Annotated in this window: 56 protein-coding genes and 1 pseudogene (1 of these 57 cut by a window edge); 37 read left to right on the top strand and 20 right to left on the bottom strand. The window is 68.4% G+C overall.

Annotated features, from left to right (window positions below):
- From VXD91_RS28940 to VXD91_RS28895, 10 genes are all read right to left on the bottom strand, one after another.
- On the bottom strand, positions 1–323 hold the beginning of the coding sequence (locus tag VXD91_RS28940) for an SDR family NAD(P)-dependent oxidoreductase (protein ID WP_346417005.1). Its footprint begins 628 nt before the window's first position; 323 of the gene's 951 nt are visible here — the first part of the coding sequence; its start codon is at positions 321–323; its stop codon lies beyond the left edge, outside the window.
- The gene (locus VXD91_RS28935) at positions 323–1,069 is read right to left on the bottom strand and encodes an anti-sigma factor (RefSeq protein WP_346417004.1); all 747 of its coding nucleotides are present in this window, start codon (positions 1,067–1,069) and stop codon (positions 323–325) included. The genes VXD91_RS28940 and VXD91_RS28935 overlap by 1 nt, the downstream gene beginning before the upstream one ends.
- A complete protein-coding gene (sigK, locus tag VXD91_RS28930) occupies positions 1,062–1,700 on the bottom strand; it encodes an ECF RNA polymerase sigma factor SigK (RefSeq protein ID WP_346417003.1) in 639 nt (212 codons plus the stop codon). Before sigK ends, VXD91_RS28935 begins: the two co-directional genes overlap by 8 nt.
- Positions 1,697–2,989, bottom strand: coding sequence for a cyclopropane-fatty-acyl-phospholipid synthase family protein (locus tag VXD91_RS28925; RefSeq protein ID WP_346417002.1), 1,293 nt, complete (start codon positions 2,987–2,989; stop codon positions 1,697–1,699). Before VXD91_RS28925 ends, sigK begins: the two co-directional genes overlap by 4 nt.
- Positions 2,986–3,708 (bottom strand): DUF1365 domain-containing protein, encoded by a 723-nt coding sequence (locus tag VXD91_RS28920; protein WP_346417001.1) that lies wholly within the window; start codon positions 3,706–3,708, stop codon positions 2,986–2,988. The genes VXD91_RS28925 and VXD91_RS28920 overlap by 4 nt, the downstream gene beginning before the upstream one ends.
- The gene (locus tag VXD91_RS28915) at positions 3,705–5,009 is read right to left on the bottom strand and encodes an FAD-dependent oxidoreductase (protein ID WP_346417047.1); all 1,305 of its coding nucleotides are present in this window, start codon (positions 5,007–5,009) and stop codon (positions 3,705–3,707) included. The genes VXD91_RS28920 and VXD91_RS28915 overlap by 4 nt, the downstream gene beginning before the upstream one ends.
- 83 nt (positions 5,010–5,092) lie before the next feature.
- A complete protein-coding gene (locus tag VXD91_RS28910) occupies positions 5,093–5,731 on the bottom strand; it encodes a nucleoside triphosphate pyrophosphatase (RefSeq protein WP_346417000.1) in 639 nt (212 codons plus the stop codon).
- Complete coding sequence (locus tag VXD91_RS28905) at positions 5,728–5,982, bottom strand: acyl-CoA carboxylase subunit epsilon (RefSeq protein WP_318986431.1); 255 nt, start codon at positions 5,980–5,982, stop codon at positions 5,728–5,730. The genes VXD91_RS28910 and VXD91_RS28905 overlap by 4 nt, the downstream gene beginning before the upstream one ends.
- Entirely contained in the window at positions 5,979–7,607 is a 1,629-nt protein-coding gene (locus VXD91_RS28900) for an acyl-CoA carboxylase subunit beta (protein ID WP_318986432.1), read from the bottom strand. The genes VXD91_RS28905 and VXD91_RS28900 overlap by 4 nt, the downstream gene beginning before the upstream one ends.
- 59 nt (positions 7,608–7,666) lie before the next feature.
- Complete coding sequence (locus VXD91_RS28895) at positions 7,667–8,395, bottom strand: class I SAM-dependent methyltransferase (protein WP_318986433.1); 729 nt, start codon at positions 8,393–8,395, stop codon at positions 7,667–7,669.
- 444 nt (positions 8,396–8,839) lie between these two features.
- Here VXD91_RS28895 and VXD91_RS28890 point away from each other — a divergent pair, with 444 nt between their 5' ends.
- The 6 genes from VXD91_RS28890 to VXD91_RS28865 are packed head-to-tail and all read left to right on the top strand — an operon-like array spanning position 8,840 to position 15,299.
- Positions 8,840–9,988 (top strand): glycosyltransferase, encoded by a 1,149-nt coding sequence (locus tag VXD91_RS28890; RefSeq protein WP_244872810.1) that lies wholly within the window; start codon positions 8,840–8,842, stop codon positions 9,986–9,988.
- Positions 9,988–11,133 carry a glycosyltransferase family 4 protein gene (locus VXD91_RS28885; RefSeq protein ID WP_346416999.1) on the top strand — a complete coding sequence of 382 codons (1,146 nt, stop codon included), beginning with the start codon at positions 9,988–9,990 and terminating at the stop codon, positions 11,131–11,133. Before VXD91_RS28890 ends, VXD91_RS28885 begins: the two co-directional genes overlap by 1 nt.
- Before the next feature lie 54 nt (positions 11,134–11,187).
- On the top strand, positions 11,188–11,865 hold the full coding sequence (locus VXD91_RS28880; protein WP_318986434.1) for an acyltransferase: 678 nt from the start codon (positions 11,188–11,190) through the stop codon (positions 11,863–11,865).
- Positions 11,865–12,992 (top strand): glycosyltransferase family 4 protein, encoded by a 1,128-nt coding sequence (locus VXD91_RS28875; RefSeq protein ID WP_346416998.1) that lies wholly within the window; start codon positions 11,865–11,867, stop codon positions 12,990–12,992. The genes VXD91_RS28880 and VXD91_RS28875 overlap by 1 nt, the downstream gene beginning before the upstream one ends.
- Before the next feature lie 31 nt (positions 12,993–13,023).
- Complete coding sequence (locus VXD91_RS28870; RefSeq protein ID WP_346416997.1) at positions 13,024–14,160, top strand: hypothetical protein; 1,137 nt, start codon at positions 13,024–13,026, stop codon at positions 14,158–14,160.
- Positions 14,157–15,299, top strand: coding sequence for a glycosyltransferase family 4 protein (locus VXD91_RS28865; protein ID WP_346416996.1), 1,143 nt, complete (start codon positions 14,157–14,159; stop codon positions 15,297–15,299). The genes VXD91_RS28870 and VXD91_RS28865 overlap by 4 nt, the downstream gene beginning before the upstream one ends.
- On the opposite strand, the gene VXD91_RS28860 is transcribed toward VXD91_RS28865, so the two are convergent.
- Positions 15,290–16,786 carry a cellulase family glycosylhydrolase gene (locus tag VXD91_RS28860; RefSeq protein ID WP_346416995.1) on the bottom strand — a complete coding sequence of 499 codons (1,497 nt, stop codon included), beginning with the start codon at positions 16,784–16,786 and terminating at the stop codon, positions 15,290–15,292. The genes VXD91_RS28865 and VXD91_RS28860 overlap by 10 nt on opposite strands.
- A gap of 96 nt (positions 16,787–16,882) precedes the next feature.
- Positions 16,883–18,298, bottom strand: a complete 1,416-nt coding sequence (locus tag VXD91_RS28855; protein ID WP_346416994.1) for an O-antigen ligase family protein — start codon at positions 18,296–18,298, stop codon at positions 16,883–16,885.
- A 132-nt stretch (positions 18,299–18,430) separates the two neighbouring features.
- Here VXD91_RS28855 and VXD91_RS28850 point away from each other — a divergent pair, with 132 nt between their 5' ends.
- The 12 genes from VXD91_RS28850 (at position 18,431) to VXD91_RS28795 (ending at position 31,235) form a co-directional block, all read left to right on the top strand.
- On the top strand, positions 18,431–19,906 hold the full coding sequence (locus tag VXD91_RS28850; protein WP_346416993.1) for an AAA family ATPase: 1,476 nt from the start codon (positions 18,431–18,433) through the stop codon (positions 19,904–19,906).
- The gene (locus VXD91_RS28845) at positions 19,906–21,189 is read left to right on the top strand and encodes a lipase family protein (RefSeq protein ID WP_212806613.1); all 1,284 of its coding nucleotides are present in this window, start codon (positions 19,906–19,908) and stop codon (positions 21,187–21,189) included. Before VXD91_RS28850 ends, VXD91_RS28845 begins: the two co-directional genes overlap by 1 nt.
- A complete protein-coding gene (locus VXD91_RS28840) occupies positions 21,186–21,854 on the top strand; it encodes a hypothetical protein (protein ID WP_212806612.1) in 669 nt (222 codons plus the stop codon). Before VXD91_RS28845 ends, VXD91_RS28840 begins: the two co-directional genes overlap by 4 nt.
- Complete coding sequence (locus VXD91_RS28835) at positions 21,851–23,104, top strand: alpha/beta fold hydrolase (RefSeq protein ID WP_346416992.1); 1,254 nt, start codon at positions 21,851–21,853, stop codon at positions 23,102–23,104. Before VXD91_RS28840 ends, VXD91_RS28835 begins: the two co-directional genes overlap by 4 nt.
- Positions 23,101–24,330 (top strand): acyltransferase, encoded by a 1,230-nt coding sequence (locus tag VXD91_RS28830; protein WP_212806610.1) that lies wholly within the window; start codon positions 23,101–23,103, stop codon positions 24,328–24,330. The genes VXD91_RS28835 and VXD91_RS28830 overlap by 4 nt, the downstream gene beginning before the upstream one ends.
- Positions 24,331–25,569 (top strand): lipase family protein, encoded by a 1,239-nt coding sequence (locus VXD91_RS28825; RefSeq protein WP_212806609.1) that lies wholly within the window; start codon positions 24,331–24,333, stop codon positions 25,567–25,569.
- On the top strand, positions 25,541–26,437 hold the full coding sequence (locus VXD91_RS28820) for a sialate O-acetylesterase (RefSeq protein WP_212806608.1): 897 nt from the start codon (positions 25,541–25,543) through the stop codon (positions 26,435–26,437). The genes VXD91_RS28825 and VXD91_RS28820 overlap by 29 nt, the downstream gene beginning before the upstream one ends.
- On the top strand, positions 26,424–26,999 hold the full coding sequence (locus VXD91_RS28815; RefSeq protein WP_346416991.1) for a YdcF family protein: 576 nt from the start codon (positions 26,424–26,426) through the stop codon (positions 26,997–26,999). The genes VXD91_RS28820 and VXD91_RS28815 overlap by 14 nt, the downstream gene beginning before the upstream one ends.
- A 113-nt stretch (positions 27,000–27,112) precedes the next feature.
- Positions 27,113–28,636 (top strand): sugar transferase, encoded by a 1,524-nt coding sequence (locus VXD91_RS28810; RefSeq protein ID WP_346416990.1) that lies wholly within the window; start codon positions 27,113–27,115, stop codon positions 28,634–28,636.
- A 37-nt stretch (positions 28,637–28,673) separates the two neighbouring features.
- Positions 28,674–29,903 carry a lipase family protein gene (locus VXD91_RS28805; RefSeq protein ID WP_346416989.1) on the top strand — a complete coding sequence of 410 codons (1,230 nt, stop codon included), beginning with the start codon at positions 28,674–28,676 and terminating at the stop codon, positions 29,901–29,903.
- Positions 29,893–30,696 (top strand): biotin--[acetyl-CoA-carboxylase] ligase, encoded by an 804-nt coding sequence (locus VXD91_RS28800; protein WP_346416988.1) that lies wholly within the window; start codon positions 29,893–29,895, stop codon positions 30,694–30,696. Before VXD91_RS28805 ends, VXD91_RS28800 begins: the two co-directional genes overlap by 11 nt.
- Before the next feature lie 20 nt (positions 30,697–30,716).
- A complete protein-coding gene (locus VXD91_RS28795; RefSeq protein WP_020102897.1) occupies positions 30,717–31,235 on the top strand; it encodes a PH domain-containing protein in 519 nt (172 codons plus the stop codon).
- Here the strand turns inward: VXD91_RS28795 and VXD91_RS28790 are convergent.
- Entirely contained in the window at positions 31,190–31,804 is a 615-nt protein-coding gene (locus tag VXD91_RS28790; protein ID WP_020102898.1) for a GtrA family protein, read from the bottom strand. The genes VXD91_RS28795 and VXD91_RS28790 overlap by 46 nt on opposite strands.
- A 117-nt stretch (positions 31,805–31,921) precedes the next feature.
- Between VXD91_RS28790 and VXD91_RS28785 the strand changes: the two genes are divergently transcribed.
- From VXD91_RS28785 to VXD91_RS28770, 4 genes are read left to right on the top strand one after another with little or no spacing between them, the layout of a single operon-like run.
- Entirely contained in the window at positions 31,922–33,139 is a 1,218-nt protein-coding gene (locus tag VXD91_RS28785) for a 5-(carboxyamino)imidazole ribonucleotide synthase (RefSeq protein ID WP_346416987.1), read from the top strand.
- The gene (gene purE, locus VXD91_RS28780) at positions 33,132–33,647 is read left to right on the top strand and encodes a 5-(carboxyamino)imidazole ribonucleotide mutase (RefSeq protein WP_346416986.1); all 516 of its coding nucleotides are present in this window, start codon (positions 33,132–33,134) and stop codon (positions 33,645–33,647) included. Before VXD91_RS28785 ends, purE begins: the two co-directional genes overlap by 8 nt.
- Before the next feature lie 11 nt (positions 33,648–33,658).
- The gene (locus tag VXD91_RS28775; protein WP_346416985.1) at positions 33,659–34,483 is read left to right on the top strand and encodes a class I SAM-dependent methyltransferase; all 825 of its coding nucleotides are present in this window, start codon (positions 33,659–33,661) and stop codon (positions 34,481–34,483) included.
- Between the two features lie 56 nt (positions 34,484–34,539).
- Complete coding sequence (locus tag VXD91_RS28770) at positions 34,540–35,700, top strand: acyl-CoA dehydrogenase (RefSeq protein WP_346416984.1); 1,161 nt, start codon at positions 34,540–34,542, stop codon at positions 35,698–35,700.
- Positions 35,701–35,709: 9 nt separating this feature from the next.
- Here VXD91_RS28770 and VXD91_RS28765 read toward each other — a convergent pair whose 3' ends face one another.
- Positions 35,710–36,426, bottom strand: a complete 717-nt coding sequence (locus VXD91_RS28765) for a TIGR03089 family protein (RefSeq protein ID WP_346416983.1) — start codon at positions 36,424–36,426, stop codon at positions 35,710–35,712.
- 2 nt (positions 36,427–36,428) lie between these two features.
- Positions 36,429–37,898, bottom strand: a complete 1,470-nt coding sequence (locus tag VXD91_RS28760; protein WP_346416982.1) for an LCP family protein — start codon at positions 37,896–37,898, stop codon at positions 36,429–36,431.
- A 102-nt stretch (positions 37,899–38,000) separates the two neighbouring features.
- Between VXD91_RS28760 and VXD91_RS28755 the strand changes: the two genes are divergently transcribed.
- Positions 38,001–38,918: a glycosyltransferase family 2 protein gene (locus tag VXD91_RS28755; protein WP_346416981.1), complete on the top strand. Its 918-nt coding sequence runs from the start codon at positions 38,001–38,003 to the stop codon at positions 38,916–38,918.
- 50 nt (positions 38,919–38,968) lie between these two features.
- Complete coding sequence (locus VXD91_RS28750) at positions 38,969–40,045, top strand: NDP-sugar synthase (RefSeq protein ID WP_346417046.1); 1,077 nt, start codon at positions 38,969–38,971, stop codon at positions 40,043–40,045.
- On the opposite strand, the gene VXD91_RS28745 is transcribed toward VXD91_RS28750, so the two are convergent.
- The 3 genes from VXD91_RS28745 to cofD are packed head-to-tail and all read right to left on the bottom strand — an operon-like array spanning position 40,027 to position 42,907.
- On the bottom strand, positions 40,027–40,572 hold the full coding sequence (locus tag VXD91_RS28745) for an NUDIX domain-containing protein (protein ID WP_346416980.1): 546 nt from the start codon (positions 40,570–40,572) through the stop codon (positions 40,027–40,029). The two genes, VXD91_RS28750 and VXD91_RS28745, sit on opposite strands and share 19 nt — an antisense overlap.
- A complete protein-coding gene (locus VXD91_RS28740) occupies positions 40,569–41,918 on the bottom strand; it encodes a coenzyme F420-0:L-glutamate ligase (RefSeq protein ID WP_212806601.1) in 1,350 nt (449 codons plus the stop codon). The genes VXD91_RS28745 and VXD91_RS28740 overlap by 4 nt, the downstream gene beginning before the upstream one ends.
- The gene (gene cofD, locus VXD91_RS28735; RefSeq protein WP_212806600.1) at positions 41,915–42,907 is read right to left on the bottom strand and encodes a 2-phospho-L-lactate transferase; all 993 of its coding nucleotides are present in this window, start codon (positions 42,905–42,907) and stop codon (positions 41,915–41,917) included. Before cofD ends, VXD91_RS28740 begins: the two co-directional genes overlap by 4 nt.
- Positions 42,908–43,443: 536 nt before the next feature.
- Between cofD and VXD91_RS28730 the strand changes: the two genes are divergently transcribed.
- Complete coding sequence (locus tag VXD91_RS28730) at positions 43,444–43,707, top strand: WhiB family transcriptional regulator (protein WP_205848855.1); 264 nt, start codon at positions 43,444–43,446, stop codon at positions 43,705–43,707.
- Positions 43,708–43,730: 23 nt separating this feature from the next.
- On the opposite strand, the gene VXD91_RS28725 is transcribed toward VXD91_RS28730, so the two are convergent.
- Positions 43,731–44,153 carry a metallopeptidase family protein gene (locus tag VXD91_RS28725; protein WP_346417045.1) on the bottom strand — a complete coding sequence of 141 codons (423 nt, stop codon included), beginning with the start codon at positions 44,151–44,153 and terminating at the stop codon, positions 43,731–43,733.
- Between the two features lie 119 nt (positions 44,154–44,272).
- On the opposite strand from VXD91_RS28725, the gene VXD91_RS28720 reads away from it, so the two are divergent.
- From VXD91_RS28720 to VXD91_RS28665, 12 genes and pseudogenes are all read left to right on the top strand, one after another.
- Positions 44,273–44,704, top strand: a complete 432-nt coding sequence (locus VXD91_RS28720) for a DUF3499 domain-containing protein (RefSeq protein WP_061000741.1) — start codon at positions 44,273–44,275, stop codon at positions 44,702–44,704.
- 117 nt (positions 44,705–44,821) lie between these two features.
- On the top strand, positions 44,822–46,210 hold the full coding sequence (locus VXD91_RS28715) for a phosphomannomutase/phosphoglucomutase (RefSeq protein WP_346416979.1): 1,389 nt from the start codon (positions 44,822–44,824) through the stop codon (positions 46,208–46,210).
- The gene (locus VXD91_RS28710) at positions 46,207–47,298 is read left to right on the top strand and encodes a TobH protein (protein ID WP_346416978.1); all 1,092 of its coding nucleotides are present in this window, start codon (positions 46,207–46,209) and stop codon (positions 47,296–47,298) included. Before VXD91_RS28715 ends, VXD91_RS28710 begins: the two co-directional genes overlap by 4 nt.
- Before the next feature lie 5 nt (positions 47,299–47,303).
- Entirely contained in the window at positions 47,304–48,530 is a 1,227-nt protein-coding gene (manA, locus tag VXD91_RS28705; RefSeq protein WP_346416977.1) for a mannose-6-phosphate isomerase, class I, read from the top strand.
- Positions 48,531–48,554: 24 nt separating this feature from the next.
- Positions 48,555–49,466: a cation diffusion facilitator family transporter gene (locus tag VXD91_RS28700; RefSeq protein WP_212806596.1), complete on the top strand. Its 912-nt coding sequence runs from the start codon at positions 48,555–48,557 to the stop codon at positions 49,464–49,466.
- Positions 49,467–49,610: 144 nt separating this feature from the next.
- A complete protein-coding gene (locus tag VXD91_RS28695) occupies positions 49,611–50,837 on the top strand; it encodes an alkane 1-monooxygenase (RefSeq protein ID WP_212806595.1) in 1,227 nt (408 codons plus the stop codon).
- Between the two features lie 2 nt (positions 50,838–50,839).
- A pseudogene (locus tag VXD91_RS28690) lies at positions 50,840–50,992 on the top strand (rubredoxin); the annotation flags it as partial.
- 80 nt (positions 50,993–51,072) lie between these two features.
- On the top strand, positions 51,073–51,258 hold the full coding sequence (locus VXD91_RS28685) for a rubredoxin (protein WP_020102918.1): 186 nt from the start codon (positions 51,073–51,075) through the stop codon (positions 51,256–51,258).
- Positions 51,255–51,911 (top strand): TetR family transcriptional regulator, encoded by a 657-nt coding sequence (locus VXD91_RS28680; protein WP_212806593.1) that lies wholly within the window; start codon positions 51,255–51,257, stop codon positions 51,909–51,911. Before VXD91_RS28685 ends, VXD91_RS28680 begins: the two co-directional genes overlap by 4 nt.
- 98 nt (positions 51,912–52,009) lie before the next feature.
- The gene (ahcY, locus tag VXD91_RS28675) at positions 52,010–53,470 is read left to right on the top strand and encodes an adenosylhomocysteinase (RefSeq protein ID WP_346416976.1); all 1,461 of its coding nucleotides are present in this window, start codon (positions 52,010–52,012) and stop codon (positions 53,468–53,470) included.
- 267 nt (positions 53,471–53,737) lie between these two features.
- A complete protein-coding gene (locus VXD91_RS28670) occupies positions 53,738–54,259 on the top strand; it encodes a hypothetical protein (RefSeq protein WP_346416975.1) in 522 nt (173 codons plus the stop codon).
- Between the two features lie 17 nt (positions 54,260–54,276).
- On the top strand, positions 54,277–56,121 hold the full coding sequence (locus VXD91_RS28665) for a CocE/NonD family hydrolase (protein WP_346416974.1): 1,845 nt from the start codon (positions 54,277–54,279) through the stop codon (positions 56,119–56,121).
- Positions 56,122–56,127: 6 nt separating this feature from the next.
- On the opposite strand, the gene VXD91_RS28660 is transcribed toward VXD91_RS28665, so the two are convergent.
- On the bottom strand, positions 56,128–56,427 hold the full coding sequence (locus tag VXD91_RS28660; protein ID WP_212806589.1) for a hypothetical protein: 300 nt from the start codon (positions 56,425–56,427) through the stop codon (positions 56,128–56,130).
- Positions 56,428–56,551: the final 124 nt, after the last annotated feature.

Below are 56,551 nucleotides of genomic sequence, written 5' to 3'. Positions count from 1 at the left end.
GCCAGGTGCGACACGTCGCACACCTCCACCGCCACCTCGGCTCCCGGTACGACGGCGAGTACGTCGCGCCGGGCGGCCTCGCCGCGGGCCCGGTCGCGCACCGTCATCAGCACTGTCGCCCCGAGCGCCGCGAGTTCGGTGGCGATGGCCTTGCCGATACCGGAATTCGCCCCGGTGACCAGCACGGTGCGGCCGGCGAGTGCCTCGGCCGGCAGCGCGGGCGTCTGCCAGAACTGTTGCCGCACAGCCAGACCCACGCGGGAGTAGCCGAGCACGACGGTGCGGTCCAGCAGATCGTCGAAGAAGGCGCCGACCATGGTCATCAGGTCAGGGAGACGACGACGACCGGGGTGCTCGTCGGCTGGCTGGACCCGGGGCCCGGCTCGACCGTCACGGCCACCTTGGCGGCCGCGTCCAGTGCCGGTATCACCTCGCCGCCGGGCGGTGGCATGGTGTCCGCGCTCATGGTGCCGGCGGACCGCGGCGCACCCGACGCCGGGATGAACCACATCTGGTAGACGTGGCCCGCCGGTGGCGCAGGCACATTCGCCATGGCCACCACCACGGCATTCGCCTGCTGCGACGCGCTGAGCGTGATCGTGCCCCCGGCGACCGGCGCGGAATACGTGCGGATGTCCGGGTTGGCCAGCACCTGCGACACCGTCGGCTGTCCCGGGTGCTCGGTGAAGCGGTCCGCGACGACCGTCGTGCCGATGACGATCGCGCAGATCACCGCGGCGGCCGCCGCGAGCCGGACGATCATTCGGCGTCGCCGGGTTCGCCTGAGCGCCAACTCATCCGAAGTGCGCTCGGCCGACTGGATGCCGATGGCCTGCAGGATGCGCGCGCGCAGTTCGGCCGGCGGCGTCAGGGTGTCTCCCGCGGTGAGCAGTGCCATGGTCTCCTGGGTGTCGCCGACGATCCGGGCGAACGCCTGCGCGGTGTGCGGCGCGGCGACGCCGAGGCGCCCGGCGATGTCCGAGCGTTCGGCCTCGGACACCGCATCGAGTGCGTATACGTACGCCAGGTCGAGCAGTTGCTGTTCGTCGTCGGTGTAGCTGTCAGGCATCGGTGCCCACCCCCAAGCAGTTCTTCAGGCGGATCAGGCCGTCCCGGATACGGGCCTTGATGGTGGGGAGGGTGACGGCGAGGTGCTCGGCGACCTCCCGATAGGTGTGGCCGCTGTAGTACGCCAGGCCGATGGCTTCGCGCTGGACGGCGGTCAGTCCGTCGAGGCAGTCGGTGACCTCCTGCTCGTCGAGTCGCTGTCCCACCTCGTCGGCGACGGTGTCGTGCTCGCGGCCGAGGTTCGAGGCGCCGTACGCGTGGTTGCGGTCGGCCGCGGACTGTTCGGAGCGGACCCGGTCGATACTGCGGCGGTGGGTCAATGTCATGAGCCAGCCGATCGGACTGGCCAGCGCCGGGTCGTATTGCCGTGCCGCCGAGGACCACACCTGGAGGAACACCTCCTGCACGACGTCCTCGGCCAGCGTCCGGTCCCGCACGACGCGATAGGCGAGGCCGAACACCCGTGGCGAGGTCAGATCGTAGAACTCGGCGAACGCCGCCCTGTCGCCGTCGGCGATCGCGGTGAGCAGAGCTGCGCGGTCCGGCTCGCCCTCCATGCGGGAATCGTCGCACGGCGGCGCGGGAACCGGGGCGATCTGGCGCAACCCGTCGGGTCCGGGCGACGTGCTCACGATCGAGCCTTCGGACGCAGGACCAGTTGGTGCAGGTCCAGGTAGCCCGATGCGAAGCCCGCCTCGGAGTAGGCGAGGTAGAAGCGCCACATCCGCCGGAAGATGCGGTCGAATCCCAGGGCATCGGCGCCGGCGCTGTTCGCGGTGAAGCGTTGCAGCCACAGTCTCAGGGTGTGGGCGTAATGCGGTCCGAACGAATGCCGGTCGGTGATACGCAATGCGGTGTGCGTGCCGACCGACTTCTCGATGAGCTTGACCGACGGCAGGAATCCGCCCGGGAAGATGTACTTGTGCACCCAGGTGTAGGTGTCGCGGGACGCCAGCATGCGCTTGTGCGGCATGGTGATCAGCTGCAGTCCGACCCGGCCGTCGACATCGAGGAGGCGCTCCAGCGTGCGTAGATAGGCCGGCAGGTAGCGATACCCGACGGCCTCGATCATCTCGACCGAGATGATCGCGTCGTACTTCCCGCTGATGTCGCGGTAGTCGCACAGCTCGACGGTGATGCGGTCGGCCAGCCCGGCGGCGGCGATGCGCTCGCGCGCCAGCAGCTGCTGCTCGCGCGACAGGGTGACGGTGTGGACGTGCGCGCCGCGCTGCGCGGCACGGATGGCCAATTCGCCCCAGCCGGTGCCGATTTCGAGCAGCCGCGTGCCGGTGCCGACGCCGGTGGCGTCCAGGAGCCGGTCGATCTTGCGGTGCTGCGCGGCCGCCAGGTCGCGCCATGACGGCGGCGGATCGAGCGTGTCGAACAGCGCGCACGAATAGGTCAGCGTCGGATCGAGGAACATGCTGAAGAATTCGTTCGACAGGTCGTAGTGATGGGCGATGTTCGCACGCGTATCCGCTTGCGCCCCATGGTGGTTGCGTGGGGTGCGCGGCAGGAGCACGGAACGCAGTCCCTGGAAGGCCGCCGGCACGATCGTGTCGATGCGCGATGCCAGCGCGGTCAGCACGGCGGTGAGCTCGGGCGCGGACCAGTCACCGACCATGTACGCCTCGCCGAAGCCGATCAGGCCACTGTTCGCGATGCGGCCGAAGAAATCGTCGGGGCGGTGCAACAACATTCGCGGTGCGGCCGGATCATCGGCGCCGGCCGCGCCCTGGACGGTTCCGTCCGGATACTCCACCCGTACCGGCAGGTCCCGTACCGCGGCCCGGAACAAGGCCCGCGTGACGGGCGTACCCAGCCGGGTGCGCAGACCGCTTGGCACCTGCGCGATTTCGGTCCACCTGGCCGGCAGGAACGGGTCGTACGCGGCGGCACCGTCATGGAGTTGATTCGTCATAGGGCGGCCTCCTGGGGGCGGGGGTGCAGTTGCAGGCCGCGCGCCCAGAGGCGCACGCCCTGCCAGCGGATGCGTGCGAGAACCAGCAGCGGCGCCAGCGGCGCTGCCAGTGCGGTGGTCAAAACGGTTGTGGGACGGGCTGGTTGAACGGATCCGGTCCAGGTGGCGGTCATGACCACCCCGCCGGACGCGTCGAGCAGGGTGACCGCCACGTTGAGCCGGCCCCGCGCCGGTTCCGGGATGCGCAGCACGTATCGGCCACTGACCGGGTTGAACGGCGAGACGTAGAACACCTTCGGCACGACCACCGTGCCGCGATGATCGGTGTGCAGCAGGTAGCGGTGGCGTCCGCCGTAGGTGTTGTGCACCTCGGCGATGGCACAGACCAGTGCGCCGGCGGCGTCATGGCACCAGTAGACGGTCAAGGGGTTGAACACGAAGCCGAAGACCCTGGCATTGGCCAGCATTCGGATGGGACCGCCGCCGAGGTCGATGCCGTGTTCGCCGAGATAGGCGTCGATGTTCTCGCGCAGCGTGCGCTGCGGATCGCCGGCATGGTCGGCGGCGTGGAAGCCGGCCAGCGGCCGCAGCAGGCGGGGAAACTCGGGCACGGCGTCGAGGTCGACCAGCCAGCTGTAGCTGCGGTAGGTGAACGCGTGCGGCACCGGAACGGTCCGCCTGTGGTGGATGCTGGTTCGCACGATCTGCGGTGGGCTCATGCCACGTTCCCCGCCGGGCGCAGCAGGGGTGGCACGGGACCGCTCCAGTTGCCACCGAGACGTTCCGCCGCGGCGACGCCGGACACCGCGCCGTCTTCGTGAAAGCCCCAGCCGTGATACGCGCCGGCGAACGCCAACCGGTGATCGCCGAGCGTGTGCAGCCGCTGTTGCGCGGCGCGGAACTCGGGGGAGTATTGCGGATGGTCGTAGAGCATGGTCGCGATGACCTGGTCCGGGTCGACCCGACCGCCGCCGCCCAGCGTCACCACGAACCGCCGGTCGGTGCTCGCGTCGAGTCGCTGTAGCCGGTTGAGGTCGTAACTGACCAGGACGTCGCCGGCTTGGACGGTGCACGACGGCATCCGGTAGTTCCACGATGCACGGGCGCCCCGGCGACGCGGCAGCAGCGACGTATCGGTGTGCAGCACAGTGTGATTGATCGAGTACCGCAGGGCGCCGAGGATGTCGACCTCGTCGGCCGACGGCCGGTCCAGGATCGAGAGGGCCTGATTCGGATGCGTCGCGATGACCGCTGCGTCGAACGGTTCGACCCGGTCGGCGTCGTCGCGCACCAGCACCCCGTCGGTGGTCCGGGTGACGGTGCGGACGGGTACGCCGGCGCGTACCGACGGCAGGCGCGTGGTGATCGCCTCGACGTACCGTGCGGAGCCCCCGGTCACCGTCCGCCAGGTCGGTGACCCGAACACCGTCAGCATCCCGTGGTGGTCGAGGAACGCCAGCAGATAGCCGACGGGGTAGTCGAGCGCGACGTCCGGCGGGCACGACCAGACCGCAGCGACCAGCGGGACCATGAAATGCGCGACGAAGTAGCGGGAAAACCCTGCGGCCCCGAGGAATTCGCCGAGGGTTCGGCCGTCTGCCACGTCGCGCGCCAGTTCGGCGCGGGCGAGCCGGTGGAAGCGCGTCACTTCGGCGAGCAGGCGCAGATAGCGCGGTGAGAGCACCGCGCCCGGCGTGGCGAACAGGCCCGTCAGCCCCTTCGCGCCGGCGTACTCCAGGCCGCACCCTTCGCAGCAGACCGACATCGACATGTCGGATTCCTGGGTCCGGACACCGAGCTCGGCGAACAGCCGCAGCAGCGTGGGATAGGTGCGGTCGTTGTGCACGATGAAGCCGGAGTCGACGCCGACGACATCGGTGCTGCCGCGACGGGCCGCCAGTTCATGGGTGTGGGCGTGGCCACCGCATCGCGGTTGCGCCTCGAAGAGGGTGACTTCCGCGTCGCGGGCGAGCACCCACGCCGCGGTGAGCCCCGATATGCCGCTGCCGACCACTGCTATCCGCCGCACCGTGCCGTCCTTCCTGGTTTGTCACCAGGAATTCGGTGCGGGATGCGGTGCGGATAGGTGGATTCGGGAAAAACCTACTGGGGCCGGTTGGCGGCCCACAGGTCCGCGACGGACACGCCGAGGCGGGCCAGCATACGGCGGAGCAGGGGCAGGCTCAGGCCGATGACGTTGGAGGGGTCGCCCTCGATGCCGTCGATGAACCAGCTGCCCAGGCCGTCGAGGGTGAAAGCGCCTGCCACCCAGAGGGGTTCGCCGGTGCCGATGTAGGCATCCAGGTCGGTGGTGCCGGGCTCGCCGAAACGCACTGTGGTGGAGCCGAGTTCGCTGACCTGAGCGGTGACGGCGCCGTCGCTCAGGCGCAGGACGCTGTGGCCGGTGTGCAGGACGGCGCTGCGGCCGGCCATCGAGAGCCATTGCCGCCGGGCCACCTCGGGGGCGCCCGGCTTGCCGGTCAGCCGGCCGTCGAGCTCGAGCATCGAATCACAGCCGATGACAACGCAATCCGACGACAGGGTCGCGTCGAGTGATTCGGCGACCCGCTGCGCCTTGGCTGTCGCCAGGGCACGTACGACGTCGCCGGGGCCGGCGTCGCCGAGAGACGCGATGATCGCGTCCTCGTCGACGTCGGATACCAGCACGACCGGTTCCACACCGGCCTTGCGCAGCACACTGAGCCGGCCCGCGGAGGCCGAGCCCAGGACCACCCGGGTCATCGCCGGATGAAGGTGCGCTCCACCAGGGTCACCAGCTGCCAGCTGGTGTACGCGTACCGCAGCTTGGAGACGGGGTGGCCCCAGTCGTTGCGGTCACCGGCCTCGGGGGCACCGCCGCCGCCCGAGGCGCCGGCCAACACCGTCACCAGCGCAGCGAGCTCCTCGTCGGACGGGTTGCCTTTGACGACCTGGAACAGCGGAGCCACCGGGGCCTGCGTCTCGGTCTCGTCGACCACAGATTCGGCGCTCACAGGGGGATGTTCCCGTGCTTCTTCGGCGGCGTCTGGACGATCTTGCGCTCCAGCAGCCGCAGCGAGTTGGCGATGTAGCCGCGGGTGTGCGACGGCGGGATGACGGCGTCGACGTAACCGCGCTCGGCGGCGACGTACGGGTTCACCAGGGTGTCCTCGTACTCCTGCTGCAGCTGCAGGCGCAGGGCGTCGACGTCCTCGCCCTTGGCCTCGGCGGCCTTGAGCTCCTGGCGGTAGACGAAGCCGACCGCACCCGAGGCACCCATGACGGCGATCTGGGCCGTCGGCCAGGCCAGGTTGACGTCGCAACCCATGTCCTTGGAGCCCATGACGCAGTAGGCGCCGCCGTAGGCCTTGCGGGTGATGACGGTGATCTTGGCGACGGTGGCCTCACCGTAGGCGTACAGCAGCTTGGCGCCGCGGCGGATGATGCCGTTGTACTCCTGCTCGGTGCCCGGCAGGAAGCCCGGGACGTCCACCAGCATGATGATCGGGATGTTGAAGGCGTCGCAGGTGCGGACGAACCGCGCGGCCTTCTCCGAGGCGTTGATGTCCAGGCAGCCGGCGAACTGCGTCGGCTGGTTGGCCACGACGCCGACGGGGCGACCGTCGATGCGGCCGAAGCCGATCACGATGTTCTGCGCGTAGCCGGGCTGGATCTCTAGGAACTCGTCGTCGTCGAGGATGCGCGAGATGACCTCGTGCATGTCGTACGGCTGGTTCGGCGAATCCGGGATCAGCGTGTCGAGCTCGAGGTCCTCTTCGGTGAGGTTGTCCTCGACGGCGCCCGGGTGCGGCGGCGCCGGGTAGCGCGGCGGCTCGGCGTAGTTGTTCGGGGGCAGGTAACTCAGCAGGTCGCGGACGTAGTCCAGGGCGTCCTGCTCGCCCGAGGCGACGTAGTGCACGGTGCCGGACTTGGCTTCATGGGTGTGGGCGCCGCCCAGCTCCTCCATGGTGACCTCTTCACCGGTGACGGTCTTGATGACGTCCGGACCGGTGATGAACATCTGGCTGGTCTGGTCGACCATGATGATGAAGTCGGTGAGCGCGGGCGAGTACACGTGGCCACCGGCCGCGGCACCCATGATGAGCGAAATCTGGGGGATGACACCCGACGCCAGGATGTTGTTGCGGAAGATGCGGCTGTACAGGCCGAGCGAGACCACACCCTCCTGGATGCGGGCGCCGGCGCCGTCGTTGATGCCGATCAGCGGGCGGCCGGTCTTGATGGCCAGCTCCTGGACCTTGACGATCTTCTCGCCGTAGACCTCACCGAGGCTGCCGCCGAAGACGGTGGCGTCCTGGCTGAAGATGCAGACCTCGCGGCCGTCGATGGTGCCGTAGCCGGTCACCACACCGTCGCCGAGCGGGTGCTTGTCGGCCAGGCCGAAGTTGGTGCTGCGGTGCTTGGCCAGCGCGTCGAGTTCGACGAACGAGCCCTCGTCGAGCAGCGCCAGGATGCGCTCGCGGGCGGTGAGCTTGCCCTTCTGGTGGACCTTCTCCACGGCGGCCTCGCCGACGGGGTGCAGGGTCTCTTCGGTACGCCTACGCAGGTCTTCCAGCTTGCCCGCGGTGGTGTGGATGTCGATCGCCTTGTCCACCGGTGGCTCGGTCACGCTCGTCATGGCGACGATGTTAACGGTTCTCTAAGAAAGTTGTGAAGGTGGGGTGCCCTCTCGGCGGGTCACGCCGGTTTGCGCAGGACCACAGCCGCGAAACTCGTGAGCGCCGGCACCGGGTGCTTAAGAAGGAAACGGCTCTTCGCGCGCTCGAGGGCGTCGAGCGGGGGGAGCACCCGGTAGTAGCCGTGGCCGTAGGAGCCCGACCAGGATTCGACCTGGAAACCCACGCTCTCGTAGCGCTTGATGGCCTTCTTGGTGGGTCCGGTGGTCCAGCGGTAGTAGGCCGGGAACTTCTCGTGATGCGGGTTCTGCAACCGGCCGGGCTGCAGCTTGCTGATGACGGTGCGCGCCGCCTGCTCCGGGATGAGCAGGTTCACCACGAACGGGAACGCGAACAGCGTCGGGAAGAAGTGCACCGAAAGTCCGCCCGGGCGAAGGAGTTTGAAGCAGTTCTCGTGGAACGTGCGGGCGTCGGGCAGGTGCTCGCAGAGCATCTTGGAGAACACCAGGTCGTATGCATTGAGCTCGGTGTCGATCGGTTTGCACAGATCGGCGACGCGGGTGTGCACGCGGCTGTTGGCCTTGGCCAGTTCGGTGGCCGAGATGTCGATGACGACACGCTCGTCGGCGAAGCTCCAGTCGTCACCGCCGATGATCGGGTTGGCGCCGCCACCGAGTTCGGCGACGGCCCTGACGCCTTCGCGCTCGGCCAAGCTGCGGACAGACTCGTCGTAGCCCTGCCAGAGGGTGTCGAGGTCCTTGTAATGGACGTCCACGTGTGTACCGCTCATTTGCGCACCGTTCATAGATTCTTCCGCCCCCGCGGCTTGCACGTCCTGCGTCAGCAGTTTGCTGGTAAGTCAATATACACTTCCCGCGCTGGTCCCGCCCATGACTCGCGTTGAACACCGTTCAGGCTGGGGGATTTGCTGAGCGGGCCTTGAGCGCGACGGCGCCGGGCGTCGCGGGCGCAGGGGTGAATTGCCTGGTCGCAATGGCGCAGACCAGGTGTTGCGGCCCGGTCGTGCGACCGTCGAGGCCAGATCTCCGGTGGTGAAATCCACTTAGCTGAGCCGGTGCGTGCGCACTGCCGGGGGCGCGTCCTGCGCAGGCGCGATGCATTTAGCTTGTCAATTGCGTAAGTTTGCGGTTCGATATGCGTGCCCGGCATTTGCGGGCAGCTGACTTCACGACCGCGAGACGATCACCAGATCGGCGCAGGGGGATACTCAACAGTGCATTCGACGCGCAAGTACGACGGAGTGGACGGGCCCAAGGTGGCCATCGCCCACGACTATCTGACCCAGTTCGGCGGCGCGGAAAAGGTTGTCCTCTCGATGACGAAGGCGTTCCCGGACGCCCCGCTGTACACGATGTTGTACGACCCCGAGCTGACCTACCCGGAGTTTGCCGACCTCGACATCCGGGTGTCCGCGCTCAACAAGGTGGGTCTGGCCCGCAAGTACCACCGGGCCGCCCTGCCGATCTATCCGCGCGTGGCCGAGTCCATGTTCGTCGACGCCGACATCGTGCTGGCGAGCTGCAGTGGCTGGTCGCACGGCTTCCGGACCAACGGCAAGAAGCTCATCTACTGCTACAACCCGGCGCGCTGGCTCTACCAGACCGAGGCCTACCTCGGGGACCACGCGAACCCGATCAAGCGCCTGGGCCTCAAGCTCACCAAGAAGCGCCTGCTCGACTGGGACCGCCGGCAGGCGCTCGCGGCCGACAAGTACCTCGCGATCTCGACCATGATCAGCGGATACGTCAAGAAGGCCTACGACATCGACGCCGAGGTGATGTTCGCGCCGGTGGCAATGTCGCGGTCGTACGCCGTCGAACCCGTCGAGGAACTCGAGGACAAGGTCGATCTGAGCGATCCGGACGGCAGCTTCTACCTCGTCGTGTGCCGGCTGCTGCCGTACAAGAACGTCGATGTCATCGTGCGGGCGTTCGCGGGTAGTGACCGGCAGCTCGTGGTGGTCGGCAACGGGCCCGAAGCCGAGCGGCTGCGGTCGATGAAGACCGACAATGTCACCATGCTGCACAACCTCACCGACGGGCAGATGGCCTGGCTCTACAAGAACTGCCGGGCGCTGATGTCGTCGAGTTTCGAGGACTACGGTCTGACCCCCATCGAAGCGGGCGTGTGGGGCCGGCCGAGCGTCGCGCTGCGGTTCGGCGGCTTCCTCGACACCATCGACGAGGGCACCACCGGCCTGTATTTCGATGAACCGCAACCGGATTCGGTGCGCGAGGCGCTGGACCGATTCGAGTCGGCGACGTGGGACCAGGAGAAGATCAAACACCACGTCTCCCAGTTCACCGAGGACGCGTTCAGCGCTCGGCTGCATGAGGCAGTCGACAAGCTGGCCGGGTACTGATGGCGCCAGAAGCGGCGCCGGTCGCCACGCTGAAGGACTACCGCCTGGTGTACGTCGGTCCGGCGGACCACGAGACGGCGGTGGGTGACTACGCCGAGAACCTGACGCGGGCGCTGCGGCCCCATGTCGGCGAACTGGTCGAGCACCGCACGCTGGGACCGGGTTCCGACAGCGCGCGGGAAATCCTGGGGCACCGGCGCGCGGTCGCCGAACTGGTGGCCGGCGGCAAGCCGGGCCGGGTGCTGGTGCATGCCGAGCTGGCGGCCGGTGCCGTGTCGGCGTTCTGGTCCATCGCGGGGTTGCGCGGCGTGCCGGTGACGGCGACGGTGCACGATCCGCCGCAGGGCATCTGGTGGCCGGGGCGCACGAAGTTCGTGGCGCGGCACAAGCTGGTGATGCACGGCCTGCACTACCCGCTGCGTCCGGTGTCGCGGATGCTCGAGGGCATGGTCAACGGGGACCGGACGTTGTTCGCCCTCAGCCAGATCGGCGCGCAGTCCATTCGCGATGTGTACCCGAACACCGATGTGGCGTATGCCCCTTACCTCGTGTGCGAGCGGCCCCGGGTGCGCCCGGTGATCGAGCGGCCGAAGGCCGTGGGTTTCTTCGGGCATGTGTACCGGGGCAAGGGATTCGAGCAGATCGCGCGCATTCGCCGGGAGCTGCCCGACGACATCGTCATCCGGGTGGCGGGCCGGGGGACCGAGGCGCTGCCCGGCGGCCCGGGGGTGGAGATCGTGGGCGCCGTCGACGGTGATGCCGAGGACGCGTTCTTCGATTCGGTGCGCGCCGTGGTGATTCCGTACGGCAAGCGCCACTTCTACGCCGAGACCTACCCCGCCTCGTCGGTCGCGGCCCACGCCATGGCCTACCGCACCCCGGTGGTGTGCACCGACTACGGCTCTCTGGCCGAGTTCGGCACCGAGACCGGCGCGGTCGTCGTGCCCATGGACTCCGACGACCCCAAGGCACTGCCGGCCGGGTTCTCGGCGGCCATCGCGGCCTTGCTCAACGACGAGACGCGGCTCAAGGAACTCGAGGCGAATGCCGACCGGACGCGCCAGGAGCGGTCGCCGGAGAACGTCGCCGCCGCCTACGCCGCAAAGTGGTCGGAGATGCTGACGCGCCAGGGCCGGCTGTACTGACGAGGCCGAAACACTGTGGTTAACTCGGAATCCGGGACGACGGGAGCGAAGAACGTGATTGGCGAGCCGGCAACGGCAGACCCGGCAGATGTGGCACGCAAGAAGGCGGCCGCACCGACTTTGAAATTGCCGCCGGATCCGGAATGGAAACTCGGCGAGGACGGCCGCGTCACCTACTACAAGATGCAGAGCATGGGCGTCGCCCGCAAGGCGCGCAACCGAATTGGCGAACTGCTGTTCAACATGTTCATCACGCACATCCCGTCGCACACCATCCGCCAGGGCTTCCTGCGGCTGTTCGGCGCGACCATCGGTGAGTGGTCGACCATCATGCGCGGCACCACCATCCTGGACATCGAATTCCTGACGATCGGCAACGGCACCACCATCGGATTCCGCTGCCTGCTCGACGCGCGCGCCGGCCTGTGGATCGGCGACAACGTGACCATCGCCAGCGACGTCCACCTGCTCGGCGGTGGGCACGACATCAACCACCCGGACTTCCTGCCGATCCCGATCCCGACGGTGATCGAGGACTACGTCTGGATCGCGAGCCGGGCCATGGTGCTGCCCGCCCTGATCGGCCGCGGCGCCGTCGTCGCCGCGCAGGCGCTCGTGGTCAAGGACGTGGCCCCGCTCGACGTGGTCGGCGGCAACCCCGCCAAAGTGTTCGCCAAGCGTAATCCGGATGCATTGGGCTACAGCGCAAAGTACCGGCCGTTGTTCTGCTGATGCCGGTCGATCTACGCGAATACCGGTTGGTCTACATCGGTCCGGCCGAAGGCCAGACCGCGGTGGGCGACTATGCCGAGAACTTCGTCAACGCCGTGCAGCCGCTGTTCGGTGAGGTCGTGCAACGCCGCACTCTCGGCCCGGGGGCCGAGACGGTGGCCCAGGTACGAGGCCACCGGCGCGCGGTCGCCGAACTGGTGGCCGGCGGCAAGCCGGGCCGGGTCTTGGTGCATGCCGAGCTGGCGGCCGGTGCGGTGTCGGCGTTCTGGTCCATCGCGGGGTTGCGCGGCGTGCCGGTGACGGCGACGGTGCACGATCCGCCGCAGGGCATCTGGTGGCCGGCGCGAACCCGGTTCGTGGCGCAGCACCGGCTCGTCATGCACGGCCTGCACTACCCGCTGCGCCCGCTGTCGCGGCGAATCGAGGGCATGGTCAACGGGGACCGGACGATGGTCGCGCTGAGCCAGATCGGCGCGGACTCCATCAAGGCCATCTACCCCGGCACCACGGTCGCCGCCGTGCCGCACATCATCTCCGAACGGCCGCGGCTGCGCCCGCTCACCGAGCGGCCCAAGGCCGTCGGTTTCTTCGGGCATGTGTACCGGGGCAAGGGTTTCGAGCAGATCGCCCGCATTCGCCGGGAGCTGCCCGACGACATCGTGATCCGGGTGGCGGGCCGGGGAACCGAGGCACTGACGGGTGGCCCGGGCGTGGAGATCGTCGGCCCCGTCGACGGTCCGGCCGAGGACGCGTTCTTCGATTCGGTACGGGCCGTGGTGATTCCGTACGGCAAGCGCCACTTCTACGCCGAGACCTACCCGGCGTCCGGTTCGGTCGCCCACGCGATGGCGTACCGCACCCCCGTGGTCTGCACCGACTACGGCGCCCTGGCCGAACTGGACGAGCGCGCGGGCGCCCTCGTCGTCCGCATCGGCGACCAGAAGCCCGAACAGGTGGCGTCGTCGTTGGCCAAGGCCATCGTGTCCCTCGTCGACGACGATGAGCGACTGGCCGAGTTCGGCCGGCACGTCGAGGCCTACCGCGAGGCCTGCTCCGGGCCGCGGACGGCCGAGGCGTTCGGCCGCGTGTGGACCGACATGTTGGCCCGAGCATCTGTGAGCGTGTGACCTGACTGCCCCCGAAGCGCCCACCCGCAATGTGGCGAAGACGCTCATCTCGCTGATCTGGATCTACGGCGGTCGCGGGGTCGGCCTGCTGTGGACGCTGATCCTCGTGCAGCGCCTCGGCGTCTCCGAGTACGGCCTGTACGCCATGGCGACGGTGCTCAACGGCATCGTCGGCAACACCGTCGACAATTCCTTCGCGGTCCGGGCCATCCGGGAATCCGAGGAGCACTTCCTGCGTGAGCGCACCATGCGCTATCTCGTCGCGGTGGCGCTGGTCACCGCCGGCGCGGTCACGTTCGACGTCAACTACGTCATCGGCTTCGGTCTGATGGTGGCCGGCGGCGAGATCGCCCTCAACGTCGTCAAGAGTCAGTCGGCGCGAGATGGCCACCCGGACAAGGTCTATCGGCTCGACACCGCGCGGCAGTTCTCCAGCGCCGGCATCGGCGCGGTGTACCTGTACACCTCGGCGCACCCGACGCTCACCCACGCCTCGCTGCTGTACTGCACGCCCTACGTGCTGATCCTGCTGGTCGGGGCCAAGCTGGCCATCGGCCACCGGCCCGCACCACCCGGGCCGCCGCGGTTGATCGCGGCGCTGACCGGCGAAATGCTCGGCACCACGCTGTATCTCGGCGGTGACGTGCTGCTGCTCGGCACCCTGGTGGACACCACGGCAGCGGGCTACTACCAGCTCGCGTGGGTCGTCGCGGCCGCTGTGGCGGCCGCCGGCCAGTCCTTCGGCATGACCTATCACGAGCCGCTGCGGGAGAGCGGCGGTGACCTGTCCGCCGCCCCACCGCTGCGCAACATCCTGCGGATGGCGGCACTCGGCGGCTCGCTGCTGCTGATCATCGGTGGCTGCCTGTTCGCCTTCGGGGCCCCGACCCAGCTCGCCACGACCATGATGATCATGGGCGGCTTCGCCGCGCTGCGTATCTGCATCTTCGTGCTGCAGGTGATCCTCTACACCCAGCGGCGCGACGTCTTCCGGCTCACCATCGCCGTCGGCCTGGTGCCGGTGAAACTCGGCATGGTCGCCGCCCTCGCGACGCTGACACCGCTCGGCGCGGTGGGCGCGGCCATCGCGGCCACCGTCGCCGACGCGATCATGCTCGCCGGGTTCACGTGGGCGGTCTACCGGCCGCGCGAGGTGGTGGAGTCATGACCACACCGAAGACCGCGTTCATCCTGTCGAAAGATCCGGTGCTCGAACACACCGGTGACGTCGCGCTGGCCCGCATGCTCATGCAGCTGGCCGCCGACTCGTCCGAGGTGTCGGCCATCGCGCTGTCGCCCCAACCGGGCACCGTCACCGCCGACCTGATCCTCGGTGGCCTGCCGCTGGAGCGGGTCCACAAGCCGGCCGTGCGTCCGCACCGGCTGCTCATCGACTCCCTGCGGCGCCGGCGCAGCCTGGTGCATGTCCGATTCGACACCGACGAACTGGTCCGTGCCATCGACCGCAGCGACGCCGACGTGTTCGTCGCCGAACACAGCTACATGGCCGAATCGTTCTTCCGCAGCAAGCATTTCGGGAAGAAGCGATTCGTCGTCAACACGAACGTGAGCGAGTCGCTGGTCTGGCGGGCGTCGCGCGGCGCGCTCGGCCGCGTCGAGGAACCGCGGCTGGTCCGCGATGAGCTGCGCGTCGCGCGCGCGGCCGACGCCGTCAGCACCTACGACGCCGAGGAAGCCGAGTACTACCGCGACAACGGTGTCCGGGACGCCCGGTTCATGGACATCACGATGCCGCCCGGGACCCAGGTCGACGTCGCGTCCTCTCCGCCGCGGCTGGTGTTCATGGGTACCCGCGACTGGCCACCCAACCAGGAGGGGTTCCTGCGGGCCCTCGAACTGTGGCCGCGGATTTCCGCCGGGATCGCCGGCGCCGAACTGTGCATCATCGGGGCCAAGAAGCCCGGCGCGGCCGACCCGGTCTATCCCGAAGGGGTCCGCGACCTCGGATTCGTCGACGACCTCGGGGCGTTCCTGGGCACGTGCCGGGCCCTGATCGCGCCGATCCGCACCGGCGGGGGAGTCCGGGTCAAGCTGCTCGACACCATCCGGATCGGGCTGCCGGCCGTCGCCACCACGGCGGCCATCGGATCACTCGGGCCGATCTTCGGGCTGCGTGCCCTGGACGACGATGCGGCGTTCATCGCCGAGTGCCGGCGGCTGCTCACCGACGTGCCGGCCGCCGTCGACCTGGGTAACCAGCTGTACGAGATCAACCGGCAGCGGTGGCAGGACCGGTTGCCGCACAAGGCGGTTGCCGACCTGCTGCGCGGCGACGGTCAGGTGTAGTAGACCTTCACGCCGACCCACGGTGCCCAGACCATGTAACCGTGCTGGAAGTCGACGCGGTTGGAGCCGTTGACGTAGCGCTCGTCGCTGGTGGCCAACCCCAGCTGCGGTTTCCACGCCTGCGCGAAAGCGCTCGAGGCCCAGTGGGCGCCGGTCTCGGGTGACCACCACACCCGGAACGCCTGGCCACCCGTGAAGTCCTGTTGGCCGTTGGCGAACACGCTCGCGGGCACCGAGTTCCGCTGCATCGCGATGTCGGCCACCGGGCGCGGCGACGACACGTAGCCGCTCGGCAGCTCGTAGATGGTGTTGACCGTGCGGACCTGCGCCCACACCGTCTTGGTTGCCTTGAACACCGGGCTCAGGACCGAGCCGTGCGCCGGGTCGGTGATCTGCGAAAAGCGCAGGAACTCCGGCGATTTCGGTACCCCGGCGGCGATGGTCGCCGCCAGTTCGGCGGCCGCGGGCTTCGGTGTCCAGTCGCTGCGGTAGAGCCCGACGGTGGCGTCGGCCTGGTTGCTTCCGGTCTTGCGGTCACGCGTGGTGTAGACCATCAGCGGGCCGGTGTACGGCATCTCCTGCCACTTGGTGTAGATGTCCTTGAGGTACGCGGCCTGCGTGGTCTCGTTGACCACCGAGGTGGGCTCGCCGTACTCGGTGGCCCAGATCCGCTTGCCCTCGTCGCCGTTGTCGATCATCACCTGACGCATCTGAACCAATTGCAGGACAGGCGAATTCGCGATCAGCATGCCGTCGGAGAACTTCAGGTTGTAGTTGTACGGGTGGAACGACAGCGCGTCGAAGTTCCCCTTGGCGCCGGCGGCGTACATCCCGGCGATGAAGCGCACGGGGTTGATCGACCACGAGCCGAAATCCACCACGGCGCCGACGACGCCGCCGATCACCGTCGCGTCCGGGTCGACGGCCTTGATGCGCGGATAGGCCGATTTGAGCAGATCGGTGTAGCCCGCGGGATCCGGTGCGGGACTGTAGAAGAACACCGCGTTCGGCTCGTTCCAGATCTCGTACGCGGAGATCTTTCCCTTGTAGCGGGTGGCCACCTTGGTCATGAAATTGCCGTAGGCGTCCGGATCCGACGGCCGGCTGCTCAGCGGCAGCCCGCCCTGCGACATGGCCCAGGGTGGGGTGGCATTGACGAATGCGATGATCGACATGTTCATGGCGGCCGCGGCATTCACCGTCTTGTCGACCAGGCTCCAGTCGAGCTGGCCGAGGATCGGCTCGACGCCGGCCCACGGAATCATCAACCTGATGGTGTTCACGCGGTTGTTGGCCATCAATGCCAGCGTCCGGTTCACGTCATCGGGCGACAGTCCGTAGATGTCGGAGTCGGCGAAGCCGATGGTGGTCGGCAGGTTGACGACGTTGGCCCGCTCGGCGATCCTGACCCGCTCAGGGGTGTCCCCTGGGATGCCGGTCAAGACGATGAGGGCGCAGACCATGCTGCCGGCGATCGCCGATGCCACGCTCGAGAAACGGCGGGCGGATCGTCGGGGGCGCTTCCCGGGCATCGTGCAACCGCCCTTCACCTATGAAGTGCGTCGCGAGGCGCAAACGCGCACTCAGTGTGCAGCAGCAATGGGCATTTGCTGTGAATCTGCTTGGGCGTGTCGCCGTATCTGATCTCGGCGTTCTCGGTCTATATGCACCAGGAATGCCAGCAAAATGGAGAATTTGAGCGTGGCCGGCGGGATACCGACCACCGGGTGATCGAGTTGCAGCGCGACAACGCAGAATCCGATGAAGATGCCGCCGTACACCGCCCACGGAAATGAATTGGAACGGATGGCGCGGTAGCTCATGACGCAACCGATCAGCATGATCGCAAAGAACGCCAGACCGGTGAAGATGCCGCCGCGGTAAATCGTCAGCAATGGCGCGTTCGACACGTGGTTGAGCACGAACGCATAGTTGCCGTCCCGGAATTCGAGCCGGTTCCAGCCCTTTCCGAACAGCCAGTAACCGGCCATGGTGTCGGGGAATTCGCGGATGGCATCAATTCGTGACGTGGAACCGACGTCGTCACTGCTGAACGAGTGCGCGAATCTGGTGCGCACCTCGGGTATCGCGGCCGCGAGGCCAACGGCGGCGATCATGGCGGCGATGGCCAGCCCACGGTCCCGCGCCCGCATGGTGTGGAAGGCCAGCACCAGCAGCGCCCCGGCGACGACGGTGAACATGCCGGCCCGACTCAGCGTGAGCAGCAGCGCGACCGCGAAGATGCCGGTCACCACGATGCGCTGCCAACCGGCCAGGACGACCAGGGCGACGGCGATCGAGACCACCAGCGCGATGCCTTCGGCGTTGGGGTCGACCGAGGTGCCGCCGAGGCGCATGGAACGCGCCATGCCGCCGTCGGTGAAGGCGAAGCGGGTGGCGGTGTACTCCGCGGCATAACCGAAGACCCGCAGGTATTTGAACGACGTCTGGTTGGGGTCGAAAGCCACGATGTACAAGCCGAATACGGCGTTGAACAACGTCGCGTAGACGAATATGCGGCCGAATTTCTCCAGATGCTCGGACGTCAGGCTGCTCAGTGCGATCGCGACGAGCGTCACGACCGACCACCGGACGATCTGGATGATGTCGCCCATGCCGACGCCGGTTACCGCGACCGACGCGACCGAGGTGATCACGAGCGCGATGATCGACCATTCCATCGGATGAATCGGGCGGGCCAGTCGCGGATGTACGAACAACGCGACCACCGCACCGAATGCGAACGGCAGATATAAGGGGACGTGAACACCCGGGAAATATCCGAAAGGCAGGGCGCCGGTGACGACCGCCAATCCGTACAAGAACCACAGCGGATGCCGTAATCCGACATAGATGCCGACAACCAGTGCGGCAATAGCGACAATGCCCAACAAAGTGAGCTGGCCGAAAGACGTCGCCAACCAGACCAAGCCCACGATCCCGGCCAGAATCCCGGCCGATGATTTAAGATTGCCGAGTTGACCCAAACGGGCGTTCATGCCGACTATGTTCTCAGCTCGACCAGCTAAGCTCAAGCAGGTTGCCCGGACCCGTGGCGCGTCTGAATGGTCGGTCCGGTTCCCAGCCGTTAATCTGTGAGCCGTCGCATTGCTGAAATAAGGGGCACGACCTTGGAGATCAAAGAGTACCTGCGGATATTCGGCCGGTACTGGTGGGCGATCGTGGCGCTGGCGGTTGTCGGGGGTGTCGCGGGCTGGGCGTGGTGGGAATTCGGTGATCGCGAATACCAGTCCAGCGCGACGCTTTTCGTGGCGACCCAGAACGGCACCTCGGTCACCGAGGCCTACCAGAACAACCTGTTCTCCCAGGACCGCGTGAACTCCTACGCCACCCTCGCCATGAGCGAGCAGGTGGCCGCCCGCGCGGTGGACCAGCTGAAGGCGACCATCTCGGCGGGCGAACTGCGGTCCAAGGTCACCGCCGTCCCGCTGCCGAAGACCGTGTTGCTGCAGGTCTCGGTCACCGACAAGGACCCGGGCCAGGCGCAGACCTACGCCAGCGCGGTGGCCGATCAGCTCGCCGGCCTGGTGGGGGAGCTGGAGACGTCCCGCCGTGGCGGCAGCCCCGCCGCGGGCGCCATCGTGGTGGACGAGGCCGGCTATCCGACCAAGCCCCTGGGCTATTCGATGGTCACCCGCATCGGGATGGGACTGGCCGGTGGCCTCGTTCTCGGCCTGCTGGCGGCCATCGTGCTCGGCATCATCGACCGCCGCGTGCGCGGCCGCGACCGCGTGGCCGACGCCAGTGGTTCGCTGCTCATGGGCGCGCTGCCCGCGGACTCGGCCCGGAGCCATGCGCCGGTGGTCGACCTGGCCGCCGAAGGTGCCTATCCGGAGGCGCTGCGCGAGCTCCGCAACAATTTGCGGTTCACCGTGCCGGCAAATCGCGATGAAGCCGCTCGGGTGATCGCGGTGGCCAGTCCGTCGCCGTCCGACGGGCGGACGACGGTGGCCATCGATCTGGCCGCCGTGCTGGCCGAGACCGGCCGAAGTGTGGTGCTGGTGGACGGTGACCTGCGCAACCCGGCGGTGGCACAGCGACTGGACCTGACCCCGGCGGCCCGTCAAGGGGCGGCCGACCGCGGCCTGAGCACCGTGCTGGTCGGCGAGAACACCGTCGCCGAGAGCCTGATCCCCGAGGTCTCCGTCGGTCAGCACCGGATCGCGGTGTTGCCCGCGGGCCCCGCCACCACGCGTCCCGGCGAGTTGTGGGCCGGCGACCACACCGAGAGCCTGTTCGCCGACCTGTCCGGCCAGTTCGACTACGTCGTCGTGGACACGCCGCCGCTGGGCAAGTACAACGACGGTGCCGTCGCCGCCGCGCTGTCGGACGGGGCGCTGCTGGTCGGCCGCATCCGGCACACCACGAGCAATGCGCTCACCCGTGCCGTGCAGACCCTGAAGTCCGCCAACGCGGTGCTGATCGGTTCGGTCGCCACCGACGAACCGGTCGAGTTCAAGCTCCACATCGGCGGGTCCGACGGCCCCAAGTCCGGTGGCGACAAGAGCAAGAAGGCGGCGTCGAAGGCCGCCCCCAAGGCTGCACCGCAGCCCGAGGCCAAGACGGCGGCGCACCAGAAGCCGTGATGCGTCAGGTTGAGTTGCGGCGCACGGTACTGGCACTGGCTGCAGTGCTGGTCACCGTGGCTGCGTGCGGCCAGTCGGGCCCGGTGCCGCCGCGACCGGGTGACGACGTGCGTCCCACCCGGGACCTCACCCCGATGTTCCCGGGGGCCGAGGCGTTGCCGCCGCCCGATCTCACCGACGACGGCCCGGGTTCCCTTGTCGAGCTGAAGCCCGTCAAAGGCGACCGCAGCTTCGACGAGGCCGGCGCCACCGCGGCGCGCATCGTGTACCGGTCCACCAGCGGCGTGGACGGCCGTCCCATCCAGGTCAGCGCGCTGATCGCGGTGCCCCCGGGCCCCGCGCCCAAGGGCGGCTGGCCCATCATCTCGTTCGGGCACGACACCACCGGGCTGCTGCCGAAGTGCGCGCCGACCCTCGCGCCGCAGTTCTGGGGCTACTCGACCGGCATGACGGTGTATCTGCGGCGCGGCTTCGCCATCGCCCTGTCCGACTACCAGGGGCTGGGCATCGACCCCGGTTCCAGCGCCCGGCAGCACTCCATCCTGGACGCGAACAGCCTGGGCAACAGCATCATCGACGCCGCTCGCGCGATCCATCGTGCCGCTCCGTCGACCAGCACCAACTGGGGTGCGCTGGGCGCCGGTGAAGGCGGCCTGGCCGCGTGGGCCGCGGCCGAACGCAACGGCACCTACGGCGCCGGCATGAACATGGTCGGCGCGGTGGCGGTCAACCCGATCGCCGATCTGGCGCCGCTCGCCGACCCGGACCGCACCGCCGCGCTGGCGACCGCCGATCAGTACCGGCTGCAGATCCGGGCGCTGCAGAGCCTGGAAACCATGCAGCCCGACTTCGACCTCGACGCGCACCGCTCGGCGAAACTCAAGGACCAGTGGGACCTGTTGGTCGACTGTGCGCCGCGCGACGTCGCGGCCGCCCAGCTGGCGCTGAATCAGTTGACTCCCAACGACTTCCAGGCCAAGGACGCGGCCGCCGCCGCTGACCTCAAGCGGCGCCTCGGTGCCGTCGCGCTGCCCAGTCCCGTTGCGGGCCCGAACGATCCGCCGGTGTTGGTGGCGTTCGGTACGGCCGACACCGTCAACCCGGCGGCCGGCGTGCTGACGGCCACCGCGGCCGCGTGTGCCCGCGGCCAGCAGATCGTGCTGATGCGCGGCGTCGGCGACACCGGCGTGATCAACGACCAGACGATGCAGAACGCGCTGGCGTGGCTGCAGGCGCGGTTCGACGGCGAGCGCGTGGCCGACGTCTGTGTGGGGGCGACGTGATCACCCCGGCCGGAGTGCCGCGGGTGCGCGACTACGTGCTGTTCGTCAAGAACAGCTGGGTGCTGGTGCTCGTCACCACCATCGCGAGCGCGCTGATGGGCTGGGTGGGCTGGGAGTACGCCAAGCCGGAGTACCGGTCGACCGCATCGGTTTTCGTCCGGACCGAGGGCAGCGCATCGCCGCTCGACGCCTACTACGGCGACGCCGGCATGCTCGGCCTGATGGAGACCTACCGGAACCTGGCCACCAGCTCCCAGATCACCGCACCCATCATCCAGAAGCTGGGCCTCATCGAATCCGACAAGGAGCTCGCGGCCCGGATCGTCATATTGCCCAGTGCCACAGCGATGTTGAACGTCACGGTCACCGGCGGTGATGCCGACCAGACCACGCAGATCGCGCACGAGGTCGTGAACGACATGGTCGCGGTGGGCAACCGGCTGGCCCTGGTCGCCGGTACCAGCGCGACGCTCGTCGTCATCGACGACGCCAGCCCTGCCGAACGGGTGGGCACCGTCTGGTCCTACGTGATGACCGGGACAGTGCTGGGTTTCGCGCTGTGTGTTGTCGCGGTCATCGCGCGGGCACTGATCTTCGACCGGGTGCAGAGTCGCCGACACCTCGAGCGGGTGATCGGTGACGCGACCGCCGGGACCTCGGGATGAACTCGCGGCAGCTGCGGCGTGTGGTCGCCGCGGGTCTGCTCGCCGCGGTGTGTCTGACCGCGCCGGCCTGCCAGCGTGATCCGGCGCCGAAAAAGGCCGGGCCCCTCACGGCTGGAGGTATCGACCTCAAACCCGACACCACGGGCGCCGGCCAGGTGCCCGGCGCGCTGGTGTCGGCGTCGACGTTCCCCACGCTGGACCTGCGGCTGAAATCGGCCGTGTCGCTGGCGGCCCGCATCGGCTACACGTCGACGTCGGGCATCACCGGCGAACACACCGAGGTATCGGGCTCCGTCTTCGTGCCGAACGGGACACCGCCGCCGGGCGGCTGGCCGATCATCGTCTTCGGCCACGCGACGTCCGGCGTGCAACGCGACTGCGGACCGTCGGGGTCGTCGACGCTGCAGGGGCTGTCCGCGCCGATCACCACGCTGGTCAAGGCCGGCTATCTGGTGAGCCTGCCGGACTATCAGGGCCTCGGCCCGGGCACCGCCGGCCATCCGTACGCCGACGCCACCACGGTGGGCTACAACGTCATCGACTCGGTGCGCGCGGCGCACAAGCTGGTACCGCAGTCGTCGGACCGCTGGCTGGCGGTCGGGGTGTCCCAGGGCGGCCAAGCTGCCTGGGCCGCAAACGAACTCGCCGGCCGCTACGGCACCGGGCTGAACCTCGTCGGCACCGTCAGCCTGTCGCCGGCCACCGATCTCACCGGCCTGGCCGCCGGGGCCGCGGCCGGCAGCCTGTCGAAAGAGCAGGGCGCCATCCTGCAGCTCATCCTGGCCTCCCTGGCGACCGAGAACCCGTCCCTGAACCTGGCGGACTACCGCCGCGGCGAGATCGTCGAGCACTGGGACGTCCTCGCCTCGTGCCGTACCGAAGACGCCGCGGCGCGCACCGCGGCGATCGACAAGATCACGCCCGACGACCTGCGGCCCGCGAACCCGCAGGCGGAAGCGACGCTGCAGGGCCTGCTGGCCAAGCGGAGCCTGCCCAAGGAGCCGACGTCCGCGCCGATGCTCGTGCTGTACGGCGGCCAGGACACCCTGCTGCCGCCGGACTGGACGAACAAGGCGCTCGCCGCCGCGTGCCGCCTCGGCGACGTCATCGACATCATGTTCCAGCCGACCAAGGGGCACGCCGACATCGACGTGGCGACGTCCTACGACTGGATCAAGGACCGGTTCGACGGCGTCCCCGCCCCGAACAGTTGTCCGTCATTCAATTCCACGCAGGGAGCAGGACAGTGAACGCGCCGACCTCGGCACCGGTCCGGACCCGGGCCCGCATCATCGGGCTGGACGGCGCCCGCGGGCTGTCGTGCCTCGGCGTCGCCGTCATGCACGTCACCGGGCACTACTCGCCGCAGACGGCCTACCACTGGAAGACGAACCTGGTCGGGCTGTCGCTGATCTTCTTCTACGCGCTCAGCGGTTTCCTGCTGTTCCTGCCCTACGTGCGCAACCTGATCGAGCAGCGCGAACTGCCCAGCACCGCAAACTTCGCCGTCCACCGCATCGCCCGCATCCTGCCCGGCTACCTGGTCATCTTCCTGCTGTGCAACTACCTGCTGCAGATCGTCTACATCGAGAACGCGTCGCTGCAGCCGACGCGCACCGAAGACGGCACCGGCATGATCACCGACCCGTGGCAGCTGATCGCCAACCTGACCCTCATGCAGTCGTACATCCCGAAGTACTTCCAGACCGGCCTGAACCCGTCGTGGTCGCTGACGCTGGAATACGCGTTCTACCTTTCGATCCCGCTGCTGGGCATGCTGCTGTTCGCCCTCGCCCGGCGATCGAACCTGCGGCCGTGGGTCATCGTGTCCCTCGGTCCGGCGCTGCTGATCGCGCTGGGCTTCATCGGCCGGGCCTTCGTGCCGTGGATGATCTCGGCACTGCACCTGACCGATCCGACGGAGATCAACTGGGGCGCCAACTGGGTCGCGGTCTACACCAAGACCTTCCTGACGAACTCCGACACCTTCGCGTTCGGCATGGCCGCCGCGGTACTGGTCGTGGCCATGGAGCACAACGCGATTCGCGAGAAGCTCAGCCGGCGCGTCCGGCTGTACAGCTTCCTGGCGATGTTCCCGGCGGGCATCGTCATGCTCGGGCTGATCGCCCTGGCCAACCCGTACGCGACGTCGGCCCTGGCGGTGCTGTGCGCGCTGGGCATCCTCGTCATCGTCGCGCCGCTGTTCCGCGGGGAGCGCTCCGGCCTGGCCGAGCTGCTGGACACCGCGCCCTTCCGGTTCGTCGGGAAGGTCTCGCTGTCGGCCTACCTCTGGCATTTCCCCCTCATGCTGTTGCTGGGACGCTGGGGCCTGATGGCCGGCGACACCGTGCCCGGCATGCTGCGCAACGTGGCGCTCGTCCTGGCGGTGACACTCGTGGTCTCGGCCGTCACGTACTACGCAGTGGAAGAACCCGTCATGAAATTCGCCAAGCGGTACCGCACCAGGTGGTCCTGAATGCGTCGTGCGATCCAGTGGGGCGCCGCACTCGCGGCAGTGCTCCTGATCGCGGCGTCGTTGCCGGTGATGTGGCAGGTCGGTAGCTGGGCCCTGGACAAGCTGCGGCACGGCGACGCCGGCGACCCGGTGCCGATCCGCACTGCCGACCTCACCGGCTCGGGCCCGGGCAGCCTGATCAGCGCCATGACGATGCCGGCGCTGACCAACTCGGTGGAAGGCAAGGATCTGCAGGCCGCCCGCGTGGTCTACCGATCCACCTCGGGTGACACCGATGCGCCGACGGTGGTGTCGGGATCGGTGTTCACGCCCCGGGGCCAGGCGCCCGACGGCGGCTGGCCGGTGATCGCGCTGGCCCACGGCACCACCGGCATCGACCAGCCCTGTGCGCCGTCGCTGTCGGCGAATCTCCTCGGCAACGTGGTGTTCGTGCAGGGCTTCGTCAACCTCGGTTTCGCCGTGGCCCTCGCCGACTACCAGGGGCTGGGTGCCCCCGGTGTCCATCCGTACACCGACAGCCGCACCGCGGGCCGCAACGTCATCGACTCCGTCCGCGCCCTGCGCCACACCTTCCGCGACATCTCCAACCGCTGGGCCGTGTTCGGCGGCTCGCAGGGCGGCGGCGCGGCGTGGGCCGCAGACGAACAGGCGCGCACCTACGCGCCCGAACTCGACCTGATCGGGGCGGCCGCCAGCGTGCCGTCGGCCGACGTGGCGGGCATCGTCGACAAAGCCGTCGCGGGCACCATGACCAAGGATCAGGAAGCGGCGTTCCAGGCGATCGTCGAGTCGCTGGCCCGGCTGCATCCGGACCTGAACCGCGACGACTACCGCAGGGGCGCGGCGGCCCGGTACTGGAAGGTGCTGTCGGCGTGCTCGGGGCCCGACGTCGCCTACCGCGCCACCGCCATCGACGCGATCGGACCGACCGACCTGGCGCCCGTCGACGCGGCGGCCGCCGACCGGCTCCGTCGCCTGCTGCAGGACTGGGCGCTGCCGCAGCAGCCGCTGTCGGCTCCCATGTCGGTGGTCTACGGCGGCAAGGACACCTTCCTCGACCCGGAATGGACGAAGGCCGCCATCGCCCGCGCATGTTCGCTGGGCGGTACGGTGGTCTGGAATTTCCAGCCGGACGGTGGGCATGCCGATATTGACGGACCGGGTCAATTGCGGTGGCTGGCAGAACGATTCAGGGGAGGCGAGGCGGTCAATGACTGTCCTGCGCAGGGGACCACGTAATCCCGACGGCGACAGCCCGATTCATCAACAGTTGCTGATCGAGGCGAAATGCATCGTGAAGCGACTCATCGCGCCCCGCGGCACCCCCGTCGGCGAGCCCGAGCGGCCATACCTGATCCTGCCGATCCTGGGGCAGTCCAACGCGTTCGGCATGGGGCTCCCCGTCGAGCCCGACGGCTTGGACCGGCCCCATCCGCTGGTGCACCAGTGGGCCATGTGCGGGCCGTCCAAAGGCACCGCGGTGCTGGCGACGCAGCCGCTGCTGCACGAAATACCTTGCAAATACGTCGGTTTCGGTCCGACCTTCGCCAAGCAACTCGCCGAGGACACCGGACGTCCGGTGCTGCTGATCCCCGGTGCCCGCGGCGACACCTCGTTCACCCCGAAGAACGGGCACACCTGGGATCCGGCCGACCGCAAGACCCGCGTGAACCTGTACCGCCGGGCCGTGAAGGCCATCGACGCGGCGCTCGCGCGGTATCCCGGCAGTGAGATCGCCACCGTGCTCTGGCATCAGGGGGAGACCGACGTGCCACTGATCTCCGGCGCGCAGTACCAGGAGAAGCTCGACTCGCTGATCGGCGACATGCGCGCGCGGTACGGGGAGCGCCTGCCGTTCGTGCTGGGCCAGATGGTGCCCGAGGAGATGGAGCTGAGCGGCAAGCCCTACGCCGCGATCGACGCCGTCCACGCCGACACCCCGAACCGGTGGCCACTGACCACCTTCGTGCCGGGCCCGCGTGATTCGTACAACAGTCCCGACGATCGGCACTACAGCGCCGCCGGGCAGCGCGAGTTGGGTCGCCGCATGTGGCAGCAGTACCGCGAGATGTGCGCCGAACAACTGGCGGACTATGGCACGCGGTGACCTCGGCCGAATCGTTCGTCGCGTCATCGGCGTGGTCACGATCGTCCTGCTCGTCGATGTCGGGCTGGCCGGGGTGGTGCTGTTCGCCAACGCCAAGTCCGATCCGCTGCAGCGGGCCGACGCGATCATCGTGCTGGCCGGCGAACACGACGGCCGCGAACAGTACGGGCTGAGCCTGGCTCGCCAGGGCTGGGCGCGCACCGTCGTGCTGTCCAATCCGTACCTACCGGGCGACCCGCAGATGAAGAGCGCCTGCGCGCCGGCGGCGGACATCGAGGTGATCTGCCGCAAGCCGGAGATCCTGACCACCCGCGGCGAGGCCATGATGATGCGCCGGCTCTCCGAGGGCCGATCCTGGCACCGGATCATCGTGGTCAGCTGGCGGTATCACCTGCCGCGCGCCCGCCTGGTCTTCCGGCAGTGCTATTCCACGGACCACGGTTCGGTTGTCGCGGTGGCTTTGCCCAGGGACTACGACTTCTCGCCGATCGGGTGGGAACTGACGTTCTTCTATCAGTTTGCCGGGTTCGCTAAGGCCGCGCTGCAGGGACGCTGTACTTGACCTGCCTATTTTTCTGATCGGTGGTATTTTCGAGCAAACGATGCGATAGTAGTCGCAGTTCGCTGAGCGGGGGCTATGGCGAACGGCCAGCAAATGGGAGGGAGTAGGCGTCAGTGTCCGTGGCAGAAGAACTCTTCGTTCCCGAGGCTTCTCCCGCGCGTCCCGTGCGGGCCGTCGCGCCTTTAGCTGACCGGGCCTGGCAGACCCGCTACCGCTGGTGCCTCATCGCATTCGATCTGGTCGTGGTCGTGTTGGCCCTGGCGAGCGCCCAGTTCGTCAAGCTCGGTACACCGGACGCTTCCCTGGAATTCACTTCGACGTACCTGCACGTCTTCTCGTACTACTCGGTGCTGTCGGCGTTCGTCGCCGTCATCTGGCTGGCGATGCTGGCCGCGTACCGCACCCGGTCGCCGCGCATCGTGGGCGCCGGCGTCGAGGAGTACCGCCGGGTGTTCTCCGCGACCCTGGCCACCGTCGGCATCATCGCCGTCGCCCTCATGATCTTCCGCCCTGAATACGCTCGCGGCTACTTGGCCGTCGCGCTGCCGCTCGGCCTCGTCGGCCTCGTCGTCGGCCGGACCATCTGCCGCCGCGTGCTGGCCCGGCTGCGCCGGCGCAACAAGTGCGTCGCCTCGGTGCTGGCGGTCGGCGACCCGCGCGCCGTCAGCAACCTGGTGCAGTCCCTGCACCGCGAATGGTGGTACGGCTACTCCGTCCGCGGCGTCTGTCTCACCGGTCGTCCCGCCGGCGGCACGTTCGACGTCGCCGGGGTCGGCGAGCTGCCGGTGCTCGGCAACGAGACCCAGGTCTCCGACGCCATTTCGCAGGCCGGCTTCGACGCCGTCGCCCTGACCACGACGGATCACCTCGGCCCCGAAGGCGTGCGTGAGCTGTCCTGGGAGCTCGACAAGCTCGGCATCGACATGGTGGTGTCGCCGAGCGTCATCGACGTCGCCGGCCCCCGGCTCACCATGCGTCCCGTCGCCGGTCTGCCGCTGATCCACGTCGAGCGTCCGCAGTACAGCGGGACCAAGAAACTCCAGAAGCGCGCCTTCGACGTCTTCGTCGCGCTGTTCGCGCTCACCGTGACCGCGCCGCTGATGGTGCTGTCGGCCATCGCCATCAAGCTCACCAGCCGCGGCCCGGTCTTCTACCGTTCCGAGCGAATCGGCTTGGACGGCAAGCCGTTCCAGATGACGAAGTTCCGCACCATGGTGCAGGGCGCCGACCGCATGGTCGACGACCTGATCAGCCTCGACCTCAACGAGAGCGGCAGCGGCGTGCTGTTCAAGATCCACGACGACCCACGGGTCACGCTGGTCGGAAAGTACCTGCGGCGCTACAGCATCGACGAACTGCCGCAGTTCTTCAACGTGCTGCGCCGCGACATGAGCGTCGTCGGGCCGCGCCCGCCGCTGCGCCGCGAGTTCGACACGTACAACGAGCAGGTGCGCCGCCGGCTGCTGGTGCTGCCCGGGATCACCGGGCTGTGGCAGGTCAGTGGCCGCGCCGACCTGTCGTGGGAGGACTCGGTGCGACTCGACCTGTCGTACGTCGAGAACTGGTCGATCACCAACGATCTGCTGATCGCGGCCAAGACCTTCCGCACCATCATCGGCGGTTCTGGCGCCTACTGAGCCCGGGCGGGCGACCGCCGGTGAATAATCCCCATTGATGCGTAAAGCCCTGCCGTGGATAGTGGTGGCCGTCCTGGTCGTCGGTGGTCTCACCGCCGCGACCTACCTCCGGCCGCTGGCCCTGATCGCGGCCTCCAAGACCCTGGACATGTTCATTCCGCTGTCCGGCGCGCCGGAGCCGATCGGTTCGGCCGATCTCGCCGGCTCGGGCCCGGGCACCCTGCTGTCGGCGACGACCATGCCGGGGGTCACCAGCACCTTCACCGGCCAGGGGATTCGCGCCGCACACGTGGTGTACCGCTCGACCTCGGGTGACACCGGCGCGCAGACCGTCGTCTCGGGCGCGGTGCTCACCCCGCTGGGCCGGGCGCCCAAGGACGGCTGGCCCGTGGTGGCCCTCGGGCACGGCACCCTGGGCATCGACAACAACTGCGGGCCGTCGCTGTCGCCGACCCTGATGAACCTGTTGCCCATCGCGAAAGTGGTGATCAACCTCGGGTACGCCGTCGCGCTGGCCGACTACCAGGGACTGGGCGTCAAGGGTGTGCACCCGTACTCCGACGCCCGCACCGCCGGTCTCAACATGATCGACGCGGTCCGCGCGGCCCGGCATGTGTTCGGCGACATCGGGGCGACGTGGGCGGCGTTCGGCGACTCGCAGGGTGGCGCCGCGGCCTGGGCCGCCGACGAGCAGGCCGAGCCCTACGCCCCGGAACTCAAGTTGGTCGGTGCGGTCGCCGTGGCGCCCGCCGCCGATATCAGCGGCCTGGTGGCGAAATCGCAGACGGGCACGTTGACCAGCGAGCAGCGACCGGTGCTGCAGGCGCTGATCGAATCACTGGCCCGGCTGCACCCCGACCTGAACCGCGACGACTACCGGCACGGCGGTGCGTCCCGCTACTGGAACGTGCTGACGGACTGCAGCGCCGGCGCGGCCTACAAGCGTGCCGTGGCCGCCGGTCAACTCGGGCCGCGTGACTTCCTGCCGGTTTCGCCGGATGCCGCCCAGCGGCTGCAGGATCTCTTGCAGGCGTGGGCAATTCCACAGCGCCGGCTGACCGCGCCGCTGTACGTCTGGTACGGCGGTCAGGACCCCTTCATCGATTCCGTGTGGACGAAGGCGGCCATCGGGCGCGCCTGTTCGCTCGGGGGCACGGTCACGACAGAGTTCGACCCGCGCGGCGGCCACAACCCGCCCGCGGCGCAGGAGATGCTCGACTGGATGGCGGATCGGTTCGCCGGGAAGAAGGTAACCAATGACTGCTGAGCTGCTGCCGCTGGACGCCGCGGCGATCCAGGCGTCCGTCGGCGACGGCTGGCGCGTCGAGGTGGTGGCCCAAACCGGTTCCACCAACGCCGATCTCGCGGCGCGGGCACAGTCCGGTGAGAACGTCGGGGGCGTCGCCCTGTTCACCGAGGACCAGACGGAGGGACGCGGGCGCCAGGGCCGCACCTGGACGGCGGTGCCGCGGTCGCAGATTCTGGTGTCGATCGGGGTGGACACCACCGACGTGCCGAGCGAAACCTGGGGCCTGTTGTCACTGGCCGCCGGCGTGGCTGTCGTCGAGGCCGTTGCCGAGGTGGCCGGCGTGCAGGCCGCGCTCAAGTGGCCCAACGACGTGCTGGTGGGCACCGGCAAGCTCGCCGGGATTCTCGCGGAGGTCGCGGCGCCGGCCGGCGGCTCGCCCGTCATCGTCGTGGGCATCGGGCTGAACGTGTCGCTCGCCGCGGACGAACTGCCCGACCCGGTGGCCGTCTCGCTGTTGAGTCTCGGTGCGGCACAAGCGGATCGGCAGCAGCTGGCCGTGGCGCTGTTGAACCGTCTGCACGCGCGGATCGCCGAATGGCGCGCGGGTGGCAACGTCGAGCTGCTGGCCATCTACCGCAAGCACAGCGCCACGCTCGGGCAGTCGGTGCGGGCCGAGTTGCCCGGTGGGCGTGCGGTGGTCGGGCAGGCCTCCGAAATCGACGCCGGTGGTGCGCTGGTGATCGATTCGGCCGACGGCCCGGTGGCCGTCTCGGCGGGTGACGTCGTGCATTTGCGGCCCGCCACGGATTGAGCACGGCCTAGAGTCTGGGTATGGGTTACCCGGACAACGTGCTGGCGGCCGACGAACATGTTGTGCTGCATCGGCACCCGCACTGGAAGCGACTGATCGGGCCGGTACTGGTGCTGCTGGCCGGGACGGCGCTGGCGGCGTTCGTCGCGGCGGTGGTCAACCACACCAACTGGGATTCGAACGCCAAGAACATCATCTTCGCGGTGATCGGTGTGGTCTGGCTGGTGGTGATCGGCTGGCTCACCGTCTGGCCGTTCCTGAACTGGCGCTCAACGCATTTCGTGATCACCGACCGGCGGGTGATGTTCCGGCGCGGCGTGCTGACGCGGTCGGGTATCGACATCCCGCTGGCGCGCATCAACAGCGTGGAGTTCCGGCACCAGCTACTGGACCGGATACTGCGCACCGGCACGCTGATCATCGAGTCGGCGTCGCAGGATCCCCTGGAATTCCATGACATTCCGCGGGTGGAGCAGGTCCACTCGCTGCTGTATCACGAAGTCTTCGACACCTTGGGTTCCGAGGAGTCGCCCAGCTGAGGGTCGTCGCCGAGTTCGTCGTAGGCCTCGGCGAAACCGCCGGCGGTGATCGTCGCCTCGAGCGTCATGTCGGGGGCGTGCTTGGCCATCTCGTCGGGGAACACCCAGCGGCGGAACGCCCAGAACCGGAACGCCATCTGCAGCAGGTTGCCGATGATGTACGCCGACAGGAAGTCGGCGATGTTCTCGATGGTCAGCGAGACGTTGGGCTGGCGCAGTTGCAGCACGTAGCTGGACACCCACAGCGGGGCCATGCTCAGCAGCACGCCGACGCCGCTGACGGCGAAGAACAGCAGCGCCTCGTGGTGACGCAGGCGGCCACCGCGGTTCTGGAAGCTCCATTCGCGGTTGAGCACGTACGACGCGATGACCGCGACGATGCCGGCGATGATCTTGGCGGTCACCGGCTTGGGCTCGAGCACCGTGAGCTTGAGGGTGTAGAAGATGCCCGAGTCGATGACGAACGTGGTGGCGCCGACGATGGCGAACTTGATGAGCTCGTGATGCCGCTCGGCAAACGGCCGGATCACTCGCGGGAGCCGCGCGATGGTGGCCTCGGTGAACGACATAAGCGGCCAGTTTACGGAAACTACCTGCATTTCACGTACCCGTGCAGGTAGCGGGCGGTAGCTAGTCGGCATAGGCAGATTCGGGGGACACCGGCGGTGCGTGACAAACTAGGCGCCGTGACGCAACCCCCCGTCGTGGCAATGATCGGTGGCGGCCAGCTGGCCCGCATGACCCACCAGGCCGCCATCGCGCTCGGCCAGACCCTGCGAGTGCTGGCCGTTTCCGCCGACGAGCCGGCCGCCCAGGTGAGCCCGGCGGTGGTGCTGGGCTCGCACACCGACCTCGAGGCGTTGCGGCAGGTCGCGGCCGGTGCGTCGGCCCTGACGTTCGATCACGAGCACGTGCCGACCGAGCTGCTGCAGACCCTCGTCGCGGACGGCGTCAACGTGGCCCCGCCGCCGGCGGCGCTGGTGCACGCCCAGGACAAGCTGGTCATGCGCCGCCGGCTGGCCGAGCTCGGCGCGCCGGTCCCGCGCTACCGGGAAGTGGCCTCGACCGCTGATCTCGATGCCATCGACGAGCTCGCCGCCGAGGTGGCTGGCGGCCTCGTGGTGAAGGCCAGCCGCGGTGGCTATGACGGCAAGGGCGTCACCCTGACCGACGACGTGGCGCAGGCCCGCGCCGCCGCCGAGGGCTATCTGGCCGCCGGCGTCGCGGTGCTGGTGGAGGAGAAGGTCGCCATGCGCCGCGAGCTGGCCGCGCTGGTCGCGCGCTCGCCGTTCGGGCAGGGCGCGGCGTGGCCCGTCGTGCACACCGTCCAGGAGGACGGCATCTGCGTCGAGGTGATCGCACCGGCGCCGCAGCTGGACCCCGCGGTGGCCACGGCGGCCGAACAGCTCGCGCTGCGGATCGCCGATGAACTCGGTGTGGTCGGCGTGCTTGCGGTCGAGCTCTTCGAGACGGTCGACGGCGCGCTGGTGGTCAACGAGCTGGCCATGCGGCCGCACAACTCTGGGCACTGGAGCATGGACGGCGCGACGACCAGCCAGTTCGAGCAGCACCTGCGCGCGGTGCTGGACTACCCGCTGGGTTCGACGGCGCCGCTGGCTCCCGTGACGGTGATGGCCAACGTGCTGGGCGCCCCGACGCAGCCGGAGATGTCGATGGACGAGCGGCTGCACCACCTGTTCGGCCGGCTGCCCGAGGCGCGGGTGCACCTGTACGGCAAAGGGGAGCGGCCCGGCCGCAAGATTGGTCACGTCAACATCGTCGGCGCGCCGGGCGGCTCGCTCGACGATGCGGACTACGTGGCCGACGTACGCGAGCGCGCCGTGCGGGCCGCGCATTGGTTGTCACACGCTGAGTGGACCGACGGATGGAGTGGACATGAGTGAGCGCGCAGGTGGCCCCCGGGTCGGCCTGATCATGGGCAGTGACAGCGACTGGTCGGTGATGGAGGACGCGGCCACCGCGCTCGCCGAGTTCGAGGTGCCGTTCGAGGTCGGCGTGGTGTCGGCGCACCGCACCCCGCAGCGCATGCTCGACTACGCCAAGACCGCCGCGGACCGCGGTGTCGAGGTGATCATCGCCGGTGCCGGTGGCGCCGCGCACCTGCCCGGCATGGTGGCGTCGGCCACTCCGCTGCCGGTGATCGGTGTGCCCGTGCCGCTGGCCCGTCTCGACGGCATGGACTCGTTGCTGTCGATCGTGCAGATGCCGGCCGGCGTGCCGGTGGCCACGGTGTCGATCGGCGGCGCGCGTAACGCGGGCCTGCTGGCGGTACGCATTCTGGGGTCGGCAGATGCCGGATTGCGGGCCCGGATGCAGCGGTTCCAGGCGGACCTGGAGCAGATGGTGCTCGACAAGGATGAGGCGCTGCGTAATCGGTTGCTGGGCAAGTAAGCTCACGATCGATGAAATCTTCATTCGCGCGGTACCGCAGCGTCGGCCACAAGCTCGTCACGGGATTCATGGAGCCTGAGGTGCTCCTGGTCGCCGGTGCGCTGGACGAGGCCCAGCGGGCCAGGTCCGTCGGCGGTGCGGTCGCCGAGATCGGTGTGCACCACGGCAAGCTGTTCATCGGCCTGAACCTGTTGCAGCGGGACGGCGAGAAGTCCGTCGCCATCGACATTTTCGGTGACCAGGACCTCAACATCGACGGCTCCGGCGCCGGTGACCTGGCGAAGTTCACCAGCAACGTCGACGTCTGGTCGTCGATGGACGGAGTGGTGATCCACCAGGGCGACTCCACGAAGCTGACGCCCGAGGTGCTGCTGGAGGAGGCCGGCGGGCCCATCCGGTTCTTCAGCGTCGACGGTGGGCACACCGAGGAGATCGTCTACAGCGACATGCAGCTCGCCGAGGCCACGCTGGCCGACGGCGGCATCGTCATCGCCGACGACGTCTTCAACGAGTTCTGGCCCGGCGTCGCGGTCGGCACGCTCAAGTACCTCGATGACGGCGCCGGCCTGGCCCCGTTCGCGATCGGCTTCAACAAGGTGTTCTTCACCCAGCCCGAGTTCTGCGACTACTACCAGGCCGAGCTGGAGTCGGCGGCGCACCGCTCGGCGCGGATCCAGCACACCACCTCGGTTTTCGCCGGGCATCCGGTGCTGCTGCTTGGCCCGGTGACGGCCGTCGACGTCCTGCGCCGCAGCGAGACGTTGCGCACCGTCTATCACCGCACCTACCGCGAGTTGGTCCGTGGGCTGCAGAAGGTGTCGGGTCAGGGGCGGTAAAGTTACCGGCGAGTAGCAACCCGCATCTCGCCACATGGGCAGGCAAGGAGCCATCAATGTCTATCGGTAACCCGTCATTCGATCTGTTTCAGCTGCCGGAAGAGCATCAGGAGCTCCGGGCCGCCATTCGGGCCCTCGCCGAGAAGGAGATCGCTCCGTACGCCGCCGAGGTCGACGAGCAGGCCCGGTTCCCCCAGGAGGCCAGTGACGCGCTGACGGCGTCCGGTTTCAACGCCGTGCACGTGCCGGAGGCGTTCGGCGGCCAGGGCGCGGACTCGGTCGCCGCCTGCATCGTCATCGAGGAGGTGGCCCGGGTCGACGTGTCGGCGTCGCTGATCCCCGCGGTCAACAAGCTCGGCACCATGGGCCTGATCCTGAGCGGCTCCGACGAGCTCAAGCGCAAGGTGCTGCCGGACCTGGTCGACGGCAAGCTTGCGTCGTACGCGCTGTCCGAGCGCGAGGCCGGCAGTGACGCCGCCGCCATGCGCACGCGCGCCAAGGCCGACGGCGACGACTGGATCCTCAACGGCGCCAAGGCCTGGATCACCAACGGCGGCAAGTCCACGTGGTACACGGTGATGGCGGTGACCGACCCCGACAAGGGTGCCAACGGCATCTCGGCGTTCATGGTGCACATCGACGACGAGGGCTTCAGCATCGGCCCGAAGGAGCGCAAGCTCGGCATCAAGGGTTCGCCGACCGTTGAGCTGTACTTCGAGAACTGCCGCATTCCGGGTGACCGCATCATCGGCGAGCCGGGCACCGGTTTCAAGACCGCGCTGGCGACGCTCGACCACACCCGTCCCACCATCGGCGCGCAGGCCGTCGGGGTGGCGCAGGGGGCGCTGGACGCCGCGATCGCGTACACCAAGGACCGCAAGCAGTTCGGCAAGTCGATCAGCCAGTTCCAGGGCGTCGAGTTCATGCTCGCCGACATGGCGATGAAGACCGAGGCCGCCCGCCTCATGGTCTACAACGCCGCGGCGCGCGCCGAGCGCGGCGAAGGCAACCTGGGCTTCATCTCCGCGGCGTCGAAGTGTTTCGCCTCGGACGTGGCCATGGAGGTGACCACCAACGCCGTGCAGTTGTTCGGCGGCGCCGGTTACACCGTCGACTTCCCGGTGGAGCGCATGATGCGCGACGCCAAGATCACCCAGATCTACGAGGGCACCAACCAGATTCAGCGGGTCGTGATGTCCCGCGCCCTGCTGCGCTGACGCCGGCCGCTAGAGGTCGGCGGTGACCTTCTCCGTCGCGCGGCGCCGTTCCAGCGCGCCCGCGTCGGGGTTGGCCACCTGCACCAGCGAGGCGCCGCCGGCGAACACCGCCAGCAGATTGGCGACCAGTTCGTCGGGGGTGTCCCACGGTGCCGTCGACAGCAGCCGGGTGCCGGCGGTGAATCCCTTTGCCGCCGCACCGTTTCGGGCCGCGGCGAGGACGTCGTCGACGGAGCGGCCCGCGAGTGCCGGCCCCGGGGTGCGTTCGGGCACGATCTGGTCGCCGTGCACCCGCACGGACGTGGCGTAGTCGGTGACACCGATCGGGAGGTCGGGCACGGGCTTGCCGAACGGATCGAGCGACAGCACGACGACCTCGCCGGCGCCGGTCTCGTCGGCCGCGTCGATGCGGTCGGCCGTGCACAGGGCGATGTCGCACTGTGTCGGAAGTGGTTCTCCGACAACTACTTCCGCGCCGATGTACCAGATACCGAACAACACGCCCGCCGTCTGCCAGTGCGCGGGCAGCAGCACCGCGACCCGGCTGCCCGGACCGGCGCCGAGCTCGTCGCGCAGCAGGTTGGCGGTCTTGGCGGCCCAGTTGCCCAGCGTCACCGCCGACAGCTCGATGCGCTCGCCGGTGGCGTCGTCGTAGTAGGTGATGCGCGGCCCGGCCGGGTCGTCGCGCAGCAGCGGTTCGAGGATAGCGCCGGCCAGGTTGGTCATCGTCAGTCCACGCACTTGGGGTCGGCCGCGCCCGCGGTGATGATCGGCGACGGCGGGACCGGCGTGCTGGAGTCGGAATCGCCGGTGTCGGAAGCGGATTGGGTCACGGTGTGGCTGCCACCGTCCAGGCCGGAGCCGGGGCCCGCGTAGTCGTGCGCGAGTACCACCCGGACCGCGCCGCTGGGCACCGAGGCGTTCTCGACCACCGGCAGGTTGCCCAGCTCCTCGGCGATGGCGTGCGCGCCGAGATCGTCGGACTTCGCGGCCTGGATCTGGCTCGACGGCACATGGTCGGCCTCGTTGTTGCCGATCTTGCCTGCGACGAAGCCCTTTTCGGTGAGCACCTCCGACACCGCCGCGGCCAGCCCGTTGATGTCGCTGTCGTTGACCACGTCGACCGTGGTGTTGCCGGGGGTGTACGCGAGCTTTTCGGTCTTGCCCTCGGCCTGGTCCTGCAGCAGACCGGCCACCCACTGCTGCACCTGCGCCGGGTCGACGCGCACGACGCTCTGGGTACCGTCGTCGCTCCAGCCGTCCTCGGCGAGCACCGGGATGGTGGCGAACGCGACGTTGCCGCCCGCCAGCTTCTGCATCTGCTGGACGAAATCCATGATGTCCCAACCATCGGACAGCACGACCGACCGCTGCACGGCGCTGCGGAGCCGGCTCAGCGTGCTGGGGCTGGACAGCGTCTGCCCGGAGATGATGTCGTGCGCCAGCGACGCCATGAACACCTGCTGGCGGGTCACCCGGTCCAGGTCGCCGCGGGGCAGATCGTGGCGCTGCCGCACGAAGCTCAGGGCCTGCGGGCCGTTGAGCTTCTGCCAGCCGGCCGGGAAGTTGGCGCCCGACAACGGTTCGTCGACGGGGTTCTTCAGACACACGTTGACGCCGCCGAGGGCGTCGGTGATCAACGCGAAGCCCAGCAACCCGACTTCGGCGTAGTGATCGACGGTCACGCCTGTGAGCTTTGCCACGGTTTTGATGAGCGCTTCCCGGCCGGCCTCGACGGCTTTGGGCTCGGCGGTCGCGGCGTCCTCGCCCTGCTCCTCGACGAGTTCCTTCATCTTCTCGAGCTTCACCTGACCGAAGACACCGTTGATCTTGGTCTTGCCCAGACCCGGCGCCTGCACATAGGAGTCGCGCGGGATCGAGATGGCGGTGGCCGAGCGCCCGTTGTTGGGGATGCGCACCAGGATGATCGTGTCGGTGTTGGTGGAGACGTCGTCACCGGCCCGCAGTGTCGCGAGTTCTTCCTCTGACAAGGGGTTTCCGTGTGCGTCGGTACGGCTGTCCATACCCACCAGGAGGATGTCGACGGCACCGTCGTCGCCCCCGCCGCCGAGGGCCGCGGTGCTGATGCGGTTGATGCCCGATTCCAGCGAACGCAGGCTGCTCCAGGCCACGCCGGTGCCCACCATCACGAGCACCGTCGTCATGACGGCGAGGATGCGGAACAGTCGACCTGGCACCAGGACAGGCTACTGGTGAGGGCTTGCCGTGGCCGGTAGCCCGGGGTTCGGCGGGTCACACCCCGGTGCGGGTACGGCCGTCGGCCCGCTAACCTCTAGGCCGTGATCGAGCAGCCATCCGGACCGAAATCGGACCGCCCGCTGCTCGTGGTGACGGTGACGTATTCACCCGGCGCGCATCTGGACCGTTTCCTGAAGACGCTGGCCCACGCGACGGAACGCCGCCTGCTGGTGGTGATGGCCGACAACGGATCGACCGACGGCGCGCCCGAGGCGGCGCTGGAGCGCTACGCCGACGTCGAGTTGTTCCGCACCGGTGGCAACCTCGGCTACGGCACCGCGGTGAACCGTGCCGTGTCGGCCTACCTCGACACGCCCGACAGTGTGGTGGACCAGGAGTTCTTCGTCGTGGTCAACCCGGACGTGCAGTGGGGGCCCAACAGCATCGACGAGTTGTTCGCCGGGGCCGCGCGGTGGCCGGCAGCCGGCGCGGTCGGTCCGCTGATCCGCGATCCCGACGGCTCGGTCTATCCGTCGGCGCGGCATCAGCCGAGCCTGATCCGCGGCGGCATGCACGCCGTGGTGGGCCCGTTCTGGAAATCCAATCCGTGGACGGCGGCCTACCGCCAGGACCGGTTGGAGCCCAGCGAACGCGCCGTCGGCTGGTTGTCGGGTTCGTGTCTGTTGTTGCGCACCAAGGCGTTCCGGCAGATCGGCGGATTCGACGAGAACTACTTCATGTACATGGAGGACGTCGACCTCGGGGACCGGCTGGCGCGCGGCGGCTGGCAGAACGTGTACGTCCCGGCCGCCGAAATCCTGCACGACAAGGGACATTCCACCGGACGGGACCCGGCCCGCAATCTGGCCGCGCACCACCGCAGTACCTATACCTTCCTCGCCGACCGGCATCCGCACTGGTGGCAGGCGCCGCTGCGGTGGACCATCAAGTCGGCGCTGGGCGCGCGCGAACGCGCGGTGGTGGGCAATTCCAGGCGTAAGCGCCGCCGGGCGAACTAGGCTACCGGCGATGACCTCGAGGCTTGAAAGGACGCGAGTTGAGTGACGCGGTGAATCCGGTTGACGTCGACGCGGTCATCCTGGTGGGTGGGCAGGGCACCCGGCTGCGCCCGCTGACCCTCTCGGCGCCCAAACCGATGCTGCCGACGGCCGGCGTGCCGTTCCTGTCCCACCTGCTCGCCCGGATCGCCGCGGCGGGTATCCGCCATGTGGTGCTGGGCACCTCGTACAAGGCCGAGGTCTTCGAGGCGGAATTCGGCGACGGCTCCAAGCTGGGTCTGGAGATCGAGTACGTGGTCGAAGAGGAGGCCCGGGGCACCGGTGGCGGTATCGCCAACGTCGCGCCCAAGCTGCGCCACCCGACCGCCATGGTGTTCAACGGTGACGTGCTGTCCGGGCTGGATCTCGGCGCCATGGTCGCCAGCCACCGCGAGCGGCAGGCCGATGTCACGCTGCACCTCGTGCGGGTGAGCGACCCCCGCGCGTTCGGTTGTGTGCCAACCGATTCCGACGGTGTGGTGACGGCCTTCCTGGAGAAGACGCAGGATCCGCCGACCGACCAGATCAACGCCGGTTGCTACCTGTTCCAGCGCGCGGTCATCGACGAGATCCCCACGGGCCGTGAGGTATCGGTCGAACGCGAGGTGTTCCCGAAGCTGCTGTCCGACGGTTTCAAGGTGTGCGGTCACGTCGATGCCAGCTACTGGCGGGACATGGGCACGCCCGACGACTTCGTCCGTGGCTCAGCGGATCTGGTGCGCGGTATCGCACCGTCGCCGGTACTCGACGGGCATCGCGGCGAGAGCCTGGTGCACGAGGGTGCCGCGGTGGCGCCCGGTGCGCTGTTGATCGGCGGGACCGTGGTGGGCCGCGGCGCCGAGATCGGTGCCGGCGCCCGGCTGGACGGCGCGGTGATCTTCGACGGCGTCAAGATCGAGGCCGGGTCGGTGATCGAGCGGTCCATCGTCGGGTTCGGCGCCCGGATCGGCCCGCGGGCCCTGATCCGTGACGGCGTGATCGGTGACGGTGCCAACATCGGCGCCCGGTGCGAGCTGCTGCGCGGCGCGCGGGTGTGGCCCGGTGTCACCATCCCGGACGGCGGTATTCGTTACTCGACGGACGTCTGAGCGGCCCGCGCGAGCCGCTCCAGTCCGGGGTCCGCGCCCGGTAGCGCGTCCAGGGGCCACCACTGCAGATCCAGCGATTCGTCGCTGCAGTGAATTTCGGCGTCCGCCGGCGCGACGGCCAGGTACTGCACGTCGAGATGCCGCGTCGGCACGCCCAATGAGCACGTCAGCGCGTGCACGTGCAGCGCCGCGGGCATCTCGGCGATCTCCAGCCCGGTGATGCCGGATTCCTCGGTGGCCTCGCGCAGTGCCGCCGCGCGGATGTCGGTGTCGACGTCCTCGCAGTGACCGCCGAGCTGAACCCAGCGGCCCAACCGCGGGTGCAGCGTGAGCAGGGCCTTGGTGCGGCTGTGGTCGAGCACCAGCGCCGACGCGGTGATGTGCCCGGGTACGCAGGCGCGCCGGCAGGCGTCGGGCCGGGCCTCGACGAAGGCCGCGACGGCGTGCCGCAGGGTGTCCTGATCGGCGTCGGGGGCCGCCCAGTCGCGCAACGCGGCGACGACCGAGGCGTGCAACGACTCGCTCATCGGCGGATCAGCAGTTCGTCCGTCGGCACGGGCGGCCGCGGCCGGCGGGGCTCGTCGCTCTCCGGGAAGTGGCCGATCGCGATGGCGCCCAATGGTTCCCAGTCGCCCGGCAGCTCGAGTTCGGCACGCACGATGTCGCCGGCGAAGATCGTCGAGCCGATCCAGCAGCTGCCGACATCCCGGGCCGCCAGGGCCACCAGGAGCCCCTGTACGGCCGCGCCCACCGCGACGGTGAACATGGTGTGCTCGGCCTCGGTCCGAGCCGCGTCCGGATAGCTGTGTGCGCCATCGGGAACCAGGAACGGGATGACGAGTTCCGGTGCGTCGTAGAGAATCTGGCCGCGGCCCACGCGCCGGTCGACAGAGTCGGCCGGGCGCCCGTCACCGGTCAGGTCGGTGCGCCACTTCTCTTTCATGCGGTCCAGCAACCGGATTCGCGTGTCGTGGTCCTGTACCCAGACGAACCGCACCGGGCGGGTGTGGTGCGGCGCGGGCGCGGTGAGCGCCTCGGCGACGGACTCCTCGATGAGCTCCGGCGCCACGGGCTCGGAACTGAACGTGCGCACCGAGCGGCGCATCAACTGAGCCTGCCTGCGGCCCAGGGCCAGTGCTTCCTCGGTGCCCAGCCAGAACAGATCCTCCTGACCGGCGCGCACCAGGGTCCGGCCGTTCGAGCCGTCGTCGCGCGGCGACAGGCCCCGCACCACGGCGACGGGAATGCCGGTCAGCTTGCCCTTGACGAGGTCGGCGGCGGCCGCGATCTCGTCGGCGATGGCGACCTCCGTCACCAGCAGCTCGTTGCCGTGCGTGTCCTGGACACCGGAATAACCGTGCAACACCGCCAGTCCGGCCGCGCCGATGGCGGCGTCGATCTGGCCGTTGCGCCAGGCCCGGCCCATGGTGTCGGTGATGACGACGGCGACGGTCACGCCGAGCCGCTCGGCCAGGCCGGCGCGCAGCCGCGCCGCGCTGCCGTCCGGGTCGACCGGCAGGAGGGCCAATTCGGTTGTGCTGACGTTGGATCCGTCGACGCCGGCGGCGGCCTGGACCAGCCCGTTGGCGTTCTCGGTGATCAGGGTGCGGCCTTTGCGGGCCAGCACCCGCACGGCCTCCTCGTCGATGAGCCTGCGCCGCAGGGCGTCCCGCTCGTCGGGGTCGGTCGGCGCGGCGACGATGCGGCCCTCGGATTTGGAGAGCACCTTGCTGGTGACCACCAGCACGTCGTCGTCGCGCAGCCAGGGGGCGGCGGCGGCGATGGCGGCGGCCACGTCGTCGCCGGGGCGGAACTCGGGAAGCCCGGGCACCGGGAGGATTTCGATGGCGGCCGCGGCGCCATGCTCGGTCACAGCTGAAGTCCGGCCAGTTCGAGTCCGGCCCGGACCATCTCGGCCGTGGCCGCCGGATCGGTCATCAACAGCGGCACGGCCTTGACGTTGACCCCTTCGATCTCGGCGTGGTCGCCCGCGTCGATCAGCCAGCCGTCGAGGATGCCGGTCGTGCTGCGGGCGCCGTAGTGCGCACCCACGGCCTCCGAGGTGCTGTCGACGCCGATCACCTTGAGGCAGTCATCGGCCATCCCGCGCAACGGCTTTCCGGCGACGATCGGGGAGTAGCCGATCACCGGTGCCGGGGTCGACCGCAGCGCGCTGCGCAGGCCGGGCACCGCCAGGATCGCGCCGATGCTGACGACCGGATTGGACGGGGCCAACAGCACGACGTCGGCGCCGGCGATGGCGTCGGCGACACCCGGTGCGGCCTTTGCCTTCTCGGTGCCGATGAACGCGAAGCTGTGGGTGGGGATCTGGGCGCGGTAGCGCACCCACCATTCCTGGAAGTGGATGGCCCGCTGATTGCCCGATTCGGGATCGGTTACCACGACGTGGGTTTCACTGCGTTCGTCGCTGGCGGGCAGCAGCCGGGCGCCGGGCTGCCAGCGGTCGCACAACGCCTCGGTGACCTGGGACAGCGGATAGCCGGCCCGCAGCATCTGGCTGCGCACCAGGTGGGTGGCCAGGTCGCGGTCGCCGAGGCCGAACCAGTCCGGCTGCACGCCGTACGCGGCGAGCTCTTCCTTGGCGTGCCAGGTTTCGCCCCGGTGGCCCCAGCCGCGTTCCGGATCGATGCCGCCGCCGAGGGTGTACATGCAGGTGTCGAGGTCGGGGCAGATGCGGACGCCGAACATCCAGGCGTCGTCGCCGACATTGACGACCGCGGTGAGCTCGTGCGGGGAGGGCTCCGCACCGGGTTCGGCGAATTGACCCAACCCCAGCAGTTTCTGGACGCCGAGCAGAAACCGAGCGCCACCGACGCCACCGACCAGAACCGTCACCTTCACGTCGACTCACCCTAGGCGATGGCGCGCGGGTGGAATGACGCGCCCGGAAGGCAATTCGGCGCGCAGCAAACTTAAAACCTCATTATTCACTTGAGCAACAGCCGCATCAGTTATCGGCATTCTCAACTACGTTGTGCGCCAGCGTGTTATTGGTCACTATCGCGACACGCCGCGGTAACGACGCGCCGTAAACAGGTCACAAGATGGTAGGAAATGCGCTTCATCCGCTTGACCGTGGCAGCTAACCCGTGTGTAATCACAACAGTGTCATTCCCGGTTTGTTTACCGGTTCCGGTGCAGCAGACCGAGATTCGACCGTTTGTTCGAATTTTGATCGCCACTCACGGCACGCAGGGTAAGTAGTTGGACTCCGTTTTGAGAACTACGTAAAGCAGGGGAGGAGGCGGCAAATGTCTTACGAACACGCAGATTTCGATCACGTGGTGCAGTTCGACGGGCGGATGCTCGGCTCTGTTGGGACCGCACCGCACACGAACACCGGACCCGTTCAGCACGTCGTCGCCGGACGGCCGCAGCTGAGTCTGGTGCCTGATCACATCGACACCGAACCCGAGCTCACGGAAGACCAGTGGCAGGAGCGCGCCCTGTGCGCGCAAACCGACCCCGAGGCGTTCTTCCCCGAGAAGGGTGGCTCGACCCGCGAAGCCAAGCGCATCTGCCAGGGCTGCGAGGTGCGCGACGCGTGCCTCGAGTACGCCCTGGCGCATGATGAGCGCTTCGGCATCTGGGGTGGTCTGTCGGAGCGTGAGCGCCGGCGGATCAAGCGCGGCGTCATCTGACACACCGCGGGTAGATCGACCGGCTAGTCGTCGCCGATGGTCGGGTCGATCACCGACGGTTCAACGCCGAGATACGTGGCTACCTGCGCCACGAGAATTTCGTGCAACAGGTCGGCGAGGTCAACGGAGTCCTTCGCCCGCCGTTCAATGGGCTTGCGGAACAAGACGATTCGCGCCCGTGTCGAATTACCCCGAACATCCACCCCGGCCGGGATGAGCCGCGCCAGCGCCACCGGCCCGTCGGCGATCACCTCGGGCGGCCACTGGATGGCATCGGGATCTTTGGGGGAGATCCGGGGGATCTCGTCGACCGCGACGTCGAGTCCGGACACCCGATTGCTCCAGCGGCGCTCGATGGGTTCGTAGGCCTCGAGCACCGCCATGTCGAATCGCTCGGCGCGACTGCGCCATCCGGGAACGGTCGGGGGGAGGAGCGGGCCGCGCATGCCGCGACGGCGGCGCACACGCGAGTGGGCCATCGGCCGATAGTAACGGTTGGAGATCGACGCGGCCGCGACGCGCGTGTCCGGCGGTGGGCGCGTCGGCGGCGCGATAATCTCGCCGAGTGAATGTTCCCCGTCGCTGCTGCCGGCCAGGTTGCCCGCACTACGCCGTGGCGACGCTGACGTTTGTCTATTCGGATTCCACGGCAGTCGTAGGTCCGTTGGCCACCGCGTCGGAGCCGCATTCGTGGGACCTGTGTGTGTCGCACGCCAGCCGTATCACCGCGCCCCGCGGATGGGAGCTGGTCCGCCACGCCGGCCCACTGCCCACGCCCTCCGAGGATGACGACCTCGTCGCGCTCGCCGACGCGGTGCGCGAGGGGCGCGACGCGCCGTCTCGCGGTGGCATCCCAACGGGTTTCACCGATCCGCTGCCCGGCAGCCACGCCGGCACGCCCGGTGGCACCGTCATGGCGCCGCCCGCACCGCGTACGCAACACAATGGGCGCCGCCGCGGTCATCTCCGGGTGTTGCCGGATCCGCCTGAGAGTTAGCGACGCAAGTCCTACCGAACCCCACCGACCGTCCGCGGGCAGATGGGTCAGCCGATAGGCTGACTGTCACAGACCCTCGGTATGCAGTGGTCTGCGAACGATGAGATCGGGAGGGCTATGTCTCGGCCTGCTGCCTCTGTACAGCGCGTCATCAAGGCATATGACGTGCGTGGGCTGGTCGGCGAGGAGATCGACGAGTCGTTCGTCGCCGACGTCGGTGGTGCGTTTGCCCGGTTGATGCGCGCCGAGGGCGCCACCCGGGTGGCGGTCGGTTACGACATGCGGCCCAGCTCACCGTCATTGGCGGCGGCGTTCGCCGACGGGGTCACGGCACAGGGTCTGGACGTGGTCCGGATCGGGCTGGCGTCGACCGACCAGCTCTACTTCGCCTCGGGTCTGCTCGACTGCCCGGGCGCCATGTTCACGGCCAGCCACAACCCGGCTGCCTACAACGGCATCAAGTTGTGCCGGGCAGGCGCCAAGCCCGTCGGCAGCGAAACAGGTTTGGCCACCGTCGCTGGTGAGGTCACCGACGGCGTGCCCGGTCACGACGGCGCCGCGGGCAAGGTCGAGGAGCGCGACGTGCTCGCCGAGTACGGGACCTTCCTGCGTTCGCTGGTCGACGTGTCGGCGCTGCGTCCGTTGCGGGTGTCGGTGGACGCCGGAAACGGCATGGGCGGGCACACCACGCCGGCGGTGCTGGGCACCGTCTCCTCGATCACCTTGCTGCCGTTGTACTTCGAGCTGGACGGCACGTTCCCCAATCACGAGGCCAACCCGCTGGACCCGGCCAACCTGGTGGATCTGCAACGGAAGGTCGTCGCCGACCGTGCTGACGTAGGCCTGGCGTTCGACGGCGACGCCGACCGCTGCTTCGTCGTCGACGAGAAGGGCGACCCCGTGTCGCCGTCGGCGGTGACGGCGCTGGTCGCCGATCGCGAGCTGGCCCGCGAGTCCGGCGCGACCGTCATCCACAACCTGATCACCTCACGGGCGGTGCCCGAGCTGATCGCCGAGCGCGGCGGCACGGCGGTGCGCTCGCGCGTCGGCCATTCGTACATCAAGGCGCTGATGGCCGAGACCAACGCGATCTTCGGTGGCGAGCACTCGGCGCACTACTACTTCCGCGATTTCTGGGGTGCCGACTCCGGCATGCTCGCCGCGCTGCACGTGCTGGCGGCGCTCGGGGAACAGGACCGCCCGCTGTCCGAACTGATGGCCAAGTACCAGCGGTACGAGGCGTCGGGCGAGATCAACTTCACCGTCGCTGACGCACCGGCGTGTGTGCAGGCTGTCCTCACGTCCTACGGCAGCGACATCGCCGCGACCGACGAACTCGACGGCGTGACCGTCGACCTCGGCGACGGGCGCTGGTTCAACCTGCGCAGCTCCAACACCGAACCGCTGTTGCGGCTCAACGTCGAAGCCCGCACGCGGGTGGAAGTCGACGAGATCGTGGCGCACATCGCGGCGCAGATAAAGGCCACCAGCGGGTCGCTGCCATGAGTGCCGCCCCGGCGACCCTCGACCTCGACGATGTCGACGGTCTGATCGCGGCCGACCGCGACGGCCTGCTGCGGGCGGCGTCGATGGCAGGTGCACAGACCCGCGCGGTCGCCGCGGCGCTCACTGAAGGCGAACTCGACGAGCTGCGCTCGGATCAACGTCCGCGGACCGTCACCTGGGTGTGCGGGCGTGGGGCATCGGGCGCGTCCGGTGCGGCCGGGACCGTACTGGCCGCGGCACTGGCGGCGACGTCGCCGATCCCGCTCGTTGTCACGCCCGACGTGCCGCCGTGGATCGGCGCACTGGACGTCGTGGTGGTGGCCGGTGACGACGCCGCCGACCCCGCGCTGGTGACGGCGGTGGCGACCGGCGTGCGTCGCGGTGCGCGCGTGATCGTGGTGGCGCCGAACGACGGTCCGCTGCGCGATGCCGCGGCCGGCCGGGCCGTGGTGCTGCCGCCGCGGCTGTCGGTGCCCGACGACTTCGGCCTCACCCGTTACCTGGCCGCGGGCCTGGCGACGATGATGGTCGTCGACCCGGCGCTGCGCATCGACCTCGATGCCCTGGCCGACGAATTGGATGCCGAGGCGCTGCGCAACAGCGCGGCCCGCGAGATTTTCACCAACCCGGCCAAGAACCTGGCCGAGCGGATGTCCGGCCGGCAGGTGGTGCTGGCCGGTGAGGGCGCGGCCATGCTGGCGCTGGTCCGTCATGCCGCGACCGTGCTGCTGCGGGTGGCCCATCAGCTCGTGACCGCGACCGGCGGCGCCGACGCCCTGGTGGCGTTGCACGGCGGGCTCGGCCGTCAGACCGTCGAAATGTCTTACGAGGACTCGCTTTTCCACGACCCCGAGATCGACGGGCCGGTGCCGGCCCGGGTCCGCACCGTCGTGCTGTGTGCCGACGAGGAGCGTCCCGGCGTGATCGCCCGGATGGACGCGCTCGGGGGCGATGTCGACGTGCTCAGTGCCGATGACGTGCCCGACGCGGGGCTGCAGGTGCCGGGTAGTCGCCTGGAACAACAGATCGCGATGCTGGCGGTGCGGCTGGAGATGACGGCCGTGTACCTGAAACTGGTTCGAGGTTAGACATAGTGCATCTGCTACGAGGCGCGGTCAGGAACTACGCCTGGGGGTCGCGTACCGCCTTGGCCGATTTCGCCGGAAGACCCAGTCCCACAGCACATCCCGAAGCTGAATTGTGGCTGGGCGCGAACCCGGGGGATCCGGCACGGCTGGAGACGGCCGACGGGGAGGTGTCGCTGCTCGAGGTCATCGGCGCCGATCCCGCCGGCGAGTTGGGGCCCGAGGTCCTGGCGCGGTTCGGTGAGTCGCTGCCGTTCCTGGCGAAGGTGCTCGCCGCTGACGAACCGCTGTCGCTGCAGGCGCACCCCAGTGCCGAGCAGGCTGCCGAGGGCTTCAATCGTGAAGAGCGCCAAGGCATTGCGCTCAACGCGCGCGACCGCAACTACCGGGATCGCAGCCATAAGCCGGAATTGATCGTGGCCCTCGGCCCGTTCGAGGCGCTCGCCGGGTTCCGGCCTGTGGCTCGCACCGTCGAGTTGATGCGGGCGCTGGCGGTGTCCGACCTCGACCCGTACATCAATCTGCTGGCCGGCCAGTCGGACGCGGCGGGGCTGCGGGCCGTCTTCACCACCTGGATCACCTTGCCGCAGCCCGACCTCGATGTGCTGGTGCCTGCCGTCCTCGACGGCGCGATCAACTACATCCGTTCGGGGGCAACGGAATTCGCGGCCGAGGCCAAGACGGTTCTCGAGCTCGGCGAGCGGTACCCGGGCGATGCCGGGGTGCTGGCCGCCATGCTGCTCAACCGCATCAGCCTGGTCGAGGGCGAGGGCATCTACCTGCCCGCCGGCAACCTGCACGCCTACCTGCACGGCATGGGTTTCGAGGTGATGGCCAACTCCGACAACGTGTTGCGCGGTGGTCTGACACCCAAGCACGTGGATGTACCGGAACTTCTCCGGGTGCTCGACTTCACCCCGACCGATGGCCGGCCGATCCGTCCGCGGCCGGCCGAGGACGGTGTCGAGCAGGTTTTCGACACGCCCGCACCGGAATTCGCGGTGTCGATCCTGCGGATCGGCGACGAGCGGGTGGGCTCTACGGTCGAGGTGCCGCGGGGGCACGCCGGCCCACAGATTCTGCTGGGCACGCAGGGCCGCGTGCGGGTGCAGTCCGCGGGCGGTGAGCTGACCCTGAACAAGGGGGCCGCGGCCTGGATCGCCGCCGGGGAGGGCCCCGTGCAGCTGGTGGCGCAAGAGCCGTCGACGGTGTTCCGTGCGACGGTGGGGATCTAGAACAAACCTACGAAAGGGCAGGTCATGTCGGCCTCGGGGAGTGCGCGCGCGATCATCGCAGCGCTGTTGGCCAATGCCGGGATCGCGGCGGCGAAGTTCGTCGGCTTCCTGATCACGGGCAGTTCGTCGATGCTCGCGGAGTCGGTGCACTCGCTGGCGGACACGTCCAACCAGGGTCTGCTGCTGTGGGGGCAGCGGCAGGCGCGCAAGGACGCCGACCATCTGCATCCGTTCGGCTACGGCCGCAGCCGCTACTTCTACTCGTTCGTGGTGGCGCTGGTCCTGTTCAGCCTGGGCGCGATGTTCGCGCTGTACGAGGGCTATCACAAGATCACCCATCCCGAGCCGCTGTCGTCGCCCGTCGTCGCCGTCGCGATCCTTGTCGTGGCGATCGGGCTGGAGGGTTACAGCTTCTACACCGCGGTGAAGGAATCCCGTCCGCTCAAGGGAGCCGGCAGCTGGTGGCGCTTCATCCGCACCTCGCGTAACCCGGAGCTGCCGGTGGTGCTGCTGGAGGACTCCGGCGCCCTGGTCGGTCTGGTGCTGGCCCTGTTCGGTGTCGGCCTGTCGATGCTGACGGGCGACCCGGTGTGGGACGGCGTCGGCACCGCGGCGATCGGTGTGCTGCTCGGCGTCATCGCGGTGGTGCTGATGGTGGAGATGAAGAGCCTGCTGATCGGCGAGGGCGCGACGGTCGACGAGACCAGCGCCATCCGCAACGCGCTGGAGCAGACGCCGCACATCGACCGCGTCATCCATCTGCGGACGCAGTACCTGGGGCCGGAGGAGATGCTCGTCGGCGTGAAGATCGCGCTGGCTCCGAACACCGACCTGGCGACGGTTGCCGCCACGATCGATGCCGCCGAGGTCACGATCCGGGCCGCGGTGCCCAACGCCCGCATCATCTACATCGAGCCTGATCTCTACCGCGGCTGACGTCGCCGAAACCCGCATTGACCTGCTGCGGTGACGGCTGCCACAAGCCGTTTTACAAAAATGCCTCCATTGTCTAGACCGGCGACAAAATGGGCTCTATAGTCAAGAGCGCAAGTTGTCGGCCCAACCAATGGAGGTGGACCCGTGTCAGTCGAGGTATCCGACGTCAACACCGAGCAGTGGCGCGATCGCAAGCGTCATCTGTGGCTCATGGGCCTGATCGCGCCCACCGCGCTGTTCGTGATGCTCCCGCTGATCTGGGCACTGAACCAGGCCGGCTGGCACACGCTCGCGCAGGTGCCGCTGTGGATCGGCCCCGGCCTGCTCTACGTGCTGCTGCCGATCCTCGACCTGAAGTTCGGGCCCGACGGGGAGAACCCGCCCGAGGAGATGATGGAGCAGCTGGCGAACGACAAGTACTACCGCTACTGCACCTACGTCTACATCCCGTTCCAGTACGCCAGCGTCATCCTCGGCGCGTACCTGTTCACCGCCAAGGACCTCAGCTGGCTGGGCTTCGACGGCGGCCTGGCCTGGTGGGCCAAGCTCGGTGTCGCGCTGTCGGTCGGTGTCCTCGGTGGCGTCGGCATCAACACCGCGCACGAGATGGGGCACAAGAAGGAGAACCTGGAACGCTGGCTGGCCAAGATCACCCTGGCGCAGACGTTCTACGGCCACTTCTACATCGAGCACAACCGCGGTCACCACGTCCGCGTCGCCACGCCGGAGGATCCCGCCTCGGCGCGCTTCGGTGAGAACTTCTGGGAGTTCCTGCCGCGCACCGTGTGGGGCGCCCTGAAGTCGTCGGTCGAACTCGAGGCCCAGCGCATCCGTCGTCTCGGCCGCAGCCCGTGGGACCCGCGTACCTACCTCAAGAACGACGTCCTCAACGCGTGGCTCATGTCGGTGGTGTTCTTCGGCATCCTGATCGCGGTGTTCGGCCCGGCGCTCATCCCGTTCGTCCTGATCCAGGGCATCTACGGATTCAGCCTGCTGGAGTCGGTCAACTACCTGGAGCACTACGGCCTGCTACGGCAGAAGACCGAGAGCGGCCGCTACGAGCGCTGCGCCCCGGTGCACAGCTGGAACTCCGACCACATCGTCACCAACCTGTTCCTGTACCACCTGCAGCGGCACAGTGACCACCACGCCAACCCGACGCGCCGCTACCAGACGCTGCGCAGCATCGATGGCGCACCGAACCTGCCCAGCGGCTACGCGACCCTGATCGGCCTGACGTACATCCCGCCGCTGTGGCGCCGGATGATGGACCACCGGGTCATCGAGCACTACGACGGCGACATCACCAAGGTCAACGTCCACCCGCGGGTGCGGGACAAGGTGCTGGCCAAGTACGGGGCGGTGGCCTGACCATGAGTGCCTACCAATGCCCGGGCTGTGGTTATGTCTATGACGAGGCCAAAGGCGCTCCGCGTGAAGGTTTCCCGGCAGGCACGGCGTGGGACGATGTTCCCGACGACTGGTGCTGCCCGGACTGCGCGGTGCGCGAGAAGATCGATTTCGAGCCCTTCGGGGCGAGCGCAGCGACGGGAAACAGCCCCGGGGCGAGCGCAGCGACGGGAAACGACGGAGTAGGAGTGAGTTCATGAGCGAGCCGTTCAAGAAGTTCGTCTGCCTGCAGTGCGGCTTCGAGTACGACGAGGAGAAGGGCTGGCCGGAGGACGGCATCGCCCCGGGCACCCGCTGGGCCGACATCCCCGAGGACTGGAGCTGCCCCGACTGCGGCGCCGCCAAATCCGACTTCGACATGGTGGAGGTCGTGGCGTCGTGACCGCCGCGGCCGCAGTACCGGACGGACCCGAGGGGCCGCGCCCTGCGGCACCTCGGGTGCCGTACGCCGAGGCGTCACGGGTCCTGCTGCGGCACTCGATCCTGGACGGCATGCGAGAACTGTTGCTGGCCAAGGACTGGTCGTCGATCACGCTGTCCGACGTCGCGCGCGCCGCCGGCATCAGCCGACAGACGATCTACAACGAATTCGGCTCGCGCCAGGGCCTGGCCGAGGGGTACGCGATGCGCCTCGCCGACCGCCTGGTCGACGCCGTCGAGCACGCCATCTACGCCAACGTCGGCGACATCGAGTCCGCGTTCCTGCAGGGCTTCCGGATGTTCTTCACCGAGTCGGCGTCCGATCCGCTCGTCATCTCGTTGCTGACCGGTGTCGCCAAACCCGATCTGCTGCAGATCATCACCACCGACAGCGCGCCGATCATCTCGCACTGTTCGAAGCGTCTCACCGAGGCGTTCCGCGGCAGCTGGGTGCAGATTTCCGACGACGACGCCGGGGTGCTCGCGCGGGCGATCGTCCGGCTGGCGATCAGTTACGTGTCAATGCCGCCGGAAGCGGACCACGATGTGGCCGCTGACCTGGCCCGGCTCATGACGCCGTTCGCCGACCGTTACGGTAGTGGGGATACCCCGTAGCCGTCAGCGCGCCATTCGAGTTGTTTCCTGGCGCCTGTCCCGCGAGCCCGCAGGCCATGGGGTCACTCCAGTGGAACGAATGAATGGGGCTCTAATCCATGACGGAATTGAAGGCAGACGTCCGTAACGGCATCGACTACAAGGTCGCCGATTTGTCCGAGGCCGAGTTCGGCCGCAAGGAGATTCGCCTCGCCGAGCACGAGATGCCCGGCCTGATGGCGCTTCGCCGCGAATACCACGACGTGCAGCCGCTCAAGGGCGCGCGCATCTCCGGCTCGCTGCACATGACCGTGCAGACCGCCGTGCTGATCGAGACGCTGACCGCGCTGGGCGCCGAGGTGCGCTGGGCGTCGTGCAACATCTTCTCCACCCAGGACCACGCGGCCGCGGCCGTCGTCGTCGGCCCGCACGGCACCGTCGAGGAGCCCAAGGGCACCCCGGTCTTCGCCTGGAAGGGCGAGACGCTGGAGGAGTACTGGTGGTGCGCCGAGCAGATGCTCACCTGGGACGGCGAGCCGGCCAACATGATCCTGGACGACGGCGGCGACGCCACCATGCTGGTGCTGCGCGGTGCGCAGTGGGAGAAGGCGGGCGTCGTGCCCCCGGCCGAGGAAGACGACTCGGCCGAGTGGAAGGTCTTCCTGGAGCTCGTGCGCAAGGGCTTCGAGAACGACAAGACCAAGTGGACCAAGATCGCCGAGTCGGTCAAGGGTGTCACCGAGGAGACCACCACCGGCGTGCTGCGGCTGTACCAGTTCGCCGCCGCGGGGGAGCTGGCGTTCCCCGCCATCAACGTCAACGACTCGGTCACCAAGAGCAAGTTCGACAACAAGTACGGCACCCGCCACTCGCTGATCGACGGCATCAACCGCGGCACCGACGTGCTGATCGGTGGCAAGAAGGTGCTGATCTGTGGCTACGGCGACGTCGGCAAGGGTTGTGCCGAGTCGATGGCCGGCCAGGGCGCGCGCGTCGCGGTCACCGAGATCGACCCGATCAACGCGCTGCAGGCGCTGATGGACGGCTTCGACGTCGTCACCGTCGAGCAGGGCATCCCCGAGGCCGACATCGTCATCACCGCGACCGGCAACTTCGACATCATCCTGCTCGAGCACATGAAGGCCATGAAGAACCAGGCCATCCTGGGCAACATCGGCCACTTCGACAACGAGATCGACATGGCGGCCCTCGAGAAGTCGGGTGCCACCAAGCTGAACATCAAGCCGCAGGTCGACCTGTGGACCTTCGGTGACACCGGCAAGTCGATCATCGTGCTGTCCGAGGGCCGTCTGCTCAACCTGGGCAACGCGACCGGCCACCCGTCGTTCGTGATGTCGAACTCGTTCTCCAACCAGGTCATCGCCCAGATCGAGCTGTGGACCAAGAACGACGAGTACGACAACGAGGTCTACCGCCTGGCCAAGCACCTCGACGAGAAGGTCGCGCGTATCCACGTCGAGGCTCTCGGTGGCACGCTGACCAAGCTCAGCAAGGAGCAGGCCGAGTACATCGGCGTCGACGTCGACGGCCCGTACAAGCCGGAGCACTACCGCTACTGAGTCTGTTCGCGGTCTGTTTGCGCTGTTCGCGTGAGCACACTCGAAAGCCCCCAATTCCCGCGGGAATTGGGGGTTTTCGCGTTTTTCGGGCTCGGCACACATCGACGAATTAGCTGACCGCAGGCACGAGCGGCGCCGATATATTGCACTGGGCGATAATTTTGTGTTCTGCGCCACACTCAGATGTTTGCTGAAGATCTGCTGGTTAGCGGATCTCGGCGTTAGAATTTCCGCACACCAGGGCACCCTCGTGAAGGGACGTCGGCCATGCGGAAGAACCGATGGGAAAGACGCATCGCGTTGCTGGCTGTGGTCGGCGTCACGTTGACCGGCTGCGACGGCGTCAACCTCGGCAGCCTGGACAGCTTCGGCTCCGCGTCGCCTGCGGTGAAGGGCCCGCCGATACCGCCCGAGATGGTCCGGCATGACGTGCAGCAGCTGGTCTGGCAGTTCCCGCAGTTGCGCAAGCCTGACGAGGCGGTGTGGGTCACCTGGAACAACAGTGGCGATCCCAGCCTGGCCGGCAAGGTCAACTGGATCGACGCGGTGATCAAGCTGCCCCCGGCGGAGACCACTCGATTGATCGCCGAATACCACCCGGCCGACACCGATCGGCGGCCGACGGTGCAGAAGATTCTGCAGCCGGAACTGCCCGGCGGTCCGTACCTGTCGGGGCCCGAACTCAACAACCACTTCTCCGGTTCGGGCATGACCACGCAGGCGTTCCTCGACCGCGACGCGAACGTCCTGGTGCTGACGACGAAGTCGGGCGGACCCGCGCCGTCGTAACCGTCTAGCGTGGTGGCGTGCGCGCTCTGATCCGCGTGACGGCGTTCGTGGTGGTGCTGGCTCTGCTGGCTGCCTGTGGCGCGGACCGTCCGCCCGCTTCTCCATTCCCTGCTGCGACGGGCCGGGGCTCGTGCGCCGTCGATACCGAACGCGATGTCGGCGCCACCATGCGCGACGGCGTCGTCCTGCGCGCCGACGTCTATCGCCCTCGAACCGCTGAGCCGGTGCCGGTATTGCTGATGCGGACGCAGTACGGCAAGTCCGGGGCGCAGACGTCGCCGGAGCGCTACGAACCGCCGGATTGGTTCGCCTCGCACTGCTATCTCGTTGTCGTGCAGGACGTTCGGGGCCAGGGGAGCTCCGGCGGGGTGTTCAGTGAGTTCACCAATGACATGGCCGACGGCTACGACACCGTCGAATGGGCCGCCGGTCTGCCCGGCGCGAACGGCAAGGTGGCGATGTACGGATCGTCGTACGTCGGTGCGACGCAATGGCTTGCAGCGGTGACGGCGCCGCCGCATCTGGTGACGATCGCGCCCGCCAACACCGCGTCCGACTACTACGACGGCTGGACCTACGAGGGCGGCGAGTTCCGGCTGGCGTTCGTGCAGCCGTGGGCCATCGAGTCGATTGCGCTTGGCGCCGCGCAGAACCGCCGGGACGCCGAAGCCGAGCGGCTGTTGCGGGACGCCGGCGCCGATCCGACGCGATGGCTGAATTTCCGCCCACAGCAGGAGCTTCCGCCGATGCAGCCCCACAATCCGGCGGTGGCGCCGTGGTACTTCGACTGGGTTCGGCACAACACGCGCGACGCCTTCTGGCAGCAGGTCAGCATTCGCGACCGGTATCCGGCGGTGCGAATTCCGGTGCTGCACTTCGAGGGCTGGTACGACGCGTTCCTGGCCGGCGGTGTGGAGAACTTCGCCGGGATGGTGGCCCACGGTGGCAACGACTTCGCGCGTACGAACCAGCGTCTGGTCATCGGGCCGTGGGACCACGTCGCGTGGGGTCGAGCTGATTCCGAGCCCGCACCGATGCTCAAAGACATTGGAGCGGTGGGCAACAGCCCGATCAACGAGCTGATGCTGGCCTGGTTCGACCACTTCCTGAAGGGCGTCGACAACGGTGTGGCGGGCAAGCCGCGCGTCGACTACTTCACCATGGGTGTCAACGCCTGGAAGATGGCCGCCAATTGGCCACTGCCGCAGACGCAATGGATCAACTACTACCTCTCGGGCTCCGGCGGCATCGCGGACCGCGACGGCAAGCTGTTGCCGGTGCTGCCCGGACCACAACCGCCCGACACCTACACCTACGACCCGCTCAATCCGGCAGCGAGCCTGGGTGGGCACTCGTGTTGTGGTGCGAAGTCCGGTCCGCAAGGGCCGTACGACCAGACGCCGGTCGAACAGCGATCCGATGTGCTGGTGTACACCGGCGACCCGGTGACCCGGGACACCGAGATCACCGGGGCGGCCACCGTCTCGCTGTGGGCCCAATCTTCAGCTGTGGATACCGATTTCACGGCCAAGCTGGTGGTGGTCAAGCCCGATGGGACGGCCGTCAACCTGAACAACGGCATCATCCGGGCGTCGTTCCGGGACTCGTTGTCGGCGCCGACGCCGATCGTCCCCGGCCAGCCGTACCAGTACCGCATCCAAATCTGGCCCACCAGTTACCAACTCAAGCCAGGGGACCGGGTGCGGGTCGAGATTTCCAGCAGCGACTACCCGCAGTTCGCGCCGAATCCCAACACCGGTGCGCCGTTCGGGCGGGATGCGGCGACCGTCGTTGCGACGCAGACCATCCTGCACGACGCCGCCCATCCGTCGTCGATCACGTTGCCGGTGATCGCGAACTGAGTCCGGCTAGCGACTGCAGTCCAGCGACACTGTGATGGTCCGTCGTACCACCACGCGGATGATCTGGTCCCGGTTGCCGGGGCCGTCCACCCGGATGAGCCGGGTCTGCTCCTGCGGGTTGCGGACGCTGGTCACCACGCACTGATCGAGCGGCGCGGTACCGACCCGGTCGACATTCACGTGGAATCCCTCGGCCTCCAGCTGGCCGATGGTGACAATCGCCGACTCGGCGGCTGCCGGCGCGGCGGGGGCCAGTACGGCAGCAGTGGTGGTGAGAGCTATGAGAGTTATTAGTGCAGTACGCATCTCAGGGTCCTTCCGGTCCTATACCCAATGACACGTAGGAGCGATGGAAAACGTTCGATTGTGTCCTGAAGGGGTTATCGGTGTGTTCGCCGTTTTCGTGACATTTGTCGGATCTGGCGGTAGA

It is taken from the genome of Mycobacterium sp. SM3041, assembly GCF_039668335.1.
Lineage (GTDB): Bacteria > Actinomycetota > Actinomycetes > Mycobacteriales > Mycobacteriaceae > Mycobacterium.
This window is presented reverse-complemented; position numbering and strand designations above follow the sequence as displayed.

What these genes read in the sequence shown, in the direction of transcription:
- VXD91_RS28935 (WP_346417004.1), bottom strand. Translation starts at nt 1,069, where the DNA reads ATGCCTGACAGCTACACCGACGACGAACAGCAACTGCTCGACCTGGCG.
- VXD91_RS28925 (WP_346417002.1), bottom strand. Translation starts at nt 2,989, where the DNA reads ATGACGAATCAACTCCATGACGGTGCCGCCGCGTACGACCCGTTCCTG.
- VXD91_RS28920 (WP_346417001.1), bottom strand. Translation starts at nt 3,708, where the DNA reads ATGAGCCCACCGCAGATCGTGCGAACCAGCATCCACCACAGGCGGACC.
- VXD91_RS28910 (WP_346417000.1), bottom strand. Translation starts at nt 5,731, where the DNA reads ATGACCCGGGTGGTCCTGGGCTCGGCCTCCGCGGGCCGGCTCAGTGTG.
- VXD91_RS28900 (WP_318986432.1), bottom strand. Translation starts at nt 7,607, where the DNA reads ATGACGAGCGTGACCGAGCCACCGGTGGACAAGGCGATCGACATCCAC.
- VXD91_RS28895 (WP_318986433.1), bottom strand. Translation starts at nt 8,395, where the DNA reads ATGAGCGGTACACACGTGGACGTCCATTACAAGGACCTCGACACCCTC.
- VXD91_RS28885 (WP_346416999.1), top strand. Translation starts at nt 9,988, where the DNA reads ATGGCGCCAGAAGCGGCGCCGGTCGCCACGCTGAAGGACTACCGCCTG.
- VXD91_RS28875 (WP_346416998.1), top strand. Translation starts at nt 11,865, where the DNA reads ATGCCGGTCGATCTACGCGAATACCGGTTGGTCTACATCGGTCCGGCC.
- VXD91_RS28865 (WP_346416996.1), top strand. Translation starts at nt 14,157, where the DNA reads ATGACCACACCGAAGACCGCGTTCATCCTGTCGAAAGATCCGGTGCTC.
- VXD91_RS28855 (WP_346416994.1), bottom strand. Translation starts at nt 18,298, where the DNA reads ATGAACGCCCGTTTGGGTCAACTCGGCAATCTTAAATCATCGGCCGGG.
- VXD91_RS28845 (WP_212806613.1), top strand. Translation starts at nt 19,906, where the DNA reads ATGCGTCAGGTTGAGTTGCGGCGCACGGTACTGGCACTGGCTGCAGTG.
- VXD91_RS28835 (WP_346416992.1), top strand. Translation starts at nt 21,851, where the DNA reads ATGAACTCGCGGCAGCTGCGGCGTGTGGTCGCCGCGGGTCTGCTCGCC.
- VXD91_RS28825 (WP_212806609.1), top strand. Translation starts at nt 24,331, where the DNA reads ATGCGTCGTGCGATCCAGTGGGGCGCCGCACTCGCGGCAGTGCTCCTG.
- VXD91_RS28820 (WP_212806608.1), top strand. Translation starts at nt 25,541, where the DNA reads ATGACTGTCCTGCGCAGGGGACCACGTAATCCCGACGGCGACAGCCCG.
- VXD91_RS28815 (WP_346416991.1), top strand. Translation starts at nt 26,424, where the DNA reads ATGGCACGCGGTGACCTCGGCCGAATCGTTCGTCGCGTCATCGGCGTG.
- VXD91_RS28805 (WP_346416989.1), top strand. Translation starts at nt 28,674, where the DNA reads ATGCGTAAAGCCCTGCCGTGGATAGTGGTGGCCGTCCTGGTCGTCGGT.
- VXD91_RS28800 (WP_346416988.1), top strand. Translation starts at nt 29,893, where the DNA reads ATGACTGCTGAGCTGCTGCCGCTGGACGCCGCGGCGATCCAGGCGTCC.
- VXD91_RS28795 (WP_020102897.1), top strand. Translation starts at nt 30,717, where the DNA reads ATGGGTTACCCGGACAACGTGCTGGCGGCCGACGAACATGTTGTGCTG.
- VXD91_RS28790 (WP_020102898.1), bottom strand. Translation starts at nt 31,804, where the DNA reads ATGTCGTTCACCGAGGCCACCATCGCGCGGCTCCCGCGAGTGATCCGG.
- purE (WP_346416986.1), top strand. Translation starts at nt 33,132, where the DNA reads ATGAGTGAGCGCGCAGGTGGCCCCCGGGTCGGCCTGATCATGGGCAGT.
- VXD91_RS28775 (WP_346416985.1), top strand. Translation starts at nt 33,659, where the DNA reads ATGAAATCTTCATTCGCGCGGTACCGCAGCGTCGGCCACAAGCTCGTC.
- VXD91_RS28770 (WP_346416984.1), top strand. Translation starts at nt 34,540, where the DNA reads ATGTCTATCGGTAACCCGTCATTCGATCTGTTTCAGCTGCCGGAAGAG.
- VXD91_RS28765 (WP_346416983.1), bottom strand. Translation starts at nt 36,426, where the DNA reads ATGACCAACCTGGCCGGCGCTATCCTCGAACCGCTGCTGCGCGACGAC.
- VXD91_RS28745 (WP_346416980.1), bottom strand. Translation starts at nt 40,572, where the DNA reads ATGAGCGAGTCGTTGCACGCCTCGGTCGTCGCCGCGTTGCGCGACTGG.
- VXD91_RS28725 (WP_346417045.1), bottom strand. Translation starts at nt 44,153, where the DNA reads ATGCGCGGCCCGCTCCTCCCCCCGACCGTTCCCGGATGGCGCAGTCGC.
- VXD91_RS28715 (WP_346416979.1), top strand. Translation starts at nt 44,822, where the DNA reads ATGTCTCGGCCTGCTGCCTCTGTACAGCGCGTCATCAAGGCATATGAC.
- VXD91_RS28710 (WP_346416978.1), top strand. Translation starts at nt 46,207, where the DNA reads ATGAGTGCCGCCCCGGCGACCCTCGACCTCGACGATGTCGACGGTCTG.
- VXD91_RS28700 (WP_212806596.1), top strand. Translation starts at nt 48,555, where the DNA reads ATGTCGGCCTCGGGGAGTGCGCGCGCGATCATCGCAGCGCTGTTGGCC.
- VXD91_RS28685 (WP_020102918.1), top strand. Translation starts at nt 51,073, where the DNA reads ATGAGCGAGCCGTTCAAGAAGTTCGTCTGCCTGCAGTGCGGCTTCGAG.
- ahcY (WP_346416976.1), top strand. Translation starts at nt 52,010, where the DNA reads ATGACGGAATTGAAGGCAGACGTCCGTAACGGCATCGACTACAAGGTC.
- VXD91_RS28670 (WP_346416975.1), top strand. Translation starts at nt 53,738, where the DNA reads ATGCGGAAGAACCGATGGGAAAGACGCATCGCGTTGCTGGCTGTGGTC.
- VXD91_RS28660 (WP_212806589.1), bottom strand. Translation starts at nt 56,427, where the DNA reads ATGCGTACTGCACTAATAACTCTCATAGCTCTCACCACCACTGCTGCC.